This window comes from Nocardioides sp. Root240 (genome assembly GCF_001428825.1).
Classification (GTDB): Bacteria; Actinomycetota; Actinomycetes; order Propionibacteriales; family Nocardioidaceae; genus Nocardioides.
The window spans coordinates 327,669-383,487 of the sequence record NZ_LMIT01000002.1 but is presented as its reverse complement, the minus strand read 5'-3'; the positions used below and the strand labels follow the sequence as shown (position 1 = coordinate 383,487).

Genomic DNA, 55,819 nt, shown 5'->3' with positions numbered 1-55,819 from the left:
GCTTGGCCAGGTCGCTCGCCCCGTCCCCCGGGTCGCCGGCGTCACCCGCCGGACGGCCGTCGTCGCTCGGGCTCGCCGTGGTCTGGCTGGAGGCCGGTGGGCGCGGCGGTGCGCCGGCGTTCGGGTCCGACCCGCCGCACGCGGCCAGGGCAGGCAGCAGCGCCAGGAGTACGACGCCCGCTGCCCCCCTGCGCATCCGGATCAGACCTGCTCGCGGCTGGTCACCGCGGCGACCACACGCTCGATCGCCTCGGCGATCGGCACGCCGTTGTCCTGGCGCCCGTCGCGGTAGCGGAAGCTGACCGCGCCCTTCTCGACGTCCTCGCCCCCGGCGATGAGCATGAAGGGGATCTTCTGCAGCTGCGCGTTGCGGATCTTCTTCTGGAAGCGGTCGTCGGACTCGTCGACCTCGACCCGGATCCCGCGCGCCTTGAGCTGCCCGGTGACCTCGTAGAGGTAGTCGGTGAAGGCGTCGGCGACCGGGATCCCGACGACCTGCACCGGGGCGAGCCACGGGGGGAAGGCGCCGGCGTAGTGCTCGACGAGGACGCCGAGGAAGCGCTCGATCGAGCCGAACTTCGCGGAGTGGATCATCACCGGCTGCTGCTTGGAGCCGTCGGGCGAGGTGTACTCGAGGCCGAAGCGGGCGGGCTGGTTGAAGTCGTACTGGACCGTGCCCATCTGCCAGGTGCGGCCGATGGCGTCCTTGGCCTGCACCGAGATCTTCGGGCCGTAGAACGCGGCGCCGCCCGGGTCGGGGACCAGCTCGAGGCCGGTCTCGGCGGCGACGTCCTCGAGCACCTTGGTCGCGGTCGCCCAGTCCTCGTCGGAGCCGACGAACTTGTCGGGCTTCGCGTCGTCGCGGGTCGACAGCTCGAGGTAGAAGTCGTCGAGGCCGAAGTCCTTGAGCACGCCGAGCATGAAGCCCAGCAGGTGCTTGACCTCGGCCGGCGCCTGCTCGGGCGTGCAGTACGAGTGCGAGTCGTCCTGCGCGAAGCCGCGGACGCGGGTCAGGCCGTGGATGACGCCGGACTTCTCGTAGCGGTAGACGCTCCCGAACTCGAACAGGCGCAGCGGCAGCTCGCGGTACGAGCGCCCCCGGCTGCTGAAGATCAGGTTGTGCATCGGGCAGTTCATCGCCTTCAGCTGGTAGTTCGCGCCCTCGAACTCCATCGGCGGGAACATCGTGTCGGCGTAGTACGGCAGGTGGCCCGAGGTGTGGAACAGGCCGTCCTTGCTGATGTGCGGGGTGCCGACGTAGGAGAAGCCCTCCTCGATGTGCCGGCGGCGGACGTAGTCCTCCATCTCCCGCTTGACCACGCCACCCTTGGGGTGGAACACCGGCAGGCCGGAGCCGATCTCGTCGGGGAACGAGAACAGGTCGAGCTCGCGCCCGAGCTTACGGTGGTCGCGGCGCTCGGCCTCCTCGAGCCGGTGGAGGTGCTCCTCGAGCTCCTCCTTGCTCGGCCACGCGGTGCCGTAGATGCGCTGGAGCTGCTTGTTCTTCTCGTCACCGCGCCAGTACGCCGCCGCACTGCGCATCAGCTTGAAGGCCGGGATCCGCTTGGTGGTCGGCAGGTGCGGCCCACGGCAGAGGTCCTTCCACGCCACCTCGCCGTTGCGGTTGAGGTTGTCGTAGATGGTCAGCTCGCCGGCTCCGACCTCGGCGGACGCCCCCTCGGCGGCGTCCGCAGCCGAGCCCTTCAGGCCGATCAGCTCGACCTTGTAGGGCTCGTCGGCCAGCTCGACGAGCGCGTCCTCGTCGGTGGTGACCCGGCGGTCGAAGCGCTGGTTCTCCTTGATGATCTTGCGCATCGCGGTCTCGAGCTTGACGAGGTCCTCGGGCACGAACGGCACCGGGACGTCGAAGTCGTAGTAGAAGCCGTTGTCGATCGGCGGCCCGATGCCGAGCTTGGCCTCCGGGAACAGCTGCTGCACCGCCTGCGCCAGCACGTGAGCGGTCGAGTGCCGCAGGATGTCGAGCCCGTCGGGGCTCCCGATCAGCACGCCCTCGACCTCGTCGCCGTCGGCCAAGGGATACGACAGGTCCTTGAGCTGGTCGCCCACGCGCGCCGCGATCACGTCGGCGTCGTCGCGGAACAGCTCCCAGGCCTTCGTGCCCTCCGTGACCGTCGACTCCTTGCGCCCATCGGGGGTGAGTACGACGACCTTGATGTCGGACACGGAGGTGCTCCTTCGGCTGTGCCAATCGGCAGGGCGGGACGCCCGGTCGGGCGCCCCCTTGATCGTATCGGCCGGGGTCGGGCGACACGCAGTCGATTCCCCAGCCGGGTCAGGACGCGGCCGGCCCGGTGCCGCTGCGGGCCGATCGAGCAGCCCGGCCCGCTCGTGCGCAGGCGCGCAGCCGGCGTCGTACCTCGGGCAGACCGCGGGCACCGCGGCGGAGCAACACGTCGTAGGCGTGGTGCGAGCAGGTCGGCGCGAGGTGGCAGACGGCGGGCCGGTGGGCCGAGACGTTGGCCTGGTAGGAGCGGATCAGCCGCAGCAGCGGGCGCGCCGCCGCGCTGCCCTCGGAGACGCGGGGCGTGCCCGGGTACCCGGCGACGGATGCCAGCACCACGTTGGCCACGAGCGCGTTGCAGGCGAAGCACTCCGCGGCGGTGCACCCGACGTCGACGCAGTCGCCGGCACGCCGCTGGCGGCTGCCACCGGCCTTCGGCTTCCGGCGCAACAGACCCATGTGCTCCCCGCATCGATCGAAATGACAAAGGCTCCGGTCCGCGTTGTGCGGGCCGGAGCCTCAGTGTCTGCTGGTGGGCGATACTGGGTTTGAACCAGTGACCTCTTCCGTGTCAAGGAAGCGCGCTACCGCTGCGCCAATCGCCCGTGTGGAGTTGTTGTGGAGGTGGGTACGGGATTTGAACCCGTGTACACGGATTTGCAGTCCGTTGCCTCGCCTCTCGGCCAACCCACCGCAGGTGGCCGGAACACACTGGCCTGGTCAGGCAGTGGGTCTGACCACTCCGAGCGGACAACGAGACTCGAACTCGCGACCTCAACCTTGGCAAGGTTGCGCTCTACCAACTGAGCTATGTCCGCATCGCAACGTTTCGCCGGCCTTTCGGCCCGCTCTGCGCTGCGGTTGAGAACATTAGCCGATCCGGTGAACGGCGCCAAAACGGGGGTCCACCTACGGCATGTCGCCCCTCTCCCCACACGTCCCACCGGCCCCAGAAAGGGCGCTGCCGCGGGCCTCCTAGGCTGGCCTCATGCGTGCGTGGATCAACGGTGAGCTGCTGTCCGACCCGAAGGCGCCGGCGGTGCCGGTGACCGACCACGGGCTCACCGTGGGCGACGCGGTGTTCGAGGCCGTGAAGGTCGTCGACGGCCAGCCGTTCGCGTTCCAGCGCCACCTCGACCGGCTGGTCAGCTCGGCCGAGGGGCTGGGCCTGGTCGGCCTCGACCCCGAAGCGGTACGACGAGGCGTGGCCGCCGTCCTCGAGGGAGACCCGCTCCCCCTCGGACGCCTGCGGATCACCGTCACGGGCGGCAACGCGCCGCTGGGCAGCGGGCGAGGCACCGACCCACTGACCGTGATCGTCGTGGCGAGCCCGATGGAGCCGGCGGCGGAGACGACCGCCGCGATCACCGTGCCATGGCCGCGCAACGAGCGGGGCGCGCTCGCGGGGCTGAAGACCACGTCGTACGGCGAGAACGTGGTCGCCCTCGCCCGCGCGCAGCAGCAGGGCGCGAGCGAGGCGGTGTTCGCCAACCTCGCCGGGAATCTCTGCGAGGGCACCGGCACGAACGTGTTCTACGTCGTCGACGGCGAGCTGCGCACGCCGACCCTGGCGAGCGGCTGCCTGGCCGGCGTGACCCGGGCCCTGGTCATCGAGTGGTTCGGCGCACGTGAGGTCGACGAGCCGATCGAGGTGGCGGCGAACGCCGAGGAGATCTTCCTCGTGTCGACCACGCGCGACGTGCAGGGCGTGCACCGGTGGGACGACCGCGAGCTGCCGGCACCCGGCCCGGTCACGAAGGAGGCAGCCGCGGCCTGGCGGGCGAACGAGGCGTCCCTGCTGGGGTTCGACCGCTGACCGACCCCCCTGGTCAGTCGACGATCGTGAGCTCGACGCCCTCGCCGAGCCGGTAGGGGTTCGTCGCCAGCAGCGCGCCGAGCGCGCGCCGCATCCGGGAGATCTCGGCGCGGACGGTGACCTGGTGCTCACCGTCGCCGTACAGCCGGTGGCTCAGCACCCCGGCGGTCAGCCCGCCCCGCCCCGCGGCACCGAGGAGAGCCAGCACGTCGGCGTGCCGGGGCGAGAGCGCGACGCGCCACGGCGCCTCCACGCCACGGACCTCCAGCATCGCGGGCGTCGTCGAACGGTCGAGGGTCGCGCGCAGGACCGTCTCCCCCGTCGACGGCCGGATCAGCCAGCCGCCGCGGAGGCGTTCGGGGACACACAGCCCCAGCCCCGGTACGGCGACCGCACGGTCCGCCCGCGGTGCCTCGACCCGGTCGCGGACGGACACGCCCTGGTGGGCCGCCACCCAGCCGTGGTCGTCGACGACGAGCAACGGACCGTTGGCCCCGGACAGCAGCGGCTCGGCGGTACGGCGCAGCTGCTCGAGGCGCTCCTCGTGGTGGCGCCACAGCCGTGCCTCGGCGAGGCGCACGGACGCGGTGACCAGCGCCTCGATCGCCGGGTGCAGCGTGAGAGCAGGCCCGCTGACATCGACGATGCCGAGCAGCGAGCCGTCGATCGGGTCGTGGATCGGCGAGGCGGTGCAGTACCAGGGCACCTGCGCGTTCTCGAAGTGCTCCGCGGAGAACAGCTGGACCGGCGTGCCCTCCTCGAGCGCGGTGCCGATGGCATTCGTGCCGACCGCCCGCTCGGTCCAGAGCGCACCCTCCGCGAACCCGAGCCCGTCGGCCTGCCGCTTCACGCGCGGCGAGCCGCTGCGCCACAGCACGATGCCGTCGGCGTCGGTGACCACGACCAGGTAGTTCGACGCGTCGGCAGCGCTCAGCAGCAGCTCACGGATCTCGTCGATGACCAGCGCCAGGCGCGACGTACGACGCCGCGCGTCGACGTCCGCCGGCGACAGCGGGTCGCGGCCGTTGCGGCCGTCGGGGTCGACGCCGAGGCCGAGCACCCGCGACCAGGAGCGCGCCACCACGGCCCGCGGCCGCTCGGGCGGCGCGGATCCGGAGAGCACCGCGTCGTGGATCCGGACCAGGTCGCGGGCCCGCATCGCGAGGTCGTGCGTGGCCATGGCTCCACGATAGGCGCGCCGGTGTGACCGGGACCACATGCAACAACGTGCAACGGTTCCGGCGGCGTACCGCCCGGGAGTCGACTTCTCGGCATGACCCAGCTCGACGAACGGCCCCTCACGGCCGACACCACCGACCCCGCCACCGCCTGGTTCGCCGCCTTCGAGGACGCCCTGGCGGCCCGCGACGTCGACCGGGCGGCCGGCCTGTTCGCCGCCACCAGCTTCTGGCGCGACCTGATCGCCTTCTCCTGGAACCTCACCACCGTCGAGAACCCCGACGGCGTCGCCGACCTCCTCCACGCCACCCTCGACCGCGTCGACCCCTCCTGCTTCCGGCTCACCGAGCCGGCCGCCACCGCGGACGGCGTGACCACCGCGTGGTTCGAGTTCGAGACCGCGGTGGGTCGCGGCCGCGGGCTGGTCCGGATCGTCGACGAGGACGGCCCGAAGGCGTGGACCTTCCTGACCACGCTCTACGAGCTCAAGGACCACGAGGAGCCCAAGGGCGTACGACGCCCGATGGGCGCCGAGCACGGCGCGACCCGCGAGCGGGTGACCTGGCTCGAGAAGCGCCAGGCCGAGGACGCCGCGCTCGGTGTCGACACCCAGCCGTACGTCCTCGTGGTCGGCGGCGGCCAGGGTGGCATCGCCCTCGGCGCCCGGCTGCGCCAGCTCGGCGTACCCGCGCTCGTGATCGACAAGCACCCGCGCCCGGGCGACCAGTGGCGCAACCGCTACAAGTCGCTGTGCCTGCACGACCCGGTCTGGTACGACCACCTGCCGTACCTCAAGTTCCCCGAGAACTGGCCGGTCTTCGCGCCGAAGGACAAGGTCGGCGACTGGCTGGAGTTCTACACGCGGGTGATGGAGGTGCCGTACTGGTCGAACACGATCGCCACCTCGGCTGCCTACGACGAGGAGGCCGGCGAGTGGACCGTCCACCTCGAGCGTGAGGGCAAGCCGCTCGTCCTCAAGCCCAGCCACCTCGTGATGGCGACGGGCATGTCGGGCAAGCCGAACGTGCCGTCGTACCCGGGCTCCGACATCTTCCAGGGCGAGCAGCACCACTCCTCGCAGCACCCCGGACCCGACGCGTACGCCGGCAAGAAGGTCGTCGTGATCGGCAGCAACAACTCGGCCTTCGACATCTGCGGAGCACTCTGGGAGACCGGCGCCGACGTCACGATGGTGCAGCGCTCGTCGACGCACATCGTCAAGAGCGACACCCTGATGGACATCGGCCTCGGCGACCTCTACTCCGAGCGGGCGCTCGAGGCCGGCATGACCACCGAGAAGGCCGACCTGGTCTTCGCGTCGCTGCCGTACAAGATCATGCACGAGTTCCAGATCCCGCTGTACGACCAGATGCGGGAGCGGGACAAGGACTTCTACGACCGGATGACCGCCGCCGGCTTCGACCTCGACTGGGGCGACGACGGGTCCGGCCTGTTCATGAAGTACCTGCGCCGCGGCTCCGGCTACTACATCGACGTCGGCGCCGCCGAGCTCGTCGCCGACGGTGAGGTGAAGCTGGCGCACGGCCAGGTGTCGCGGCTCACCGAAACGGCCGTCGTACTGGAGGACGGGACCGAGCTCCCCGCCGACCTCGTCGTCTACGCCACCGGCTACGGATCCATGAACGGCTGGGCCGCCGACCTGATCAGCCAGGAGGTCGCCGACCGCGTGGGCAAGGTCTGGGGCCTCGGCTCCGACACCACCAAGGACCCCGGCCCGTGGGAGGGCGAGCAGCGCAACATGTGGAAGCCGACCCAGCAGGAGAACCTCTGGTTCCACGGCGGCAACCTCCACCAGTCGCGCCACTACTCCCTCTACCTGGCCCTCCAGCTCAAGGCCCGGCACGCCGGCATCGACACCCCCGTCCACCGGCTCCAGCAGGTGCACCACCTGGGCTGATCCGGTACCGATGTGAACCGCGGTCGCGAGATGCGTTAGAGTCTCCGACCGCGGTTCCTTCGGGTCCGCGTCCGGGCGATTGGCGCAGTGGTAGCGCGCTTCGTTCACACCGAAGAGGTCACTGGTTCGAACCCAGTATCGCCCACAGAGAACAGCCCCCGCCCTGCACGAGCAGGCGGGGGCTGTGTCGTTCCCGGGGCGTTCCGATCAGCAGGGCGCGTCGTCGCGGAGCAGCGGGACGCCGTCCTCGATGCCGATGACGTACACGAGCGTGCTCACGTCCGCGAGGAAGTCGCCCTCGAGTGCGGCCAGGTCGGCCGGATAGGCGCCATTGCTCGCGAAGTAAGCCTCGGCGGCCGTCTCCACGGTCGTCCTCTCGGCCTCGCAGCCGGACGCGTCGGCATGCTCGACCATGCGCCCCGGGAGGCTCGAGGCCGACGTACGGGCGTCGGTCGGGGCGGCGTCACCGGACGGCTCGTCGGAGCCGCAGGCGGCCAGCGCGAGGGCCAGCGGCACGACGGTCGCGAGGGTCAGGGAGCGCATGTTCGATGGTGGCACGTCCGTCGCCGGTTGTGTCGGGCCATGGGCGTTCACTGTCGTCTCACGCCGACGACGAGGAGACCGACATGATGCGACGCCTGATCCAGCACCGATCCGTCCAGTCGTCAGCGTGCACGGCCGTCATCCTTGGCGCCTCGTCGACGATCGGCATGCCCTGGGCCCTGTGGGTGATCTGGGCCGCCCTCGCCAGCATCGCGGTCATCCAGGCGCTGCGTGGCGACGTGAACGAGGGAGCCGAGCCTTCCGACAAGTGAGCCGGCCGGCTCAGCGCTCGCAGGCGGTCCCGTCCTTGTCCCGGTCGAGGCGCTTGTAGTTGGCCCAGTAGACCTTCTTCGCGCGTGCCGTCGTGGCGGGGCGGCCGTTGCCCAGGCGGACCTGCTTGGCGGCGGCCGTGGCGCTCTTCGCGACGCCGTGGCGGAACTCGCGGGTGAGCTTGGCGCAGCTGGAGTAGTAGGTGCCGGCGGCGTCGGCCTCGGTGGAGGTGAGGGCGACGACGGGCAGGGCGAGGGCGACCGCGGTGGCCGCGGTGGCGATTCGGCGAGTGATCATGGCGGGACCGTACGGCGGCCGGGTGGGCTTCGTACGCATTTTGGTGAACCTTCGTCCGATCGGTTCGTCCGCCTGGTCCGTCCGGAACCCGCGACCCCGTCCATTGGGCACGAACCGCAGCTCCCGAGCCGGTTTTTCTGCGGTTTGGGACCAAACCGCAACAGTTGCGGGAGAGCGCGCGCACCCCGCGGAACGCGTCATCCGGGGCAGAAAAGCGGAACGCCCCGTCCTGTGGACAACAGGACGGGGCGCCCTCGGGTCCGGCGGATGTGGGGTACGCCGGACCCCTGTGGTTGGGGAACCGAGGGAGACGCTAGTGGGTCAGCACGCCACCGCGTGCGGGAATCGGGACTTCCTCATCAAACACATAGCAATCCGATAGTCCCGCCCCGGTCACCGAGCCGTCAGCCGTAGGCCGAGCCGGTGTTCGGGGAGGTCTTGATCGGGCGCAGGTTGGATGCCGGGAGCCACTCGGTGACGATCCGGCCCTCGCGATCGGCGTACGACACGAGGCCCTCCCAGCCCTTCTCCCCCGACCTCCAGTCCAGCACCAGGCCGGGCAGCTCGGACGGCACGAACGCCGGCCGCACCCACACGTGTCGCACCCCCGCCATGCGTCCAGAATAGAACACATGTTCGAACGACGGAACGGGGCCGGCGAGGTCGTGCGGGTCAGCCGGGCAGCCCGCCGCCCTCGGGCACGGACGCGGTGGTCGATCCGGTGGGCGATCCATTGGGCGATCCATTGGGCGATCCATTGGTCGATCCACTGGTCGGTCCGGTGGTCCGGGTCGGGACCGGCTCCGGGGCGGGGTACGGCGACGGCGTCGCCGCCCGCGAGCGTGCTGCCGCGACGGCACCAGCGGCCACGGCGGCCAGGGCGCCGATCAGCAGCAGCTTGCGGCCTCGATGGCTCTTCTGCGTCGGGAGCCGGTCGGCGACGCGGTCCGGGAGCCGGTCGACGACCGACGCGGGCACGCGGTCGGCGGCGGACTGCATCGCGGTGGAGAGGTCGGGCACCCGTTCGGCGGCGGCGTGCACCGCCGAGCCGACGCGGGGAACGACGACGGTCTCGACGATGCCCTTGAGGTCGTCGGCGACGTCGCGCAGGTCGTGGGCGAGATCGTGCGTGGCGTTCTTGGTCATGGTCAGCCTCCTGCGTGGGTTCAGGGTCTCCCTCGCAGTACCCGAACCCGGGAGGTCAACCCGCCACGGCGTCAGGAGCCTCAGCTGGCGACGCTGCTGACCTCACCCGAGCACTCGTTGCAGCGGATGCGCCGCTCGTCGCTGGCCGGCGGCTGGCCGAGCAGCCGGCGGTACCAGCTGGTCTGCTCGGTGCGGCGATAGCAACGAGGGCACCAGTCGTGCTTGACCCACGGTCCGTAGTCCTTGCCCATGCCGCCCAGCATGGCGGGTGCGGACCCCCGGTGTCGCGGACCACGGTCCACATCGACCGCGTGGCGGGCAAGGTCTGCACGATCGTCGCCGTAGCCCCTAGTCCTGGTGAACCATGGATCCTGACCGAGGTCCCGCTCAGGTCCCGACAGGTCCCGGCAGGTCAGTCCTCGTCGGCCGCGAACGCCTCGTTGTGCGTGCCGGGGCGCGGCGCCCAGGGCAGCTCCTTGGCCGGTCGTACGACGACCAGCCGGTCGCCGCGCGCGAGCAGGGTCACGACCGGGTCGAAGTAGCGGTAGACCTTCTCGTCGCGGACCACGGCGATCACCTGGTCGGGCAGCGACTGCGGCGGCATGCCGACCTCGTTGACCAGCAGCTCGCGCTCGGCGACCTCGAGGCCCTCGCCGTAGGTGAGCAGGTCCTCCATCACGGTCCCGAGGGTCGGCGACAGGGTGGAGAGGCCGAGCAGGCGGCCGACGGCGTCGGAGGAGGTGATGACCGAGTCGGCGCCGGACTGGCGCATCAGCGGGGCGTTCTCCTGCTCGCTGACCGCGGCCACGATCCAGGCGTCGGGGTTGAGCTGGCGCACGGTGAGGGCGGCCAGCACGTTGGAGTCGTCGCGGCCGGTCGTGATGATCACCTGGTCGGCGTCCGCGACGCCGGCGCGCTGGAGCACGCCACGACGGGTGGCGTCGCCGGTGATCACGGCCAGCTGGTCGGCGTGCGCGTCGGCGAGCGCGACCGGGCTGGGGTCGACGACGACCACGTGCTCGCGGTCGAGTCCGTTGTTGACCAGGGTCTCGACGGCGCTGCGGCCCTTGGTGCCGTAGCCGATCACCACCACGTGGTGTCCCATCTGCTTCCTCCAGCGTGCGATACGGAAAAGTTCACGGCCACGCTGCGCCAGCACCTCGAGCGTCGTACCGATCAAGAGGACGAGGAAGGCGATGCGGAGCGGGGTGATGATGAAGGCGTTGACCAGGCGGGCCGGGTCGCTCACCGGCGAGATGTCGCCGTAGCCGGTCGTGCTGAGCGTGACGGTCGTGTAGTAGATCGCGTCGACCAGGGAGATCACGCCGTAGGGGTTGTCAGCGGTGGCGTCACCGGAGTCGCGGTAGCCCTCGCGGTCGAAGTAGACCAGCATGACGGTGCCGACGAGGATCGCCAGCGCGGCCAGCAGCCGTCGGCCCAGCTCCCACCACGGCGAGCGGATCCGCTCGGGCAGCGCGACCACGCCCACCGAGGGGCTCTTGGCCGGTCCTCCAGGTACGTCGCCCACGGCCCGGAACCTACTCCACCGGGTCCGGAGCACGCCGCAGCAGGCGTGCCATCAGCTCCCGGCGCGCCCGTTGCGTCGCCTCCTGCGGGAACACCTCGTCGAACGCAGCGTTGACGCCGGCGCCGATCAGCACGGCGAGCGCGACGATGTAGAGCCAGATCAGGATCGCGATCGGGGCCGCGAGCGGACCGTAGATCGAGTGGGAGTCCTGCGCGGTCACGGTGAGCACCCAGCGCAGCAGGTAGGAGCCCGCGATCCAGCTGACCAGCGAGAAGGTCGCGCCCGGGAGGTTGAAGCTCCAGCGGGTCCGGACCGGCACCGACACGTGGTAGAGCGTCGCGAGGAAGCAGATGCAGATGACCACGACGAGCGGCCAGTAGAACTGCATGAGGAACTCCGCGCGGTTCGGCAGCCAGGACCGCACCAGCCTCGGTCCGGCGACGACGAGCGGGAGCGTGATCGCGCCGGTGATCACGGCGAGGATGTAGAGCACGAACGACAGCGCCCGCGTCTTGACGATCCCGCGGTGCCCGCCGAGCCCGTGCATGATCGTGATGGTGTCGACGAAGACGTTGAGCGCCCGCGAGCCCGACCACAGCGCGAGCACGAAGCCGAGCGAGATCACGTCGAAGCGGCCGCCCTCGAGGACGTCGTTCATCGTCGGGACGATCACCCGGTTGACGGCGGTGTCGGTCAGGAACGCCGAGAACAGGTCGACGACCGCTCGTCGCACCTCCTCGACCTGGGCGGCCGTGAAGTGCTCGGTGACGTAGCCGACCCCGCCCGCCAGGGCGAAGATCAGCGGCGGCACCGACAGCACCGCGAAGAAGGCTCCCTCGGCCGCGAGGCCGGTGACGCGGTAGCGCAGGCAGGAACCGACGGTGGTCACGACCAGCCGCCAGACGAGGTCCCGCAACCGTCGTGCCACGAAGTCACGCTATCCGTCCCGAGGCCCTGACCTCGGCATCCCGAGGGCCCTAGCCTTGGGTGATCTGCATCGCTCGGGACCGATCGATTCCACGGAGGACGCCGTGCACGACCGCTCCGCCCTCGGCCCCGCCGACGTCGACGACGCCACGCTCGCCGCCATGCTCGCCACCCTGTACGACGCCGGTGACGCCGCTGTCGCGGTGGTCGCCTCCCACGCCGAGCCGGTCGACTACGACCTGCCCGCGATCACCACCGGTGGCCGCTGGTGGGTGCGCGGCGTGGCCGCGGTCGACGGCCACGAGCGCGACTTCACGCTGTTCGTGAAGCACGTCCACGAGTGGTCGCGCTCGCCGTTCTTCGCCGACCTGCCCCCCGAGGTCCGCCCGTGGGCCGCGAAGCAGGTGCCGTGGCGCACCGAGGGTGCGGTCTACCGGTCCGACCTCGGCAGCCGCCTGCCCGACGGCCTCTCGATGCCCCGCGCCCTCGGCGTGCACCCCATCGACGACCTTGCCTACGCCGTCTGGCTCGAGGTGGTGCCGTCCGTCGAGGTCGCCTGGGACCGGGACCGGTACGAGCGCGCCGCTCGCCTGCTCGGCCGGCTGGCCGGCAGCGCGGAGGTCCGCGCCGTGGCCGGGATCGGTGGGCACGAGTGGGACATCACCCGGTACGTCGAGGGCCGGCTCCGCTTCCAGGTGCTGCCCGCCCTCGCCGACGACGGCCTGTGGCAGCACCCGCTCGTCGGGCCGGCCTTCGGCGACCTGCGGCCGCGGCTGGAAGAAGCGGCGGCCAGGGTGGACGCGATCGCCGCCGAGCTGATGGCGATGCCGGTCCTGGCCGGCCACGGCGACGCGTGCCCGAACAACCTGCTGGTGCGGCCCGACCGCGACGGCTTCACGCTCATCGACTTCGGTTTCTTCACCGCGCTGCCCCTGGGCTTCGACCTCGGCCAGCTGCTCGTCGGCGAGGTGCAGCTGGGCCGCGGGGACGTGAGCGAGCTCGGTGCGCGCGGGGAGGCCTGCCTGGCGTCGTACCGGGCCGGGCTGGCGGAGGAGGGCGTCGCCGTCGACCTCGCCACGCTGCGCCGCGCGCACGCCCTGCAGCTGCTGCTGTTCACCGGGCTGTCCTCGATCCCGTTCGAGCTGCTGGGCGAGGAGCCCACGGACGCGCTCCGGGCGATGGCCGCCACGAGAGCAGCCATCGCCCGGCACAGCCTGGACCTCGTCGATCAGACCAGCTGAGGCTCCTTGCCCGCGGCCGGGATCGCCGGCGCGGAGCCGTGGTCGTCGACCATCGTGGTCTCGTCGAACGGGTCGTCACCGGCGAGGACCCGGTCCAGCTGGGCCCGGTCGATGCTCCCGGTCCAGTGGCCGACGAGGACGGTGCCGACCGCGTTGCCGGCGAAGTTCGTCAGGGCGCGGGCCTCCGACATGAACCGGTCGATGCCCACGATCAGGCCGACGCCGTCGACGAGCTCGGGACGGTGCGACTGCAGGCCGCCGGCGAGGACCGCCATGCCGGAGCCGGTGACGCCGGCGGCGCCCTTCGCGGCGATCATCATGAACAGCAGGAGCGAGATCTGCTCACCGATGGCGAGCGGGCTGCCGATGGCCTCGGCGATGAAGATCGACGCCATGGTCAGGTAGATCGCGGTGCCGTCGAGGTTGAACGAGTAGCCCGTCGGGACGACCACACCGACCGTCGTACGGTCGACGCCCGCGTGCTCCAGCTTGGCGATCGCCCTCGGCAGCGCGGACTCCGAGGACGAGGTCGCGAGGATCAGCAGGAACTCGCGGCCCAGGTAGCGCAGCAGCGCGAAGATGTTGATGCCGGTCGTGACCTTCAGCAGCAGGCCGAGGACGACGAACACGAACAGCAGGCACGTGATGTAGAAGCCGACCATCAGCACGGCGAGGCTCTTCAGCGCGTCCGCACCGCCCGTGCCGACCACGGCGGCCATCGCACCGAAGGCGCCGACCGGGGCGGCCCACATGATCATGCCGAGCAGGCGGAAGACCAGGCGCTGGACGTGGCCGACGACCGTCAGGATCGGCGCACCGCTCTCGCCCATCCGCTGCAGGGCGAAGCCGACCAGGAGCGCGACGAGGAGGGTCTGCAGCACGCTGCCGCTGGTGAGGGAGCTGAACAGCGAGGCGGGGATGATCCCGAGCAGGAAGGCCGTGGTGTCGGCGTGCCCCTCGGCGGCCTTCTCCTGCGCGATCGCGGCGCCGTCGGCCGTGATGTGGAGGCCGTCGCCGGGGTGCAGCAGGTTGCCGACGACCATCCCGATCGTCAGGGCGACCGTCGACATGGCGAGGAAGTAGACGAGCGCGAGCCCACCGACCTTGCCGACCTTCGCGGCGCTGGCCACCGAGCCGACGCCGAGCACGATCGTGCAGAAGATGATCGGCTGGATCATCATCTTGATCAGGTTCACGAAGCCCTCGCCGAGCGGCTTGAGCTCGACCGCGAAGTCCGGGAAGAGCAGGCCGGTGGCGATGCCGAGGAGGACCGCCCCGATCACCGCGAGGTACAGGTAGTGGGTGGCGCGCGAGCCGTGCTTCGGCTGCGTCGCGCTGGTCGTGGTGCTCATCGTTCCTCCTGGCCGACGGGGTGGTCCGGTGCCCCGGTGGGGCGTCCTCGCCCACTCTCCGGCCGGAGGTGACGACCGTCACCGTTGTGTTCGTTGTGTTCGTGGCGCACGTCACAACCGGCAGCCCGCAGTGGGCCAGAATGACGAGGTGACCCGACGCCGCCCGCTCCGCGACCGCCCCGTGGCGCGGCAGGTGCTGCTGCTCCAGGTCGCGACGGTGCTGCTGCTCGTGGTGACCGGCATCCTGATGGCGTCGTACGACGCCCGCCGGGACTCGCGCAGCCGGGCCACCCAGCGCGCCGTGGCCGTGGCGCAGACCGTCGCCGACTCCCCCACCGTCCGCGCCGCGCTGCGCACCGACGACCCGACGGCCGGGCTGCAGCCGTGGGCGGAGGAGGTCCGGCGCGACACGGACACCGACTTCGTCGTCGTGATGGGCCTGGACCGGACGCGCTACACCCACCCCGACCCGAGCCTGATCGGGGGGAAGTTCGCCGGCGACCTCGGTGGGGCGCCCGGGGGCGCGGTCTTCACCCAGCAGTACAAGGGCTCTCTCGGACCGTCGGTCCGCTCCGTCGTACCGGTCGAGGACGGCGGGAAGGTCGTCGCCCTCGTCTCGGTCGGCATCACCGTCAGCGACATCAACCGCGGCCTGCGCCGCGACATCACGATCGTCGTGCTCTGTGGCGGGCTGATCCTGGCGCTCGGGATGGCCGGCGCGTGGCTGCTCGGCCGGAGGCTGCACCGGGTCACCCACGGGATGGGCGAGCAGGAGCTGGCCCGGATGTACGAGTACTACTCCGCCGTCCTGCACTCGGTCCGCGAGGGCCTCCTGCTGCTCGACGGCGACGGCCGTGTCCAGCTGGTCAACGACGAGGCGCGCCGGTTGCTCGCGCTGCCGGACGACGTGGTCGGCACCCGGATCGAGGACCTCGGCCTCGCGCCCGGCCTGGTCGCCGCTGCCCGCGGCCGGACCGCCGAGTCCGACGACCTCTACCTCGCCGGCGAGCGGATCCTGCTCGTCTCCTCCGCCCCCGCCCGTTGGGACGGTCGCGACGTCGGCTCGGTCGTGACCCTGCGCGACCACACCGAGCTGCGGTCGGTGACCGGCGAGCTCGAGGTGGTACGACGCCTGACCGAGTCGCTGCGCTCGCAGAACCACGAGTCCGCCAACCGCCTGCACACGGTCGTGTCACTCATCGAGATGGGCCGCCCCGACGACGCGGTCACCTTCGCCACCGAGGAGCTGCAGGTCGCGCAGCTGCTTGCCGACCGGGTGGTGGGCGCCGTCGACGACCCCGTCGTCGCCGCCCTCCTGCTCGGCAAGTCCGCCGAGGCGGCCGAGCGCGGGATCGACCTGCGCATCGCCGGGACCCTCCCCACGGACAGCGGCATCCCGGGCCGCGACCTGGTGACCGTCCTCGGCAACCTCGTCGACAACGCCTTCGACGCCGTCGCCGACGCGGGGACCCGCCAGGTCGAGGTGCACCTGTCCGGCGCGGGCGCGCGGCTCGAGGTGCGGGTCGACGACAGCGGTCCGGGTCTCGACGAGGCCGCGGCGGCGCGGGTCCTCGACCGGGGATGGACGACCAAGGCGGAGCCCGGCACCGGCCGCGGGCTCGGTCTCGCGCTGGTGGTGCAGGTCGCCCGGCGCCACGGCGGCGACGTCACCGTCGGCCGCTCCGGGCTCGGGGGCGCACGCTTCACCGTGACGACGACGGGAGCCGGCTCGTGACCGTGCGGGTCCTCGTGGTCGAGGACGAGGCACTCGCGGCGGAGGCCCACGCGTCGTACGTCGAGCGGGTGCCGGGCTTCGTCCTCGCCGGCGTCGCCCGCTCCGCACGCGAGGCGGTCCGCGCCCTCGAGGCGGCACAGCAGGCCGGCGCGCCGGTCGACCTGGTCCTGCTCGACATGAACCTGCCCGACGGGCACGGCCTCGGACTGCTCAGCGGGCTGCGCGCGGCCGGCCACCTGTGCGACGTCATCGCGGTGACCGCCGCCCGCGACACCAAGGTCGTGCGCCAGGCCGTCGTCCAGGGCGTCGTGCTCTACCTGCTCAAGCCGTTCACCTTCGCGACCTTCCGGGCCAAGCTCGAGCAGTACGCCGAGTACCGCGCCCGCCTCGATGCGGCACCGGACGAGGTGGTGCAGGACGAGGTCGACCAGCTGCTCGGGTCGCTCCGGCCGACCGGCAGCGCGCCGCTGCCCAAGGGCATGAGCCCGGAGACCCTGCGCGTCGTCACGACGGCGTTGCGCGACGCCGCCGGCGACCTGTCCGCGAGCGAGGTCGCCGCACTCGTCGGCGCGTCGCGCGTGACGGCACGGCGCTACCTCGAGCACCTCGCCGACCAGGGCCTGGCCGCGCGCGGGGTCCGGTACGGCCCCAGCGGCGGACGGCCGGAGGTCAGCTACTCCTGGCGCTGAGCCGCTGGACCGGTCGGGCGGCGGGCCGCCACGGCCCCGGCAGCGTGAAGACGAGCGCCAGCGCCACCAGCTCCCCCGCGACGCAGACCCACCACCAGCGCTGCCACTCGCCAGCGCTGTCCTTCGCCGACTCAGCCACGTCGGGGCCGTGCGCCTGCAGGTAGGCGAGGTCGGCGGCCGGGACGTCCCCCGTTGCGGCGAGGGCCGCTGCCGCCTCGGGGACCGGGACGCCGGTCGCCTTCACGATGTCGCCGACGGCGGCTCGCTGGGCCGCGGGGTCACCAGTTGTGGCGGTCAGGGCGGCCCGGTGCTCGGGCGTGATCGTCCGGAGGGTCGCCAGCTCGGCCGCGTACGTCGTGGAGATCCGCGAGACCTCGGGGCCGTGGTCGACCAGCACACCGGCGGCCGGCACCAGCAGGGTGATCGCGAAGGCGGCCGACGCACCGACCACGCGCAGGATCCAGCCCCACACGGCCATGCCCGTCGCCACCAGGTCGGGACGGTGGTTCTCGACGGCCTCGGTGAAGGCTGCCTGCCAGTTGGCGGTCGCCGCGCTGCCGCCGAGGGCGGCGACCGAGAGGATCACCGCCCAGGTGGCGTAGCTGGTCCCGGGGCGGGTCGCCAGCACCGCCCAGCAGGACACGGCTGCGACGCCGACGACCAGGCCCGCGACGATCAGGGGCTTGCGGGCGCCGATCCGGTCCCCCACGAACCCCCACAGCACCAGCCCGATGCCGGTGAACGTCCAGGACCAGTTCTCCAACGCGTTCGCCCGGGCCGCGGTGTAGCCGAAGGTGGTGGCGAAGTAGATCACGAAGAAGCCGAGCCGGGTGACGTAGAAGAGCAGGAAGAGAGCGAAGCCCAGTGCGGGCAGCACGATGCGCGGGGTCAGCATGACCCGGAAGCCCTCGAGCGTGCCGACCCGCGTGGTCGGCGCCGTCGCGCCCACGGGCTGCGCCCGCGCGTCGTGCACCACCTGGTTGCGGACAGCCGGCGCGAGCTCGCGCAGGGTGAGCGCCACGACCACGGTCGCGACGGCGCCGACCACACCGCAGACCCGGAACTGGAAGGCCCAGTCCGGGTGCGCGTCGAGGGTGCGGGACGCGACCTGCGTCGCGAGCAGGTTCCCGAGCACCGGGCCGAGCGCCCAGATCCCGATCGCCGTGCCCCGGGAGAGCTGCGGCGAGAAGTCGCGCACCAGCGTCGGGGTCAGCACCAGCACGAAGCCCTCGACCATCGCCGACAGGACCGACCAGGTGAGGTACTCACCCCGGGTGTCGGCGGCCGGGATCACGAGTCCCGTGAGAAGGGCGACCGCTGCCATGCCCACCACGACGACGTCGACCCGGCCGAACCGGTCGGTGACACCGGTCGCCAGCGAGGCGAACGCACCGAGGAGGTTGCCGAGGATCGAGACCGTGACGTAGAAGCCGAGCGACATGTCGAAGCGGTCGATGATGAGCGTCGACACCGCACCGTGCACGTTGACGGCGTAGTAGGTCGTCACCGTGACGAGGATGACGACGGCGAGCTGCCCGGCCCGGGTGGTGGCCGACGGGTAGTGCTGAAGGGGAGCCCTCACGAATGGTGAGGGTTCCACACCAGCTGGGCGCGATCGGGCCGCGGACGCCGTACGAGACGCCCGCGGCTCGACGCGCGGTCAGCCTGGTCAGCTCAGGTCGAGGCCGGGGTACAGCGGGTGCTTGTCGAGCAGCTCGGCCGAGGCGCCACGGACCTTGTCGGCCACGCCCTCGCCGAGGACGTAGGACGCCTTCGAGGGCGCGCCGGCCGACGTCGTACCGGCCTCGGTGTTCTGGAGGACGTGGACGATCAGGTCGGCGACCTGGTCGAACTCGTCGGCGCCGAAGCCGCGGCTGGTGAGCGCCGGGGTGCCGATCCGGATGCCCGAGGTGTACCAGGCGCCGTTCGGGTCGGAGGGGACCGAGTTGCGGTTGGTGACCACGCCGGCGTCGAGCAGGGCCGACTCGGCCTGGCGGCCGGTGAGGCCGAACGACGACACGTCGAGCAGCACGATGTGGTTGTCGGTGCCGTCGGTGACCAGCTTGGTGCCGCGCTTCATCAGGCCCTCGGCGAGCGCCTTGGCGTTGTCGGCGACGGTCTGGGCGTAGGTGCGGAACTCCGGCGTGCGCGCCTCGGCGAAGGCGACGGCCTTGGCGGCCATGACGTGCGAGAGCGGGCCGCCGAGGACCATCGGGCAGCCGCGGTCGACGCTCGGGGCGTACTCCTCCGTGGCGAGGATGAAGCCGCCGCGCGGGCCGCGGAGCGACTTGTGCGAGGTGCTGGTGACGACGTGGGCGTGCGGGATCGGGTCCTCGTCGCCGGTGAACACCTTGCCCGCGACCAGACCGGCGAAGTGCGCCATGTCGACCATCAGGGTGGCGCCCACCTCGTCGGCGATCTCGCGCATCTTGGCGAAGTTCACTCGGCGCGGGTACGCCGAGTAGCCGGCGACCAGGATGAGCGGCTTGAACTCCTTGGCCTTGGCGCGCAGGGCGTCGTAGTCGATCAGGCCGGTCTCGGGGTCGGTGCCGTACTGCTGCTGGTGGAACATCTTGCCGCTGATGTTCGGGCGGAAGCCGTGGGTGAGGTGGCCGCCGGTGTCGAGGCTCATGCCGAGCAGACGCTGGTTGCCGAGCTCGTGGCGCAGCTTCTCCCAGTCGGCGTCCGACAGGTCGTTCATGTTCTTCACGCCGGCGTCCTGGAGCCACGGGCCCTCGACGCGGTGCGCGAGGATCGCCCAGTAGGCGGTCAGGTTGGCGTCGATGCCGGAGTGCGGCTGGACGTAGGCGTACTCGGCACCGAACAGCTCACGGGCATGCTCGGCCGCGAGGGACTCGACCGTGTCGACGTTCTGGCAGCCGGCGTAGAAGCGGTGGCCGACGGTGCCCTCGGCGTACTTGTCGCTGAACCAGGTGCCCATCGTGAGCAGCACGGCCGGCGAGGCGTAGTTCTCGCTCGCGATCAGCTTGAGCGACGCCCGCTGGTCGGCGAGCTCCTGGCGGGTGGCGTCCGCGATGCGCGGCTCGACGGAGGAGATGACCTCGAGCGCCTGGCGGTAGGCACTGCTGACGAGTTCGCCGTTGAGGGAGTTGTCGCTCATGGGCCCCAGCGTAGTGGTGCCCGCGGACACCTTTCGCGTGGCCGGTCCGACACCCGGTGTGCACCGGATGCTGGCGACGTGACAGGCGTGGCCTCGTGTGACCTGCGTCGCAGGGACGGCGCAACCACGGGGCGGAGCGGAATCGGCGTATCGAATCATGAGACGAGCGTCCACATCATGAGATTCAGATTTGGTGGAGTGCCGTCCGAAGGATGAGACTCATTGACATGGTCTCTGCTGCTACTCACGCGCACCTCGTGGTACGTCGCCACGTGGACTTCGGGCGCACGCGCAGCATGATGTGTTGGCCCCGCTGATCACGCCGACCGCCATCCCCGAGCCGCGCGCCTGAACTCCCTCGGTGCGCCCATCAGCGAAGGACCTTCTCTCCGCATGCCTGACCTGCGCTTCAAGCCCGAGCGAGCAAAGTTCACCGAGATCCCGCGCCCCAAGCGCGCGGAGGGCCAGTGGGCCCTCGGCTACACCGAGCCGCTCAACAAGAACGAGCAGTCGAAGAAGGACGACGACCCGCTGAACGTGCGGGACCGGATCCTCTACATCTACTCCAAGCGCGGCTTCGACTCGATCGACCCCGCCGACCTGCGCGGCCGCTTCCGCTGGATGGGTCTCTACACCCAGCGCCGGCCCGGCATCCTCGGCAACGAGACCGCGGCCCTCGAGGAAGAGGACCTGGACGACCGCTACTTCATGCTGCGGGTCCGCTCCGACGGCAAGCTGCTCTCGCCGGCGGCCGTCCGCGCCCTGGGCTCCATCGGCGTCGACTTCGCCCGCGACACCGCGGACGTCACCGACCGCGAGAACATCCAGTACCACTGGATCGAGATCGAGAACGTGCCGGCGATCTGGGAGCGGCTGGAGGCCGTCGGCCTGCACTCGCTCGAGGCCTGCGGCGACTCGCCGCGCCCCTTCCTCGGCTCGCCCGTCGCCGGCGTGGCCAAGGACGAGATCATCGACGGCACGCCGGCGCTGCTCGAGATCGAGCGTCGCTTCATCGGCAACAAGGACTTCTCGAACTTCCCGCGGAAGTTCAAGACCGCCGTCACCGGCCACCCGAGCATGGACGTCTCCCCCGAGACCAACGACGTGTCCTTCGTCGGTTCCGTGCACCCCGAGCTCGGCCCCGGCTTCGACGTCTGGGTCGGCGGCGGCCTGTCCACCAACCCGATGCTCGCGCAGAAGCTCGGCGTGTGGATCCCGCTCGACGAGGTCCCCGACGTGTGGGCCGGTGTCGCCGGCATCTTCCGTGACTACGGCTACCGCCGCCTGCGCTCGCGCGCCCGGCTGAAGTTCCTGGTCGCCGACTGGGGCGTCGAGAAGTTCCGCGAGGTCCTCGAGAACGAGTACCTCGGCAAGAAGCTCGAGACCCTCGACTCCCCCGAGACGCCCGTCGGCCACCGCGACCACATCGGCGTCCACGAGCAGAAGGACGGCCGCTTCTACGTCGGCCTGGCTCCCTCCGCGGGACGGATCTCCGGCACCGCCCTGGTCCAGCTCGCCGACCTGATGGAGGAGTTCGGCGTCGAGGGCGCCCGTCTGACGGCGTACCAGAAGATCGTGCTGATCGGCGTCGACGGCGACAGGACCGAGGCCCTCCTGGACCGCCTCGACGCCATCGGCCTGACGGCCCGCCCGTCGAACTGGCGCCGCAACACGATGGCCTGCACCGGCATCGAGTTCTGCAAGCTCGCCCTCGTCGACACCAAGGAGCGGGCCCGGCTGCTCACCGTGGAGCTCGAGAAGCGCTTCCCGGACCTCGACACCCCGATCACGATCAACGTGAACGGCTGCCCGAACGCCTGCGCCCGCACGCAGATCGCCGACATCGGCCTCAAGGGCCAGATGGTGCTGTCCGACGGCGAGCAGGTCGAGGGCTTCCAGGTGCACCTCGGTGGTGCGACCGGCCTGCGCGCCAACTTCGGCCGCAAGCTGCGTGCCCACAAGGTCACCAGTGCCGGCCTCGACGACTACGTCACCACGATCGTCACCAACTACCTCGCCGACCGCAACGACGGCGAGGCGTTCGACGAGTGGGTCCACCGCGCGGACGAGGACCTGCTGCGCGGCGAGAAGACCCTGGAATCTGTCTGATGGCACACGGGTCGGTCGAGCCGGGCAGCGGTCGGAGCGCGCGCGCCGCGTCGCCGTTCCACTGCCCGTACTGCGGCGACACCGACCTGTGGCCCCGGGAAGCAGGCGGCTGGGAATGCCGCAGCTGCCTCCGGGCCTTCAGTCTCCAGTTCCTGGGGCCCGCCGCCCCGTCCGCCCGCACCCCTGAAGGAGGTGCTTCATGACCGCCGCCACCACCCGGGCCGCCCGCGCGTTCCGCGGAGCCCACACCGAGGGCCGCTCCCCCGAGGAGCTGCGTGAGCTGGTGTCCCACTGGGGCGCCGAGCTCGAGCTGGCTCCCGCCGAGGTCATCATCGAGTGGGCCGCCGCCACGTTCGGCGACCGCTTCTGCATCACCTCGTCGATGGGCGACGCCGTCCTCGCGCACCTCGCGCAGAAGGTCGTCCCCGGCGTCGACGTCGTCTTCCTCGACACCGGCTACCACTTCGTCGAGACCATCGGCACGCGCGACGCCGTCGCCGCGACGATGAACGTCAACCTGATCTCGATCACGCCCGTGCAGTCGGTGGCCGAGCAGGACGCCGAGTACGGCCCCGAGCTCTACAAGCGCGACCCCGACCTGTGCTGCGCCCTGCGCAAGGTCAAGCCGCTGGCCGACTCCCTCGCCGGGTACGACGCCTGGGCCACCGGGCTGCGCCGTGCGGAGACGCACAACCGCGTGATCGCGCCGGTGATCGGTTGGGACGCCAAGAAGCAGAAGGTCAAGGTCTCCCCCATCGCCCGCTGGAGCGACGAGCAGGTCGAGCGCTACATCGCCGAGAACGGCGTGCTCGTCAACCCGCTCGTCTACGACGGCTACCCGTCCATCGGCTGCGCGCCGTGCACCCGCCGGGTCGCCCCCGGCGAGGACCCGCGCAGCGGCCGCTGGGCCGGCACGAACAAGACCGAATGCGGAATCCACTCATGACAAGGACGTCATCGGACCGCAACAGGACTGGAAGGGGTGACTCCTGATGGCTGCTCCCGCACTCATCGCCCTGGCCCACGGCAGCCGGGACCCACGCTCGGCCGCCACCATCACGGCACTGGTCGACGCCACGAAGGCGCTGCGCCCGGACCTGCGCATCGAGCGGGCCTTCCTCGACCTCTCCAAGCCGGGCTTCCACACCGTGGTCGACCGGCTGGTGAAGGCCGGGTTCGACGAGATCGTCGTCGTACCCCTGCTGCTGGTCGAGGCCTTCCACGCGAAGGTCGACGTCCCGGAGATGATCGCCGAGGCGACCACGCGCCACCCCGGACTGCAGATCCGTGCGACCGAGGTGCTCGGCCTCGAGGCCCGCTTCCTCGAGGTGCTCGACGAGCGGCTCCGCGAGGCGCTCAGCGCCGCCCGGGTCCGTGAGCTCGACGCGCTCGTCCTCGCCGCCGCTGGTACGACGGACCCGCTGGCCAACCAGGCCGTGGCCCGTCTCGCCCGGCTCTGGGGCGCCCACCACCGCCTGCCGGTGACCGCGGCCTACGCCACCAGCGCTCCCCCGGCCACCGGCGAGGCCGTGCGCGCGTTCCGCGCCGAGGGCCGCCGGCACATCGCCGTCGCGTCCCTCTTCCTCGCACCCGGCAGCCTGGTCGACCGGGCCGCCGAGCTCGCCGTCGAGGCCGGCGCCGTGGCCGTGTCCGAGCCGCTGGGTGCGCACCCGGAGATCGCGCGGACGATCCTGGCCCGCTACGCCGTGGGTGCGGTCGAGCTGGTTCCCGTCTGACGGGAGTTTCACCGGCCGGCCGGCCGGTGAAACTCCCGTGCCTGGACGACGAAACTCACGCTGGGACGACGAAGCTTCGTCGTCCCAGCGTGAGTTTTCTCGTCCAGGGTCAGCGGACGAGGGTGGCGAGCAGGTGCTCGAGGGTGGCCTGGGGATCCGCGGTGACGCCACCGTGGACCGGGCCGGGCTGGAGCACCGTGCTGCGCGGCGCCTTCAGGAACCCGAACCGGGTGCTCGCGTCGTCGCGTGCGGCCCGGGACCCGTAGGCGGTCGCCCGCACGCCGACCCCGAAGTCGCTGTGCGCCTCGCCGCGGCACACCTTCTCGATCGCGGCCAGCGCCGCGGTCACGGATGCGATGTCGACCTCGGCGTCGAGGGCGCGGACCCGGTCCTCGTCGACGGCGGACAGCACGCCGAGGAAGTCGGCGTCGGGACAGTGGAGGACCACGCCGACGTTGACGAACTCCTCGCGCTCGACGCGCGGGACGCAGCGCAGCGTGACGTACTGGTACGGCCGGTAGCCGCCGCTCTCCGTCACGCGCCCGCCTCCGCGAGCACCTCGGGCAGCCAGGGGCGGCCGCCGTCGCGGCGCGCGGCCAGGAAGGCGACGTACCGCTCCCGGAGGGCGTCGGGCGTCTCCGCGCCCGGCACCGGCTCCAGCCAGTCGTCGTCCACGGCGTCGAGGACCGCGGTCAGGGCGGCGTCGTCGACCCGCGCAGCGAGGGCCGCGTCCTGCGCGCGGGCCTGCCCGGCGTACGCCCGGAGGATGTGCTCGCTCGTGTCGTAGGGCTGGCGCGCGAACCGCTCCGGGTCACCCGGGCCGCCGGACCACGAGTGGTGGAAGTACAGCGACGCACCGTGGTCGATCGCCTGCAGGGTGCCGCGCCAGACCAGCAGGTTGGGGTTGCGCCAGCTGCGGTCGACGTTCGCCGTGAACGCGTCGAGCCAGAGCACGCGACCCGCAAGCTCCGGGTCCGGCTCGGTGGTCGGGTCGTAGCCGAAGGAGCCCGGCAGGAAGTCGATGCCGAGGTTGAGGCCGGCGCTGGCGTTGATGAGGTCCTGGACCTCCTCGTCGGCCTCGAAGCGCGCGATGTCGGGGTCGAGGTCGAGCACGACCTGGTCCGGCGTGGGGACGTCGAGCAGCCGGGCCAGCCCCGCCACGATCACCTCGGCGACCAGCACCCGCGGCCCCTGGCCGGCGCCACGGAACTTGCAGACGTAGGTGCCGAGGTCGTCGGCCTCGACGATCCCCGGCAGGCTGCCGCCCTCGCGAAGCGGCGTGACGTACCGGGTGACCCGGACCCGCTCCAGGGCGGTCGTCGGCGCGGTCACAGGGGCAGCTCGTCGACGAGCCGCTGCTTCTCGTGCTCGATGTCGAAGTCGGCGGCCGGCCAGGACAGGTCGAACGAGCGCAGCGCGTCGAGCAGCAGGCTGCCGATGGCCAGGTTGCGGTACCACTTCTTGTCCGCGGGGATCACGTGCCAGGGCGCGCCGTCGGTGTTCGTGCGCTCGATCGCGATCTCGTAGGCCTCCTGGTAGGCCGGCCACAGCTCGCGCTCGTCGACGTCCCCCGGGTTGTACTTCCAGTACTTGGTCGGGTCGTCCAGGCGCGCCAGCAGGCGCTTCTTCTGCTCCGCGGCGGAGATGTGCAGCATGCACTTGATCACGGTCGTGCCCTGCTCGGCGAGGTCCGCCTCCCAGTCGTTGATCGCGCCGTACCGCCGCCGGATCTCGTCGGGCGAGGCCAGCTCGCGCACCCGTGCGATCAGCACGTCCTCGTAGTGCGACCGGTCGAACACGCCGACCAGGCCGACGGGCGGCAGCGCCTTGGTGATCCGCCACAGGAAGTCGTGCTTGCGCTCGTCCTCGGTCGGCGCCTTGAAGGAGGTGATCCGCACGCCCTGTGGGTCCATCAGGCCGACCGTCGAGCGCAGCGTGCCCCCCTTGCCGGAGGTGTCCATGCCCTGCAGGACCAACAGGATCGAGCGACGCCCGCCCGACTTGCCGTCGGCGAACAGCCGTTCCTGCAGCTCCTCCAGCTCCGGGGCGAGCGCGGCGAGCGCTTCCTCGCCCTCCGACTTGCCGCCGTCGAAGCCCGGTGCTGCATCGGTCTCGATCGCGGCGAGGTCGACCGGGCCGGGGGCGATCCGGAGGTGCGAGGTCAGGTCCGAGACAGGGAACGCGCTCATGCGGGAACCCTAGTGGGCGCCCCCGCCACGGCGGTCCACCAGCGGCGGCGTCGAGGACCACGGGAAGTCGATCCATGCCTCGGTACGACGCCAGACGTACTCCGGCCGGATCACCGTCCACGGCTTCTCGTAGATCACCGCGGTCCGCGCCTCTGCGACGTGGTCGACGAAGAAGTCACGGACCACCTCGAGGGTCTTGCCGGTGTCGGCCACGTCGTCGGCGATCAGCACCCTCATGCCGGTCAGGTCGATCGCGGCCGGCGTCGGCGGCAGCATCATCGGCACGTCGAGGCGCTCGTTGACGCCGGTGTAGAACTCGACGTTGACCGCGGACAGGTTCTTCACGTCCAGCGCGTAGCCCAGGCCCATGGCGAGGCCGAGGCCGCCACGGGCGATCGCCAGGACGATGTCGGGCTCGAAGCCGTCGTCGACGACCTGCTGCGCCAGGTCGCGGACGGCGCTGCCGAACAGCTCGTAGGTGAGGACTTCGCGTTCGGGGGCAGCGGGCGCGTCGGAGGTCACGGCGCCATTGTGCGGCACGGGCCGCCCGGCGTCACGACGCGTCGGCGTCGTCCTGCAGGGCGAGCTCCTGGCGGACCACGGCGTAGGCCAGGCCCGCGGAGTACCCCTTGCGCGCCAGCATCCCCACCAGGCGCCGGGCCGCGACCTGCTCGTCGAGGCCACGCATGCTGCGCAGCTTCTTGCGGACGAGCTGGCGCGCCGCGGCCTCCTCGTCGTCGGGGTCGACCTCGGCGAGGACCGCCTTCGCGGTCTCGTCGGCGATGCCCTTGCGGCGCAACTCGACCGCGATCGCGGTGCGGGCCAGGCCGCGGGAACGCTGACGACCCTCGACCCAGGCGCGGGCGAAGGCCTCATCGTCGACCAGGCCGACCTCCTCGAAGCGGTCGAGGAGGCGCTCGGCGATCTCGTCGGGGACGAGCTTCTTGGCGAGGCGTTCCTCCAGCTCGTGGCGCGAGCGGGCCTTGATGCTGAGCTGGTCGAGGAGGATCTTGCGGGCGACGGACTCGGGATCGGCGTCGTCGCCCTTGGCCGTGGGAGGTGGCTCCTCGTTGCGCATGTGCACCTCTCTCCTCGGAATCGTGCCGGTCTCAGTCGGTGGTGGGGCGTTCGTCCGGTCTCCTCCGGCGCCCAGCCGGACCTCCGGCTCCTCCCGGATGGCCCTCGCCGGCGCAGAGCGGGGACCCCGCCGTCGGCGCTCGTCTGCCGCGCGGTCGTCAGGTGCTACGCACGCCGACGGCACCCCGATGCGCCGTCGAGGGCCATCCGTACGGCGCCTCCGGCGCGTCCGGCCACCTGCGGCGACCGGACGAACGCCGGTGGGGTGCGGGATCCGCCCCGCCCTTCAGTGTCGGCTTGCCGCCGTGCCAACCCGCTTCCTACGCAACGCGACCGCGGGCCGGCAGCGTGGCGCGAGGAACGAGCGACACGCTCGGCCCCTTCAACTCAGAAGGAGTCGACGCCGATCGGGTCGTCGGAGAGGTCGTTGAAGTCGCCGTCGACGGTGGGGGTGACGCCGAGCTTCTCGAGGATCTTCTTCTCCAGCTCGTTGGCCAGGTCGGGGTTGTCCTTGAGGAAGGTGCGGGCGTTCTCCTTGCCCTGGCCGAGCTGGTCGCCCTCGTAGGTGTACCAAGCGCCGGCCTTGCGGACCAGGCCGGCCTCGACGCCCACGTCGATCAGGCCGCCCTCGCGGGAGATGCCCTTGCCGTACATGATGTCGAACTCGGCCTGCTTGAACGGCGGGGCGACCTTGTTCTTCACGACCTTGACCCGGGTGCGGTTGCCGACCATGTCGGTGCCGTCCTTGAGGGTCTCGATGCGGCGCACGTCGAGACGCACGGAGGAGTAGAACTTCAGCGCGCGACCACCGGTGGTGGTCTCGGGCGAGCCGAACATGACGCCGATCTTCTCGCGGAGCTGGTTGATGAAGATCGCGGTCGTCTTGGACTGGTTGAGGGCACCGGTCATCTTGCGGAGGGCCTGCGACATGAGGCGGGCCTGGAGGCCGACGTGGCTGTCGCCCATCTCGCCCTCGATCTCGGCACGGGGCACGAGCGCGGCGACGGAGTCGATGACGATCAGGTCGAGCGCGCCGGAGCGGATCAGCATGTCGGCGATCTCGAGGGCCTGCTCACCGGAGTCGGGCTGGGAGACCAGGAGGGCGTCGGTGTCGACGCCGAGGGCCTTGGCGTAGTCGGGGTCGAGCGCGTGCTCGGCGTCGATGAAGGCCACGATGCCGCCGGCGGCCTGGGCGCTGGCCACCGCGTGCAGGGCGACCGTGGTCTTACCACTCGACTCGGGACCGTAGATCTCCACGACCCGGCCGCGCGGGAGGCCGCCGATGCCGAGGGCCACGTCGAGAGCGATGGCTCCGGTGGGGATCACGTCGAGCGGGGCGCGCGAGTCGTCGCCGAGTCGCATCACCGAGCCCTTGCCGTACTGCTTCTCGATGTTGAGCAGCGCCGTCTCGAGCGCCTTGTTGCGGTCATCTCCAGCCATGTGCCTACCGTCCTTCGTCTCGTGTGGGCCAGGTACGTCGGCGACGCTAGGGCGGCCTCCCGACACAACCTGGTCAGTCGTGTCGGCGTTGTGGACGAGTCGTCCCGGCGTCGTACCTGTGGACGGGGGCGGGATGGTCCCGGCCGTCGTGGGACAGACGTTAGCCGAACACGTGTTCGAAGTGGGTCAGGCGGTGGCCCGGCGTGTCGCCGCGGTTGCTGCGGCCGCGCGCGCCGCCGCTCCCAGCACCCCCACGACGAGGAGCAGGCTGGCGAGGGCCAGGGCCGGGTAGTCGGCGATGCCGACGATCACCCCGGCGAGCGCGCCGGCAGCCGCGGCGGTCAGGCCCATCACCAGGTCGGACGCGCCCTGGACGTCGGTCCGGGCCTCGAGCGGGGCGTGCTCGGCCACCATCGTCGAGGCCGACACCATCGCCAGCGACCAGCCGAGACCGAGCAGGAACAGCCCGGCGGTCACCTGCCACGACATCCCGGTGGGTGCGGACGCGCAGAGCAGGAGCGCGACCAGCAGGGTCGCTCCCCCGGCCCCCAGCACCGGTGGTCGGCCGAAGCGGTCGGCGAGCAGGCCGACGACCGGGGAAAAGGCGAACATGCCGAGCACGTGGACGCTGATCACGATGCCGATGACCTCGAGGCCGGAGCCACCGTGCTCCATGTGCAGCGGCGTCATCACCATCACCCCGACCATCGTCGCGTGGGTCAGCGCCAGACCTCCGATGGCGTACCCGAGGACCGGTCGCTCCCTGATCGCGGCCACCGCGCGGGCCCAGGACGAGCCGCCCCGCACCACCGCAGGAGGCCGCAGGCCGGCCTCCTCGTCGGCCGCGGCGAGGGACTGCGCCAGCAGCAGCGGGTCCGGGCGGAGCAGCAGCGCCACCACCAGTGCGGCGGCGAGCATGCCGATCGCGCCGAGCGCGAACGGGCCGGTCAGCTCGGGGATGTCGACGGCGTCGGCGAAGGAGCCGGCCGGGCCGGTGAGGTTCGGGCCGGCGACCGCGCCGATCGTGGTGGCCCACACGACGAGCGACAGCGAGCGCGCGCGGGTCTCGTCGGTGGCGAGGTCGGTGGCGGCGTACCGGGCGGCGCTGTTGGCCGCCGTACCGGCGCCGAGCATCACGGCGCCGACGAGGAGCAACGGCATCGAGCCGACGACACCGGCGAGGACGGCGGTCAGCCCACCGCCCGCGCCGACGAGGTAGCCCGTCATCAGGCCGGCCCGCCGGCCACGCCGTGCCATCAACGGCGCCAGCAGGAACGAGATCACCGCCGCGCCCAGCACCTGCGCGGTCTGCGCGAGGCCGGACAACGTCTCCGAGCCCGACAGGTCGCGCGCCAGCAGGGATGCGGTCGCGATGCCGATGGTGATGCCGACGGCACCGACCGCCTGGGTCAGGACGAGGACGCGGACGGTACGACGCTGGGCGTTCACCGCTCGCTCGCCGGGAGATCCAGCGCCGCCCACACCGCGCGCCAGACCTCCTTGGGGGCGAACCCCGCGTCGAGTGCCTCCTGCGTGGTGCGGCCCCCGAGCTCGCCCATGACGTACTGCGTGGCCCACACCCGCGCGTAGCCGGACCCCAGGTGGTGGTCCATCCGCGCCCAGAGCTCCGTGTGCCTCACTCCCCCATGATCCAACGCACGTCCCAGCGGTGGTGCACCAGGTCGTGCAGGTGGTAGCGCCCGAGGGTCTCGACCGTGAAGACGCTGCCGTTGCTGCGTCGACCCGGCCGCGACCACTGGTCGTCGGCGACGCCGTCGTACCAGCCCGCGGCGACCTCGGCCGCCGCCACCAGGTCCGGTACGACGCCCGCCGCCTCCTGCAGGTCGTAGCGCTGCGTCGCGGCGGTCTCGTCCTGGTCCCAGTTCGCGAAGAGCGGGTCGTCGTCGGTGAGCATCTGCTCGACCCGGCCGGCGAAGACGCGGTGCACGTCGCGCACGTGGCAGCCGTACTCGGTCGGCGACCACACCGCCGGCTCCGGCCGCGTGCCGGCGCGCGGGTCACCGAGGGCGCGCGCCCAGAAGGCGGCGTTGTCGCGGATCGCACCGGCGATCGAGGAGCGGCCGACGGTCGCGGCGTCGAACCCGCACTCGGCGCAGGTCTCGTCGAGCACCCAGGTCCAGTCCTTGGTGTCGGGCTCGATCGGGGACGCGTGCTCGGTGCTCATGGGTCCATCCTCGTGGCCAGAACCCCCGTCGGACGAGGGATTTACGGCCACCGCCCGTCGAAGCACTGCCAGATCGGATGAGGGGTCAGGAGGGTTCGGCGAGCAGCTCCGCCCGGCGCTCCGTCGCCGGCCCGGTCAGCGCGAGCAGGTTGAACTGCGCGAGCCCCGACATCACGGTGACCTCGTCGACGTCGAGCAGCCGGGACACCGCGACGACCGCCTCGTCGACGGTACGCGCGCGGGTGATCAACGCGATCACCTGGGTGGCGTTCTCCGCGACGGCCTGCACGAAGCGCAGCCGGTCGAGCTGCGCGCGGTGGTCCTCGTCCTGCTCCATGCCCGAACCGTAGTCACTCCGCACCGGGTTGGCGGCGCAGGCGGGCGACCAGCCGGGCCCGGCGCGCCGACGCGCGGCTCCACACGGCCTGCTGGAAGGCCAGCGTCAGCCAGCCCGCAGCCGCCATGCCGGCGACGTTCAGGAGGAGCTGCAGGGCGCTCCCACGCACCTCGTCCGGTACGCCGAACGCGAGGCCCAGCGCGACATTGCCCGCCGCCGGGATCGTGGTCACCGAGATGAAGACACCGGACAGGCCGCCCACCTTGCCCGAGGTCAACGACAGCGCGCCGGCAGCCGCCGCGATCACCGCCACGATGAAGGACCACTTGTCGGGGCTGTAGATGAACGCCGTCGCCGGCCGCGGCGCGGTCACCTGGTCGACGGTGACCCAGCCCAGCCCGCGCGCGGCCAGGGCGGCGAGGGTCGCGGTCGCGATCGCGACCGCGAACCCGACCACCAGCGCGCGGCCGGCGTGGCGCAGCAGCGCGGGTCGGCGTCGTACGAGGGCGAGGCCGAGGGCCGCGACGGGGACGAACTCCGGCCCCAGGACCATCGCCCCGATCACCAGCACCTGCGAGTCGAGGACGATCGCGATGCTCGCGATCAGGGTCGCCAGCGTCATGAAGGTCAGGTAGGTCCAGTTCAGCTCGGACTCGTCGAAAGCGCGCTGGGTCACCTCCGCCCAGACCACGGCGTCGGTCGACGACCCGGGCGTCTGCTTCTCCGCCTCGTGGGCGGGCCGCGACACCCAGGTCGCCACCGGTACGACGTGGAGCGCGCCCTCGTGCTGGACGCCGATCGCGCGCAGCGCGTCCACCACTTCGTTGACCGCCTCGCGCGGCAGGTCCGCCTCGACCAGGTCGCCCTCGGGGACGAGCGCGGCACCCGGCACGCACGTCAGCGCGGTGACCGCGGGATCCTGGCGCAGCAGGTCGACGACGGCCGGGGTGAGGTCACGGGGCGAGGTGATCCGCAGGTGCTGCACGGCGACAGTCTCCCCCAGGCGTGTCGGACCTCAGCCGATTGCGGCCGTCCCGAACGCGACGTTGAACCGGTCGCACCAGATCACGACCGACCTCATCGGCCGCAGGTCCGCCCGGCCGGGAATCTCGTACGACTGGCTCCCCCGGTTTCCCTTGAGCGGGCCGAGGCGGACGTACCGGCCGTCGTCGTAGCTGCCCCAGGAGCCGCCGCTCGGCTGGTCCGTGAGCCAGACGTGGAGGTCCGGCCCGTTCGAGGTGTCGAGGTCGTCGAGCCGCAGGAACCGGCTGCCGTCGCTGCGCCGGTAGACCGTCGCGCGCCCGGTCGTGCCGTGCTCGGCGTCGACGAAAGCGGCGGACGCCAGCGCCACGCGCGTGCGGGCGGTGCCGGACGCCGACGGGACGGCGGTGTCGGAGAGCCCGGCACTCGCCGTACCGACGACCCGGCTGGGGTCGTCGCTCTCGTGGACCTCGTCGTCGACCAACAGCAGCCATGGCTGGAAGACCGGCAGCGCGGCGACCAGCAGCACGACGAGGAGCCCGCCGAGCGACAGGCCGATCGTGCGCTTGCGGCTCATGCCTCGAGTCTAGGAGACGCCGGCCCTCCAGGTCCGGGCGATGATCGGGACGCCGGGCCGGTAGGCCAGGTGCAGGTGCGACGGCGCGTCGAGCAGGACCAGGTCGGCCCGCTTGCCCGGTGCGAGCACGCCGACGTCGGTGCGCCCCAGCGCCTGCGCGCCACCCGCGGTGGCGGCCCACACGGCCTCGGCCGGCGTCATGCCCATCTCTCGCACCGCCAGGGCGATGCAGAAGGGCAGCGAGCTGGTGTAGCAGGAGCCGGGGTTGCAGTCGCTCGCGAGCGCCACCGTCACGCCGGCGTCGATCAGCCGGCGGCCCGAAGGGTACGGCTGGCGGGTGCTGAACTCCACGCCGGGCAGCAGGGTGGCGACGGTGCCCGCCTCACGGAGGGCGTGCACGTCGGCGTCGGAGAGGTAGGTGCAGTGGTCGACGGCGGTCAGGCCGAGCTCGGCGGCCAGCTGGACGCCGGGCCCCTCCCCCAGCTGGTTGGCGTGCAGCCGCCCCCGCAGGCCGGCGGCCGCCCCTGCCGCGAGGATGGTGCGGGCCTGGTCGGCGTCGAACGCGCCGTCCTCGCAGAACACGTCGATCCATCGGGCGTACGGCGCCGCGGCGGCCAGCATCGGACCGGTCACCAGGTCGACGTAGCCGGCCGGGTCGTCGGCGTACTCCGGCGGGACCACGTGCGCGCCGAGGAAGGTGGTCTCGTCGGTGAACCCGCGGGCGATCCGCAGCGAGCGGGACTCGTCGTCGACGGAGAGCCCGTAGCCGGACTTGATCTCGACGGTCGTCGTACCCTGCCGGCGCATCTCGTCGACGTGCCGCGCGACGCCCGCGGCGAGCTCCTCGTCGGAGGCCGCACGGGTGGCGGCGACGGTGGTGCGGATGCCGCCGGCGGCGTACGACTCCCCGGCCATGCGGGCGCGGAACTCCTGGGCACGGTCGCCCGCGAACACCAGGTGGCTGTGGCTGTCGACGAAGCCGGGGATCACCGCCCGGCCCGCGGCGTCGACGACCTCGTCGGCGGCCGGTGCGTCGGCCGCCGAGCCGACCCACGCCACGACGCCGTCCTCGAGGAGGAGGGCGGCGTCGGCGCGCAGGCCGAGCTCGGGGTCGTTGGTGACGAGCTCACCGATGTTGGTCAGCAGGGTCGTCGGGCTCGTCATGTGGTCTCTCTCAGAGGAAGTCGGCAGGAACGAACATGTGGGAGCCGCCGTCGAACGCCCCCAGGTCGTGGTCGTCGGTGGTGACGACGACGAAGGACGTGCCCATCCCGCTGCTGACGAAGCCGGTGACGAGGTCGATCGCGTCCTCGTCGGCGAAGTCCGCCAGGGTGTGGATGCCGAAGTCGCCACCGTCACCAGCGACGATCAGGTCGGCACCGGCACCACCGGTGAGCAGGGCTTTGCCCTCACCGCCGTTGAGCTCGTTGGCCAGGGCGTTGCCCGTGAGCGTGTCGTCGCCCCAGCCGCCGTGCAGGTTCTCGAACGCCCCACCCGACGACAGACGGACCGACAGTGCCGCGCTCGCCTGCTGGTAGGTCGTCGCGGACAGGTCGAGGGTGATCCCGGTCGGGCCGAAGAAGCGGACCTCGTCGGTGCCCTCGCCAGCCTGCTCGACGAGGAGGTGTCGGCCGGCCAGGGCGCCGTCGAAGTGGTAGGCGTCGTCGCCGGTGCCACCCCGCAGGATGTCCCGCCCGGCGTGCGCGGCCAGGACGTCGTCGCCGCCGTCGCCGAGGACGCGGTCATGGCCTCCCTGCCCCTCGAGGCGGTCGTTCCCCGTCGCCCCGAGGAGGGTGTCGTTGCCGCCACCGCCGAAGAGGGCATCGTTGCCGGTGCCACCGCGCAGCTCGTCGGCACCGCTGCCGCCGACCACCCGGTCGGCGCCGTTGCCGGCGGAGACCGTGACCCCGCGAAGCCCGGGCCGGATCCGCACCACGTCGTTGCCGCCGTAGGTCGAGACCCGGATGACCTCGACGTTGCGCACCGTCGGCACGCCGCCGCGGTGCACGATCCGGGAGTCGGCCCTCACGACGATCCGGCCGCTGGCCCTGCGCACCAGCTCGATGCGGTTGGCGCTGTCGTTGCCCGCCACGGTCAGCGCGCCGTGGCGGAAGGTGACGGTGATCGTCCCTGCAGCCTGCGCGGGCGGGGCGGCGACGAGGGCGGTGCCCGTGACGGCGGCGGCGAGGCCGAGCGCCGCGAGGGTACGTCGAGTGGTCCTGCTGGTCATGGTGGTGTCCCTTCCGAGCGAGAGGTCACCAAGAACATAACCCGGGATCATCGCCAGACACCGTCGATCGCGGCCCCGAGATCGCGACCGATCCGCGCGTGGTCGCCGTCGAAGACCGGGCGTCCGCCCGCGACGACATGGGTCACGTCGGCCGAGGTCGCGGCGAACACCGCGGTGTGCTCGTCGGCGCCGGTGCCGGCGGTCCGCGGACTCGCGAGGTCGATCGTGACCAGGTCGCCGGGCTCGCCGACGGCGATCCGGCCGGTGGTCCGCGCCAGCAGGTCCGAAGCGGAGAAGCGACCGCGCGAGATCGAGCCGAGCCGCTCGTCCATCTCCCAGGCGCGCACCTCCTCGAAGGGGTCCACCACCGCTTGGCTGTCGCTGCCGATGGTGATCCGCACGCCCGCGTCGGCGAGCTGGCGGGCCGGCCCGATGCCGTCGCCGAGGTCGCGCTCGGTGGTCGGGCAGAGGCTGACCTCGGTGTCGGTGGCGGCGAGCAGTGCGATGTCGGCGTCGGTCAGGTGGGTCGCGTGCACGGCGGTGGCGTCGGGGCCGAGCGCGCCGGCCTCGGCGAGGACGCCGGTCGGCGTCAGGCCGTACGCCGCCAGGCAGGCCTCGTTCTCGGCGGGCTGCTCGGACACGTGGGCGTGCAGGGGGCGTCCCCGCAGCGCCGCGACGACGGTCGGCATCTGCTCGCGCGGGACCGCTCGCACCGAGTGGATCGCGCCGCCGACCCGGTCGTGCCGGATCGCCGCCACCCGCTCGGCCCATCGGTCGGCGTCGCCGTCGGTGAAGCGCACCTGGCTGCCGGCGACCGGCTGGCCGATCCCCCCGGCGAGGTAGCAGGTGTCGAGCAGCGTGAGCCGGATGCCGGTGGCCTCGGCAGCGGCGACGAGGGCATGGCCCAGCGCGTTCGGGTCGTCGTACGGCGTGCCGTCGGGCTGGTGGTGGACGTAGTGGAACTCGCTCACCGAGGTGTACCCCGCCGCGAGCATCTCTGCGTAGGTGGCCCGCGCGAGGGCGAAGTAGTTGTCGGGGTCGAGCCGCGCGGCGGCGTCGTACATCTGCTCGCGCCAGGTCCAGAACGTGCCGCTCCCCCGCTGGGTGCGGCCACGGAGGGCGCGGTGGAAGGCGTGGCTGTGGGTGTTCGCGAAGCCGGGCAGGGTCAGGCCGCGCAGCGGGGTGGCAGTGCGCCTCGCGTCGGGCTCGACACTGGTGAACACGCCGTCCTCGATCTCGACCCGGACCGCCTCGCGGACAGCGCCGTCGACCCACGCCTTCTCGAGCAGGTACGCCGTCATGACACCAGTCCGGTGAGCGCGGTGGCCAGTGCCTCCACGCCGGCGAGGCAGTCGGCCATCTCCGCGGTCTCGTACGGCGAGTGCGAGACCCCCGACGGATTGCGGACGAAGAGCATCGCGGTCGCGATGCCGGCGTCCTGCAGGATGCCGGCGTCGTGCCCGGCCTGCGTCGGCAGCACGGGGACGCCGCCGAGGCGGGCCGCGAGCTCGTCGCGGAGCGCGACATCGAAGGCGACCTCGCCGCTGACGGACTCGGCGGTCACGGTCACGGTGGTGCCGTCGCGTCCCGCGCGCTCGGTGGCCTGGCGCTCGATCTCCGCCACCAGGGCGGAGAGCGCGGCGTCGGACTCGGCACGGGCATCGAGCCAGCCGGTGACGTGGGAGGGCACCGCGTTCGTGCCGTTGGGCCGGACGTCGATCCGGCCGAACGTCGCGCGCTGCCCCGAGAGCCGGGCCTGCTTGTTGGCCGCGAGCGCGGTCATCGCGTAGGTGAGCATCGGGTCGGCGCGGTCCTCCATGCGGGTGGTGCCCGCATGGTCGGCGCGACCGGCGATGTCGTACCGGTACCGGCCGTGCGGCCAGATCGCGTCGTGGACGCCGACGGGGGCGTCGCGCTCGATCAGGCCGCGGCCCTGCTCGACGTGGAGCTCGACGTACGTCGCGACGCCCTCGAGCAGCCGGGACTCGCCGCCCTCGATCACGTCGCCCAGGCGCACGCCGTCGCGGTCGGTGAGCTCGCGGGCGCCGTCCCAGGTCGTCGTACCGGTGGCGAGCCGCGAGCCGAGGCAGGCCCGGCCGAAGCGCGAGCCCTCCTCCTCGACGAAGGCGGCGACGCCGAGCCGCCGGTTCGGCTCCACGCCGCGCTCGCGCATCAGGTCGAGCGCGGCGAAGGAGGAGACGACGCCGAGCGGGCCGTCGTAGGCACCCCCGTCGAGGACGGAGTCGAGGTGGGAGCCGGTCAGCACCTTGCCGGAGTCGCCGGCGGGTCCCCACCACGCGACCAGGTTGCCGAACGGGTCCTCCTCGAGCTCCAGCCCGCGGGCGGTGGCCGCCTCGCGGAACCACGCACGGAGCTCGAGCTCGGCCGCGTGCCACGGCTGGCGGAAGTAGCCTCCGCTGGACGCCGAGCGGCCGATGGGCACGAGGTCGCGCCACATCTGCTCGAAGTCGGGAACATCCGTCACGTCAGCGACTCCTCCGTGTCTCGAGACGCGTCGCTCGTCCCTCGCAGGCTCGGCCCGAGCCGACGCTCCTCAACCTCCTCGGCTCTCACTCGTCCCTCGCAGGCTCGGTCCGAGTGGCCTCGGACATGGGAATCCGGACGCCGCGCTCGGCGGCGACCTCGGCGGCGCGGTCGTAGCCCGCGTCGACGTGGCGGATGACGCCCATGCCCGGGTCGTTGGTCAGCACGGCCTCGATCTTGGCAGCCGCGAGCTCGGTGCCGTCGGCGACACAGACCTGGCCGGAGTGGATCGAGCGGCCCATGCCGACGCCGCCGCCGTGGTGCAGGGACACCCAGGTGGCGCCCGAGGCGACCGCGGTCATGGCGTTGAGCAGCGGCCAGTCGGCGATCGCGTCGGAGCCGTCGAGCATCGCCTCGGTCTCGCGGTACGGCGAGGCGACCGAGCCGCAGTCGAGGTGGTCGCGGCCGATGACGATCGGCGCCTTGAGCTCACCGCTCCTGACCATCTCGTTGAACTTCAGGCCCGCCAGGTGGCGCTCCTTGTAGCCCAGCCAGCAGATCCGCGCCGGCAGGCCCTGGTAGTGGACCCGCTCCTGGGCCATGCCGATCCACTTGTGCAGCCGCTCGTTGTCGGGGAACAGCTCGAGGATCGCCTTGTCGGTGGCGGCGATGTCGGCCGGGTCGCCGGACAGCGCCGCCCAGCGGAAGGGGCCCTTGCCCTCGCAGAACAGCGGCCGGATGTACGCCGGCACGAAGCCCGGGAACTCGAAGGCCCGGTCGTAGCCGCCCTTGCGCGCCTCGTCCCGGATGGAGTTGCCGTAGTCGAAGACCTCGGCGCCCGCGTCCTGGAACTCGACCATCGCCCGCACGTGGGTGGCCATCGAGGCCTGCGCCTCCTTCGTGAAGCCGGCCGGGTCGGCCTCGGCACGCTGGTGCCACTCCTCGAACGGGACGCCGACCGGCAGGTACGACAGCGGGTCGTGCGCCGAGGTCTGGTCGGTCACGATGTCGATCGGGGCCTTCATCTCCAACAGCTGCGGGAAGACCTCGGCGGCGTTGCCGAGCAGGCCGATGGACAGGCCGCGTCGCTCGTCGCGGGCGGCGACGGCCAGCTCGAGGGCGTGCTCCAGCGAGTCCGCCTGGACGTCGAGGTAGCGGTGCTCGATGCGGCGGGTGATCCGGCTCTGGTCGACGTCGACACAGATCGCGACGCCGTCGTTCATCGTGACGGCGAGCGGCTGGGCGCCGCCCATGCCGCCGAGGCCGGCGGTGAGCGTGATCGTGCCGGCGAGGGTGCCACCGAAGCGCTTGTCGGCGACCGCGGCGAAGGTCTCGAAGGTGCCCTGGAGGATGCCCTGGGTGCCGATGTAGATCCACGAACCGGCCGTCATCTGGCCGTACATCGTCAGGCCCATCTCCTCGAGGCGGCGGAACTCCTCCCAGTTGGCCCAGTCGCCGACGAGGTTGGAGTTGGCGATGAGCACGCGCGGGGCCCACTTGTTGGTCTTCCAGACGCCGACGGGCTTGCCGCTCTGGACGAGCATGGTCTCGTCGTCCTCGAGGTCGCGCAGGGTGCGGACGAGGGCGTCGTAGGCCTCCCAGCTGCGCGCAGCCTTGCCGGTGCCGCCGTAGACGACGAGGTCCTCGGGGCGCTCGGCGTTCTCGGGGTCGAGGTTGTTCATCAGCATGCGCAGCGGGGCCTCGGTCTGCCATGACTTCGCGGTCAGCTCGGTGCCGGTGGCGGCGTGGATGGGCAGGCGGGGGTTCTGCTCGGTCATGAGAGTTCTCCGATCACGTTCGCGACGGCCGCGGTGACGGACCGGTCGGCGACGAGCTGGTAGGCGGTTTCGATCTCGGGGGCCAGGAAGCGGTCGATGCCGGGGCCGCCGACACCGGCGTCGCGGAGCAGCTCCACGACGGCGCCGGTGGCCGGGCTCGGCTCGAGGGGGGCCCGCAGGTTGAGCGCGCGGGCGGCAGTCATCAGCTCGATGGCGAGCACCCGGGTGAGTCCGTCGACGGACCTGCGCAGCTTGCGCGCCGACGACCAGCCCATCGAGACGTGGTCCTCCTGCATGGCGCTGCTCGGGATCGAGTCGACGCTGGCCGGGTTGGCGAGGCGCTTGAGCTCGGAGACGATCGCGGCCTGGGTGTACTGCGCGATCATCAGGCCGGAGTCCACGCCCGGGTCGTCGGCCAGGAACGGCGGCAGGCCGTGGTTGCGGGCCTTGTCCAGGAAGCGGTCGGTACGCCGCTCCGCGATCGACGCCAGGTCGGCGGTGACGATCGCGAGGAAGTCGAGGACGTAGGCGATGGGGGCGCCGTGGAAGTTGCCGTTGGACTCGACGCGACCCTGGTCGGCGAGGACGACCGGGTTGTCGACGGCGGAGGCGAGCTCGCGCGCGGCGACCGAGCTGGCATGGGCGACAGTGTCGCGGACGCCGCCGTGCACCTGCGGCGAGCAGCGCAACGAGTAGGCGTCCTGGACGCGGTTGCAGTCGGGGCCGCGGTGGGAGGCGACGACGCCCGAGTCCTTGAGGAGCGCGGTCAGGTTGGCCGCGGAGGCCGCCTGGCCGGGGTGCGGGCGGATGGCCTGCAGCTCGGGGGCGAAGACCCGGTCGGTGCCGAGCTGGCCCTCGACCGACATGGCCGCCGAGATGTCGGCGACCTTGAGCAGGTCGGTCAGGTCGTGGATCGCGAGCACCAGCATGCCGAGCATGCCGTCGGTGCCGTTGATGAGGGCCAGGCCCTCCTTCTCCTGCAGCTCGACCGGCACCAGGCCGGCGGCGGCGAGCGCGGTCGCCGCGTCGGTGAGCTCACCGGAGGCGTCGCGGACCGGGCCCTCACCCATCAGGGCGAGCGCGCAGTGCGCGAGCGGGGCGAGGTCGCCGGAGCAGCCGAGCGAGCCGTACTCGTGGACGACCGGCGTGATGCCGTGCGTGAGGAGCCCGGCGAGCAGCTCGGCGGTCTCGCGTCGTACGCCGGTGCGGCCGGTGGCCAACGTCGAGAGCCGGAGCAGCATCAGGCCGCGCACGACCTCGCGCTCGACCTCGGGGCCGCTGCCCGCGGCGTGCGAGCGCACCAGCGAGCGCTGCAGCTGGGCCCGCAGCTCGGGCGCGATGTGCCGCGTGGCGAGGGCGCCGAACCCGGTCGAGACGCCGTAGTGCGGCGTCGGCGAGGCCGCGAGGTCCTCGATGACCGCACGGGCCTTGTCGATCGCGGCCAGGGCCTCGCCGCTGAGCTCCACGCCCGCGCCGTGCCGGGCCACTGCCACCACGTCCTCGAACGAGACAGCGCCCGTTCCGATCGTCACCTTCTCCATGGCTCGATTTCATCGTCCGGGGGTGGCGCGCGCCAGTGCCCGGGTCCATGATGGGTCTCGTATCCGAGACATGCCGTCCGGGTCCGAACCTTCGAGCAGAGGAGCCGTGATGGCCCAGGTCCCGGCTGCGACGCGCGCACTCCGGGTGCTGCGCTACCTCGCGGCGCAGCCGGAGCCGGTCGCGGTGGAGCGGATCGCCCGCGACCTCGACATCCCACGCTCCACGGCGTACCACCTGCTGCAGGCGATGGTCGAGGAGGGCTTCGTCGTCCACCTCGCCGATGACCGGCGGTTCGGGCTCGGCGTCGCGGCCTTCGAGGTGGGCAGCGGGTACGCCCGCCAGGCCCCGCTGCAGCGCATCGCGCGCCGGCCGCTCGCGCTGCTGGTGGATCGCATCGGGCAGAGCGCGCACCTGGCCGTGCCGCACGGCCGTGACGTCCTGTACGTCGTCGAGGAGCGCGCTCCCGGACGCCCCTCGCTGGTGACCGACGTCGGCGTCCGGCTGCCCTCGCACCTCACCGCGAGCGGCCGCGCGATCCTGGCCCACCTGCCGCCCAACCAGGTCCGGGCGCTGTACCCCGACCGGGCGGCCTTCGTCGACCGCACCGGGGTCGGCCCCGGCTCCCCCACCGCGCTGCGGGCGGTGCTCGCCGAGACCCGGCGCCGCGGGTACGCCGTCGAGGACGGCGAGGTCACCCCCGGGATGTCCAGCGTGGCCGCCGCCGTGCTGGACCACAACGGCCTACCGGTCGCGGGCGTCGCGGTGACCTACCCGGCCGACGGCCGCCAGCCGGTCGACGCCGACCGGATCGCCGAGGCCGTGACCTCCACCGCGGGTGCGCTCAGCAGGCGCCTGCACGGGCGGTGAGCTCGTCGCCGCACCTGACAACCTGGACGGGGACACCGGAGTTGGGGCAGGTGTGACGAGACGGAGAAGCCAGTGATCGCGCGGGGCTACCAACGCGAGTTCGAGGAGTTCGTGCGACGGGCGTCGGACCGGCTGGTGCGCACGGCGTACCTGCTGAGCGGCGACCGCGGCCACGCCGAGGACATCGCGCAGACCGCGCTGCTGCGCACGGCCCGCCGTTGGCGGGCCGCGCGGCGCGACCCGGACGCCTACGCCCGACGGGTGGTGGTCAACCTGACCAAGGACCGGTGGCGCGGGCTCTCGCGGCAGCCGGCCGAGGCCGTGCTCGACGTGGACGTCGCCGTGCCGGTGCACGACGGGTTGGCCGAGCGCGACGAGCTGCTCCGCGCGGTCCGCCTGCTGCCCGCGGGGCAGCAGGCCGTGCTGGTGCTGCGGTACTTCGACGATCTCTCGGTCGCCGACACCGCCGCGGCGCTCGGCTGCTCGGCCGGCACCGTCAAGTCACAGACCGCCCGCGCGCTGGACCGCCTGCGGTCCGCGCTCATCGAGAAGGAGAACGCCGATGTTGACCGATGACGATCTGACCCGCCAGCTCGAGGCAGCCTTCCGGGAGGCGTCCGCCGACCTGCGGTACGACCGACGGGTGCCGACCGCACGGCGCACTCCGTCCACCGGCTGGCTCGCCGTCCCGGCCGTCGCCACCGTCGCCGCGCTCGCGGTGGCGGGCGGCGCCGACGAGAGCCCCGCCCCGGCACCGGAGGCGGGCCACGGCCCGACCGCGACGCCCGGTCCGCGATGGACGACGGACACCGTCACGGTCGCGGGCTACACCTTCACCTACCGCCACGCTCCGGGCGAGCGGCTGGTCGACGACCTCCACGCCGACCTCAGCCCCGCACGGCCACCGGACGACGCGACCGCGATCGCCGGCGCCCCCGCGGAGGTCGACGCGTGGGTCGGCACCGACCCCGACTCCGGCCAGCACGCCCTGTGGGTGGAGGCCCCGACCCGCAACGGGGGACGCCTCTTCGCCCTGCTGTCGCCCAGCTGGACCGAGGACCAGCTGAAGGACCTCTTCCTCAACGGCGAGCCGCGGACCGTGCCGGCGACCGGCTGACCCGCTCGACCCACCAGTCGAGCACCTCCGCCGGTCCGCGGTAGGCCGCCGACATGGCGCGCGCGGTCGCGACCAGCAGGTCGGCGCGCTCGCCGTCGCCGGCGGCCTGCTGCGCCTCCCGAGCCAGGTCGGCTCCCTCGGCCCAGGCGGTGGCGTCCTCCGGCAGCGGCAGCGCCGCCAGCTGGCGCGCACTGACCTTGACCGAGCCCGGGGTGAGGCCGGTCCCGAGGTAGCGAGCCGCGGCGTGAGCCGCCACCGGCGGGGCCAGGGTGAGCGCGAGCAGCCGCCACAGGTCGGCCGGGTCGTCGGGCACCACGCTGAGCACCGGGACCGAGGGCAGCCAGGCGCCCTGCTCGTCGACGACCGCCTCGATCACGCGGCCCTGGGCAGCGACCAGCAGCTTGGGCACCAGGCGCGCATCGGCCCACCCGGAAAGTCCTCCGTCGGAACGCAGCGCGGCGAGGTCGACCGACGGGACGTCGTACTGCTGGCGGGCGAAGCGGGTCGCGGCGATTCCCCAGCGGAGCTCCGCGGGGTCGATCAGCCCGCTGGTCACCAGCGGCGTGCCGGACGGGTCGTCGCGGACGAAGGGCACGAGGCCGTAGTACTGGTCACGGAAGTCGGCGGTGCAGGTGGCGAGGTCGCCGACGGTGCCGGTGCCCGATGGCAGGCGCGCATCGGGGATGCCGAACGACGGCGCCGCCAGCGTGCCCCAGCCGTCGGGGTCCGTGGCCGGGCCGGCGCCGATCCGGACGACCGGGACGCAGGTGAGGACCGGCGTACCGTCGAAGACGGGGCGGGGCGAGCACCAGAGGTCGGTGACCGCGCCGCGGCGCGCGACCTCCGCGCGGACCGGTCCGGCGTCGCGGGCGGCGAGGACGGAGAGCGGCTGGACGAGGGCCACGACGCCGCCGTCGACCACGAGGTCGAGGGCGCGGTGCAGGAAGACGGCGCTGGTGTCGGTGTAGGCGCCGAGGCCCCGCCGCGAGCCCTCGGACTGCCCGGAGGTGCGCCGGCGGAGCTGGCCGAGGAAGGGCGGGTTGCCGACCACGGCAATGAACCGGCGGCCCTCCCAGGCGGTGAGACCGTCGGCGACGACGACGCGCTCGGCGATCTCGTCGGCGGGGACCGACGGGTCCTCGGCGGCCAGGCGCTCGCGCGCGATCCGCACGGCGTCGGGGTCGAGGTCGCTGCCGTGGACCGCACGGACGCCGACCCGGCGCGCGGCGGCGACGAGGAAGTGGCCCGCCCCGCAGGCGGGGTCGAGGACCGTCGCCCCCGGGGACAGGTCGGCGAGAGCACGGTCGAGCACCCACGCGACGAGGTCGGGCGGGGTGTAGAAGGCGCCGCGGCGGCGACGCTCGTCGCGCTGGCCGGCGAGGGCCTGCTCGTGGGCGTCCGCGGCGGCGGCCGTGCGCTGGCGCTCGTCGTGTTCGTCACGCCCCAGCATGATGGGCAGCGTAGGCCAGAGGTGTTATAGTCATATTGACTACAACTTGGAGGAGTCGAGATGGACCGCACCGGACTGCTGACCGACCGCTACGAGCTGACCATGCTCGACTCCTTCGTCCGCGACGGGAGCGCCGGCCGGCCGGCCGTGTTCGAGGCCTTCGCCCGTCGGCTCCCGGACGGTCGGCGCTACGGCATGCTCGGCGGGCTCGGCCGCCTGCTGGCCGCGATCGAGGCGTTCACGTTCGACGCCGACGAGGTGCGATGGCTGCAGGAGCAGGGCGTCGTCGGCGCCGAGACCGCCGCGTGGCTGGCGGACTTCCGGTTCCGCGGCGACATCGACGGCTACCGCGAGGGCGAGCTCTACTTCCCCGGCAGCCCGGTGTTCACGGTCACCGGGACGCTCGGCGAGTGCCTGCTGCTCGAGACGATCGTGCTCAGCATCCTCAACCACGACACCGCGATCGCCAGCGCGGCCGCGCGGATGGTCGATGCCGCGCAAGGTCGGCCGATCATCGAGATGGGCGGGCGTCGTACCCACGAGGAGGCGGCCGTGGCCACCGCCCGGGCGGCCTACGTCGCGGGCTTCGCGACGACGAGCAACCTCGCGGCAGGCCGGCGCTTCGGCGTACCCACGGCGGGGACGGCGGCCCACGCCTTCACCCTCGCGCACGCCACCGAGGCCGACGCCTTCCGCAGCCAGGTCGAGGCGCTCGGGGTCGGCACCACCCTGCTCGTCGACACCTACGACATCGCGCAGGGCATCCGGACCGCGGTCGAGGTGGCAGGCAGCGGGCTCGGCGCGGTGCGGATCGACTCCGGCGACCTGGCCGAGGAGTCACACAAGGCGCGCGTCCTGCTCGACTCGCTCGGCGCCACCTCGACCCGGATCGTCGTCACCAGCGACCTCGACGAGTTCGTCATCACCGCGCTCACCGACGCCCCCATCGACGGGTACGGCGTCGGCACCCGCGTCGCCACCGGCTCGGGCCACCCCACGGCGAGCATGGTCTACAAGCTGGTCGCGATCGCCGACGGGCCCGGCGAGGCGCTGCGACCGGTGGCCAAGAAGTCGAAGGACAAGGTGTCCGTGGGCGGGCGCAAGACGCCCTACCGGGCGTACTCGCCCGAGGGACAGGTCGTCGCCGAGTACTTCACGACCACCGGCCCTCCCGGCGCGGACGACCGTGCGGTCCAGGTGCCCCTCGTCCGCGGCGGCGAGGTCGTCCACCGGCCGACGCTCGACGAGGTCCGTACCTTCGCCGCCACCGCTCTCGCCACCCTCCCGGCCGACGCCCGCAGCGTCGCCGCCGGGCCGCCGTACCTGACCACCGCACCACGAGAGGAACCCGCCATGGACACCACCGGGAAGCGCGCCCTGATCGTCGTCGACGTGCAGAACGACTTCGTCGAGGGCGGTTCGCTCGGCGTCACCGGGGGCCGCGAGGTCGCCGGCCGGATCAGCAAGCACCTCGCCGAGCACGCCGGGGAGTACGCCGTCGTCGCGGCCTCGCGCGACTGGCACCACGGCGACGACAGCAACGGCGGGCACTTCCACGAGCCCGGCGAGGAACCGAACTACACGACCACCTGGCCGGTGCACTGCGTGCAGGACGAGACCGGCTCGGAGTACGCGCCCGAGCTGGACACCTCCGCCGTGACCCACCACGTGACGAAGGGCATGGGGGTGCCGGCGTACTCGGCCTTCGAGGGGATCGGCGACGGTGGCGAACGGCTGCTCGACGTGCTCCGGTCGGCCGGGGTGACCGCGGTCGACGTCACCGGCATCGCCACCGACTACTGCGTCCGCGCCACCGCGCTCGATGCCCGCGAGGCCGGTTTCGACGTACGCCTGCTGCGCGACCTGCACGCGGGCGTCGCGCCGGAGAGCTCGGCGGCAGCGCTCACCGAGCTCGAGGCCGCCGGCGTCGAGGTGCAGCGATGAACCACCCCACTCGACTCCCGCTTCCCCCGCTGCGCTCCTCCGCGACGATCGATCGGGGACCCCGATGAGCACCCACCCGCCGTTCGCCGTCGCCGTCGACCTCGCGATCTTCACCATCCGCGACGGCTCACTGGCCGTGCTGCTCGTCGAGCGCGGCGAGGACCCCTTCGCCGGATCGTGGGCCCTGCCCGGCGGCTTCGTCGAGCCCGACGAGGACGCCGAGCAGGCGGCCTGGCGCGAGCTGCGTGAGGAGACAGGCGTGGACCGCTTCCCCGGGCACCTCGAACAGCTGCGCACCTACTCCGCCCCTGACCGCGACCCGCGCATGCGGGTGGTGTCCGTCGCCCACGTCGCGCTCGCCCCCGACCTGCCCGAGCCGCAGGCCGGCACCGATGCGGCCGACGCCCGCTGGTGGGTCGTCGACGACCTCCTCGAGGGCGACGACGGCCCGACCCTCGCCTTCGACCACCACCAGATCCTCGTCGACGCCCGCGAACGTGTCCGCGCCAAGCTGGAGTACACGACCCTCGCCACCGAGTTCGTCGCCGAGCCGTTCACGCTCCCCGAGCTGCGCCGGGTGTACGCCGCCGTCTGGGGAACTCCCCCGGACCTCGGCAACTTCCGGCGCAAGGTGCTGGGCACCGAGGGCTTCGTCGTGCCGACCGATGCCCGCGAGGGTGGCTCCGAGGGCGGGCGGCCGGCGTTGCTGTACCGGCGGGGGTCGGCGACCGTCGTCCAGCCCCCGATGGCACGGGGCTGAGGCCCGCGGTCGTAGGTGTTGCGGTTTGGTCCCAAACCGCAACGACACGCCGACGAGCACTGCGGTTTGGGACCAAACCGCAGTCCTTGCTCCACTCCTCGTCCTCAACCTAAAGGTTGACAAGCGCTCCGCGGTCAGCGTTTACTCAACCACATGGTTGACAACGACGACCGTCTCTCCCGGGTCTTCGGCGCGCTCGCCGATCCCACCCGGCGCGACATGGTGGCCCGCCTGGCGACGGGCGACGCGACCGTGGGCGAGCTCGCGGCGCCGTACGACGTGTCGCTCCAGGCGGTCTCCAAGCACCTGAAGGTGCTCGAGGAGGCCGGCCTGGTGCGACGCAGCCGCGATGCCCAGCGACGGCCCGTCCACCTGGACGCGGAGGTGTTCGACCTCATGACGAAGTGGATCGAGAAGTACCGCCAGCGGGCCGAGGAGCGCTACCAGCGCCTCGACCAGGTCCTGGCCCGGATGCAGGGCAAGGACCTCGCCACAGCGAACGACGACGACCAGCAGCGAGGAGCAGCAGGATGAGCACCGTGACCAGCACCCCCGGCACCACCATCGAGGCCGACCCCGACGTCCCCACCGTCCGGATCGTGCGGGAGTTCGACGCCCCGCGCGAGCTCGTCTACCGCGCGCACGTCGAGCCGGAGCTCGTGAAGCAGTGGCTCGGGCCGCACTCGATCGGCATGGACATCGAGGTGTGGGACATGCGCACGGGCGGCGAGTACCGCTACACCGCGACCCGCGGCGGCGAGGAGGTCGCGCACTTCTACGGCTCGGTCCACCGGGTCACCGAGAACGAGAAGATCGTGCAGACCTTCGGCTTCGAGGAGATGCCCGACGCCGTCAGCCTGGACACGCTGGTCTTCCACGAGCTGCCCGACGGCCGCACGCGGCTCGAGGCGCTGTCGGTGGTCTACGACTTCGAGTCGCGCGCCGGCATGCTGGCGAGCGGGATGGAGGTCGGCGTCAACGAGGGGTACGACGCCCTCGACGCCCTGCTCGTGCGCCTGGCCGGAGCAGCCGAGTGATCCCCGACGGCCCGGCCGAGGAGCACCGCAGCGTCGCGAGCACCTTCGGCGAGAAGGTCCGCGGCGTCACCGACTGGGACTCCCCCACCCCGGTCGCCGACTGGCAGGCGCGCGACGTCGTGCGCCACCTCGTGGAGTGGTTCCCGTCCTTCCTTGCCGACGGCACGGACATCCGGCTCGCCCCGGGGCCCGACGTCGACACCGACCCGGTCGCAGCGTGGGAGCACCATGCCGCCGCGGTGCAGGCGGTGCTCGACGACCCGGCGAACGCCGGGGTGACCTTCGCCCACCCGCGACTCCCCCGGATGCCGCTCCCCCAGGCCGTCTCGCAGTTCTACTCGAGCGACGTCTTCATGCACACCTGGGACCTCGCGCGCGCGAGCGGCCAGGACGACCGGCTCGACGAGGACCGCTGCCGGACGATGGTCGAGGGCATGGCACCGATGGACGAGATGCTGCGCCAGAGCGGGCAGTACGGCGCCCGGGTGCCCGTCGCGGACGACGCTCCCTGGCAAGACCAGCTGGTCGGATTCATCGGCCGCGACCCGCGCTGGACGCCGTAGCGGAAAGGGGGGCGAGGGTTGTCGGTGGCGCGGCCTAGCCTCCTGTCATGGCCTACGACGAAGCGCTGGCACAGCGGATCCGCGACCTCCTGCACGACGAGCCGGCGGTCGACGGCCACGAGCTCGCCGAGAAGAGGATGTTCGGCGGCCTGGCCTTCCTGGTCGGCGGCAACATGGCGGTCGCTGCCAGCGGCCAGGGCGGGCTGATGGTGCGGGTCGACCCGGCGGAGGGGGACGCGCTCGTGGCGTCCACGCCGGCGTACCCGATGGAGATGCGGGGCCGCTCGATGACCGGCTGGCTCCGCGTCGACCTCGGCGACGTCGCCAGCGACGACGCGCTGGCCGCGTGGGTCCGGCGCGGGTCGTCGTACGCCGCGACCCTGCCCGCCAAGTGAGGGCGTTCTGGGCGGCCCTGCCCACCGAGGGCCGGTGGCTGCTGTCCACCGTCGCCGTCCAGACGCTCGGGCGCGGCCTCACCCTGCCGTTCACGCTGATCTACCTGCACGAGGTCCGCGGGTTCGACCTCGGCCTCTCCGGCACCCTGATGGCGCTGATCGCGATCGTCGGCTTCCTCGTCACCGGGCCGGGCGGCGCGCTCACCGATCGCTACGGCGCCCGCGCAGTCCTGCTCTTCGGCATCACCATGATGGTGTCCGGCAACCTCCTGCTCGCCTTCGCCACCACGCCGTGGGTCGCCGCGGTGGCCCTGGTGCTGGTCGGCATCAACTTCGGGATCTCGTTCCCGGCCTTCAACGCGCTGATCGCGGCCGTGGTCACCGGCGAGCTGCGCCAGCAGTACTTCGGCATCAACTTCGCCCTCGTCAACCTGGGCATCGGCGTCGGCGGCATCATCGGCGGCCTCTTCGCCAACGTGGACGAGCCGAGCACCTTCACCGCGATCTTCGTCGGCGACGCGGTCACCGGGTTGATCCCGATGGCGCTGCTGCTCGGGCCACTGCGCCACGTGCACGGCCGTGCCGTCGCACCCGACGACGGCTCCGTGCCGCCGACGGTCGGCTACCTCGCCATCCTCAGGGAGCCGGCCGTGCGCTGGCTGGCCGCGCTGACCTTCGTCGGCAGCTTCATCGGCTACGGGCAGCACGAGGCGGGCGTGCCGGGCTACGCGCGGGTGGCCGCGGAGGTGTCGACGCGGACCGTCGGCCTGGCGTTCGCGGTCAACACCGCGGTGATCGTGCTGCTGCAGTTCGCGGTGCTCAAGCGGATCTCGGGGCGGCGTCGTACCCGCCTGCTGATCGTGATGGCGGCGATCTGGGGCACCTCGTGGCTGGTGCTCGGGATCGCCGGCGCCTTCCCCGGCGGCACGGTCGCGATCGCCGGCGTGCTCGCGTTCATGGGGGTGTTCGCGCTCGGGGAGACGCTGCTGCAGCCGACCGTTCCGGCGATGAACAACGACCTCGCCGCCGACCACACCCGCGGCCGCTACAACGCGATCAGCGCCGCCGCCTTCCAGGGCGGCGCCGTCGCGGGTCCGGTCGCGGCGGGCTTCCTGCTCGACCACGACCTCGGGCCGGCGTACATCGGGCTGATGGTGCTGGGGTGCCTGGCCATCGCCGGCATGGCGCTGGTCCTCGAGCGGCACGTGCCCGAGCACGCGAACGGCCGGGGTCACCTGACCCCGGCCGCGTCACTCCCCTGAGGGTCAGGGGCACCTGGGCAGCGAGTTGAGCAGCTCGGTGTTGAAACGTCCTTCGGTGCCGTTGATCCGGCCCTTGTTGCGGATGGAGACCACTCCCCGGTGCCGCGCCGCGACGTAGGTGGTGAAGCGCTTCATCGGCAGGCCCCGCTCGACCGAGCCCGGCGCGATGCCCTGGATGAACTGGGCTGGTCCGGAACCGTCCCGCTCCCGCAGGACGGCGATGTAGACGTCGGCGAGGCGCACGCTGCGCCGGTTGACGACCCGCGGCGTGAACGTGGTGGCGTTGCCGCAGGCCTGGATGACGACCTTGCCGTCCGCCGACCGGTAGATCGACTTCCAACCGGTGGCGGCGCTCGCCGGGGAGACGACACCGAGCGCGGCGACGAGTGCCACCAGCAGTGCCGCGCAGACCGGCGCGACACTGCGGGTGATGACGGTGCGGGCTCCCGAGCCCGAGAGGATCCTGTTCATGCGGTCGTTGTCCCCGCCCGGGCCCGGAGCCAAACGGCCGGGGTCAGCAGACCCCGGCCGCAGCGCGCGCCCAGCTCCGGCTCAGAGCGCGCCGGTCCCATCCAGGGACGCGAACGGGAACGGCTGGTCGAGGCCGAACTCGAACACCGTCCTCTGCTCCCGGGTCTCCGGGTCGTAGGCCACCACCCGGCTGCCCCTGGGCACCTGCTGGACGACGACGAGCTCGTCGCCGCTCCATCCCGCGACCATGAGGGCCCCGTCGCCGACGTCGACCGGCTGCTGCTCGCCGGTGGCGACGTCGTAGATGTTGACCAGTCCCGATGCCACGGCCTCGTAGGCCATGGTGTCGTGGTCACGCCAGGCGGCCGCGGTGCTCACCGGCACCTCGGACGTGTCCCGGACCGTGCCGTCGTCGGCCACCTCGGCCAGCTGGGCCGTCCGGGAGCTCTGCCCTTGGAGCAGCACGACCGCGCCGGGGGTGATGCCCCCGAAGTGCAGGTCGCCCGTCTCCAGCTCCACCACCTCTCCCGCGGCCGTCCGCATCCGTTGGGTCGTGCCGTCCTGCCAGAACAGCCGGCCCCGGTCGTCGAAGCCCCACAGCCACGGCTCCTCGGGCGAGGGCGCCTGGGCGAGCGCGACGGTGTCGACGACGGCGCCGGTGGTGGTGTCCCAGACCCGCACCGAGGTGGTCGTGCCGGTGACGACGGGAGCGGCGACCACCGATCCGTCGTAGGCGGTCGTCACGTTGTACGCCCCGTCCAGGTAGGGCATCGGCTCGAGCGCGTCGCCGGCCAACCGCGACCACGTCGGCCGGCCTCCCGCCTGGTTGCCCGTGGACAGGAGCACCTGGGTGCCCGTGACGACCAGGGAGTCCGCGGTCGTGGGCAGCACGAGCTCGCCCACGTGCAGCCGGCCGTCGATCAGGTACGGCAGCTCCAGCCCCCGCGAGACGCCGGGATCCGTGGGTGCCGGCGCCGGTGCGGGCTGGACGTCGTCACCGTTGCGGAACGACAGGCCCACGGGGATCGCGACCGCTGCGGCAGCAGCAGCGGCGACCAGGGCGATCGCGACCCGGCGGCCGGGACGGCGGTCCTCGCGGGCGAAGAGCTCCGGCGGCATCGGCGGCACCTCGGCCTCGGCGGCTCGCTGGGCGAAGAGCGCGGTCAGGTCCTGCTCGAGCTGGTCGGTCATCACGACACCTCCTCGGTGCGGTTCTGGGCTGTGGCGGCGCGCAGCGCCCGCAACGCATGGGACGCCTGCGACTTCACGGTGCCGGCGGAGACGCCCAGCACCTCGGCGATCTCCGCCTCGGAGAGGTCCTCGTAGTAGCGCAGGACCAGCACCGCGCGCTGACGCGGCGGCAGCAGCTGCACCCGGTCCCACAGGTCGAGCCGCTCCGGCGAGGTGGCCGCGGGATCGGTGACCGGGTCGGGCACCGGCACCAGGTGCGCCTTCTGCGCACGGCGACCGGCCTTGCGGCGCTCGCCGAGCAGCTCGTTCAGCAGCATCTTGCGCACGTAGGCGTCGGGAGCGTCAGCCCGTCGTACCTTCGTCCACTGGGCCATCACCTTGACCAAGGTGGACTGCAGCAGGTCCTCGGCGGCGGCCGGGTCGCCGGTCAGCAGGTGGGCGGTGCGGTAGAGCGCAGCCCACCGGGCGGTGGCGTAGTCCTCGAAGGAGCGCCAGTGCGGGTCCGAAGTCGTCATCGTCCCCTCCTTTCACCCCTCCTGATGTCACAGAGGGGGTGTCGGGTTGCCCGATTCGACGATCTTCCCGTCCGGCCCCACCGGATCCGCGAACCACAGCGTCCGGTGGGTCCACTCGCCCGGTCCCAGCCGCTGGCCCGAGCAGACCACGATCACCATCTGCGGCGGCCCGTCCGTCGCGGCCCAGCCCGGGTAGCCGTCCTTCGCGGGCACCTCGTCGCGCTTGGTGACCCGGTAGCAGGCGACGTCGGCGCCGTCCCCGAGCCGGATGGTCGCACCGACCTGGAGCTTGTCGAGGAGACGGTTGCCCATCGCGCTGCCGTCGGGCCAGGTGTGGGTGTTGATCAGCACGTGGCCCTCGTGCGAGCCGGGCTCGACGCCGCCGAGGTCCCAGGCGAAGTTCTGGTTGTCGGTGTGCGGCAGGACGCCGACCACGCCGGCGGGGGTCCGCGGGACGCCGTAGACCTGCGCCCGTCGTACGACGCCGGGGATCGCGATCCGTGTCGGCTCGAAGCCCGTCGTGGCCTGCACGGCGCACGGGCCGGTCGGCGGTGCGACGGTCGGGGTGGGCGTCGGCGTCGTCGGCACCGGGTCGGGCGCGACGGCCGGCACCGGCTCGTCGTCGCGCAGCAGCCACCACGCGAGCAGCGCGACGAGCAGCACGACCGCGGCCGTGGCCGCGACGGCGGCCTTCCCCCTCTTTCCCACCCGACCATTGTGCCGCAGAGGGCGCCCGCTGTCGGTGGCGTGCGCGAGGATGGCCGATGTGACGACGACCGATCCGCTGGCTGCGTTCAGCGAGCCGACCCGGACCTGGTTCCGGGCCGCGTTCGCCGAGCCGACCGCTGCCCAGGCCGGTGCCTGGGACGCGATCGGGCGCGGCCGCAACACCCTCGTCGTCGCACCCACCGGCTCCGGCAAGACGCTGAGCGCATTCCTCGCGGGCATCGACCGGCTGCTGACCACGCCGGCACCCGACGACAGGCTCCACCGCACGCGGGTCCTCTACGTCTCGCCGCTGAAGGCGCTCGCGGTCGACGTCGAGCGCAACCTGCGCGCGCCGCTCACCGGCATCCGCCAGACCGCGGAGCGCCTCGGCGGCGCGCCGCTGCCCGAGGTCACCGTCGGCATCCGGTCCGGTGACACCGCGGCCAACGACCGCCGCAGGCTGGCGACACGGCCGCCCGACGTCCTCATCACCACGCCCGAGTCGCTCTTCCTGATCCTGACCAGCCAGGCGCGGGAGACGCTGCGGGGCATCGAGACGGTCATCGTCGACGAGGTGCACGCGGTCGCCGGCACGAAGCGCGGGGCACACCTCGCGGTCAGCCTCGAGCGCCTCGACGCGCTGCTCGCGAAGCCGGCCCAGCGGATCGGGCTGTCGGCGACCGTGCGGCCGACCGAGGAGGTCGCGCGCTTCCTCGGCGGCTCGGCGCCCGTCGAGATCGTCGCGCCGCCGGCCCACAAGGAGTGGGACCTGCGGGTCGAGGTGCCCGTCGAGGACATGACCGAGCTCGGGCAGGTCGTCGACGACGACCCGACCGCTCCCCCGGCCCGGGCCAGCATCTGGCCCCACGTCGAGCAGCGCGTGGCCGAGCTGATCGGCGAGCACCGGTCGACCATCGTGTTCACCAACGGCCGCCGTACGGCCGAACGGCTCACCGCGCGGCTCAACGAGATCTCCGCCGAGGTCACCACCGAGGGCATCACCCCGCCTGCCCAGCTCATGGCCCAGTCCGGTGCGGCGGCGGGTGCGCCACCGGTGCTCGCGCGCACCCACCACGGCTCGGTCTCCAAGGAGCAGCGCGCGATCGTCGAGGACGACCTCAAGGCGGGCCGGCTGCCGGCGGTGGTCGCGACGAGCAGCCTCGAGCTCGGCATCGACATGGGTGCCGTCGACCTCGTCCTCCAGATCGCCTCGCCGCCGAGCGTCGCCAGCGCGCTCCAGCGGGTCGGCCGCGCCGGTCACCAGGTCGGCGAGACCTCGCGCGGGGTCTTCTTCCCCCAGCACCGCGGCGACCTCGCGCCCGCTGCGGTCGCCGTCGCCCGGATGCGCAGCGGCGGCATCGAGGCGCTCCGCGTCCCGGCCAACCCGCTCGACGTGCTCGCCCAGCAGGTCGTCGCGGCGACAGCGGTCGAGGAGTGGGACGTCGACGAGCTGTTCGAGCTCCTCCGCAGGGCCGCCCCCTACGCCCAGCTCCCCCGGTCGGCCTACGACGCCGTGCTCGACCTGCTCGCCGGCCGCTACCCGAGCGACGAGTTCGCCGAGCTGCGCCCCCGCATCACGTGGGACCGCGTCACCGGCCGGCTGTCCGGCCGCCCGGGTGCCCAACGGCTGGCCGTGACCAGCGGCGGCACCATCCCCGACCGCGGGCTCTACGGCGTCTTCCTCGTCGGCGAGGGTGCCAACCGCCGCGTCGGCGAGCTCGACGAGGAGATGGTCTACGAGTCGCGGGTCGGCGACGTGTTCGCCCTCGGTGCCACCAGCTGGCGGATCGAGGACATCACCCGCGACCAGGTCATCGTGACGCCGGCTCCCGGCGTCCCGGGCCGCCTGCCGTTCTGGAAGGGCGACACCGCGGGCCGGCCCACCGAGCTCGGCGAGGCCATCGGCGCCTTCACCCGCGAGCTCGCCGCGCTGCCCGACGCGAAGGCCGAGGAGCGGGCACGGGAGATCGGGCTCGACGCCAACGCCGCGAGCAACCTGGTGACCTACCTGCGCGAGCAGGTGGAGTCGACCCGGGTGCTGCCGAGTGACGCGACGGTGCTGGTCGAGCGCTTCCGCGACGAGCTCGGCGACTGGCGCCTGGCCGTGCACTCGCCGTACGGCACCGCGGTGCACGCCCCCTGGGCGCTGGCGATCAACGCCCGGCTGCGCGAGCGCTTCGGCATCGACGGCCAGGCGATGGCGTCCGACGACGGCATCGTGATCCGCATCCCCGACACCGACGCGGAGCCGCCCGGTGCCGAGCTGATCGCGTTCGAGGCCGACGAGATCGAGGAGATCGTCACCCGCGAGGTCGGCGGCTCGGCGCTCTTCGCGGCCCGCTTCCGCGAGTGCGCGGCACGCGCGCTGCTGCTCCCCCGCCGCGACCCCGGCCGCCGCTCGCCGCTGTGGCAGCAGCGCCAGCGCGCCGCGGCCCTGCTCGAGGTCGCGAGCCGCTACCCGTCCTTCCCGATCGTGCTCGAGACGGTCCGCGAGGTGCTCAACGACGTCTACGACCTGCCGGGCCTGACCACCCTGCTGCGCCGCGTCGACCAGCGCGAGGTCACGGTCACCGAGGTCGAGACGACCCAGCCGTCGCCGTACGCCCGGACGCTGATGTTCGGGTACGTCGCCCAGTTCGTCTACGAGGGCGACTCCCCCCTCGCCGAGCGCCGGGCCGCGGCCCTCACGCTCGACCAGGGGCTGCTCGCCGAGCTGCTCGGACGGGCCGAGCTGCGCGAGCTGCTCGACCCCGACGTGCTCGCAGAGGTCGAGGCCGAGCTGCAGCGCACCATCCCCGAGCGGCAGGCCCGCGACGCCGAGGGCGTGGCCGACCTGCTCCGCCTGCTCGGCCCGCTGTCCCTCGCCGAGG

Annotated in this window: 56 protein-coding genes, 4 tRNA genes and 2 pseudogenes (1 of these 62 running past the window's edge); 22 read left to right on the top strand and 40 right to left on the bottom strand. The window is 72.4% G+C overall.

All coding sequences use genetic code 11. The annotated features are described in order from the left end of the window. The 6 genes from ASE20_RS04825 to ASE20_RS04800 form a co-directional block, all read right to left on the bottom strand. Positions 1-196, bottom strand: the 5' portion of a protein-coding gene (locus ASE20_RS04825) for a hypothetical protein (RefSeq protein WP_056893387.1). 791 nt of this gene lie to the left of the window's left edge; only the first 196 of its 987 coding nucleotides appear in the window; its start codon is at positions 194-196; its stop codon lies beyond the left edge, outside the window. Positions 197-201: 5 nt separating this feature from the next. Then, the gene (gene thrS / locus ASE20_RS04820) at positions 202-2,184 is read right to left on the bottom strand and encodes a threonine--tRNA ligase (RefSeq protein WP_056893386.1); all 1,983 of its coding nucleotides are present in this window, start codon (positions 2,182-2,184) and stop codon (positions 202-204) included. Between the two features lie 109 nt (positions 2,185-2,293). Next, a complete protein-coding gene (gene yidD, locus ASE20_RS04815) occupies positions 2,294-2,701 on the bottom strand; it encodes a membrane protein insertion efficiency factor YidD (protein ID WP_056893385.1) in 408 nt (135 codons plus the stop codon). Positions 2,702-2,772: 71 nt separating this feature from the next. Continuing rightward, positions 2,773-2,847, bottom strand: a tRNA-Val gene (locus tag ASE20_RS04810). A 14-nt stretch (positions 2,848-2,861) separates the two neighbouring features. Then, a tRNA-Cys gene (locus tag ASE20_RS04805) sits at positions 2,862-2,935 on the bottom strand. Positions 2,936-2,987: 52 nt separating this feature from the next. Beyond that, positions 2,988-3,060, bottom strand: a tRNA-Gly gene (locus tag ASE20_RS04800). 170 nt (positions 3,061-3,230) lie between these two features. On the opposite strand from ASE20_RS04800, the gene ASE20_RS04795 reads away from it, so the two are divergent. Next, complete coding sequence (locus ASE20_RS04795; RefSeq protein ID WP_056893384.1) at positions 3,231-4,058, top strand: aminotransferase class IV; 828 nt, start codon at positions 3,231-3,233, stop codon at positions 4,056-4,058. 13 nt (positions 4,059-4,071) lie between these two features. Here the strand turns inward: ASE20_RS04795 and ASE20_RS04790 are convergent, their stop codons facing one another. Further along, positions 4,072-5,238 (bottom strand): GAF domain-containing protein, encoded by a 1,167-nt coding sequence (locus ASE20_RS04790; RefSeq protein ID WP_056893383.1) that lies wholly within the window; start codon positions 5,236-5,238, stop codon positions 4,072-4,074. Between the two features lie 93 nt (positions 5,239-5,331). Here ASE20_RS04790 and ASE20_RS04785 point away from each other — a divergent pair, with 93 nt between their 5' ends. Further along, positions 5,332-7,155 (top strand): flavin-containing monooxygenase, encoded by a 1,824-nt coding sequence (locus tag ASE20_RS04785; protein ID WP_056893382.1) that lies wholly within the window; start codon positions 5,332-5,334, stop codon positions 7,153-7,155. 73 nt (positions 7,156-7,228) lie between these two features. After that, positions 7,229-7,300 (top strand) — tRNA-Val (locus tag ASE20_RS04780). Between the two features lie 62 nt (positions 7,301-7,362). On the opposite strand, the gene ASE20_RS04775 is transcribed toward ASE20_RS04780, so the two are convergent. After that, entirely contained in the window at positions 7,363-7,698 is a 336-nt protein-coding gene (locus ASE20_RS04775; RefSeq protein WP_056893381.1) for a hypothetical protein, read from the bottom strand. 83 nt (positions 7,699-7,781) lie between these two features. Between ASE20_RS04775 and ASE20_RS04770 the strand changes: the two genes are divergently transcribed. Continuing rightward, on the top strand, positions 7,782-7,970 hold the full coding sequence (locus tag ASE20_RS04770) for a hypothetical protein (RefSeq protein WP_056893380.1): 189 nt from the start codon (positions 7,782-7,784) through the stop codon (positions 7,968-7,970). A gap of 10 nt (positions 7,971-7,980) precedes the next feature. Here ASE20_RS04770 and ASE20_RS24970 read toward each other — a convergent pair whose 3' ends face one another. From ASE20_RS24970 to ASE20_RS04740, 6 genes are all read right to left on the bottom strand, one after another. Then, positions 7,981-8,265 carry an excalibur calcium-binding domain-containing protein gene (locus ASE20_RS24970; RefSeq protein WP_162261043.1) on the bottom strand — a complete coding sequence of 95 codons (285 nt, stop codon included), beginning with the start codon at positions 8,263-8,265 and terminating at the stop codon, positions 7,981-7,983. Between the two features lie 404 nt (positions 8,266-8,669). Then, positions 8,670-8,879, bottom strand: coding sequence for a hypothetical protein (locus tag ASE20_RS04760; protein WP_157538658.1), 210 nt, complete (start codon positions 8,877-8,879; stop codon positions 8,670-8,672). Between the two features lie 58 nt (positions 8,880-8,937). Beyond that, positions 8,938-9,411, bottom strand: a complete 474-nt coding sequence (locus ASE20_RS04755; protein ID WP_056893377.1) for a hypothetical protein — start codon at positions 9,409-9,411, stop codon at positions 8,938-8,940. An 80-nt stretch (positions 9,412-9,491) separates the two neighbouring features. After that, positions 9,492-9,662 carry a hypothetical protein gene (locus tag ASE20_RS04750; protein WP_157538657.1) on the bottom strand — a complete coding sequence of 57 codons (171 nt, stop codon included), beginning with the start codon at positions 9,660-9,662 and terminating at the stop codon, positions 9,492-9,494. Between the two features lie 161 nt (positions 9,663-9,823). Then, a complete protein-coding gene (locus ASE20_RS04745) occupies positions 9,824-10,939 on the bottom strand; it encodes a potassium channel family protein (RefSeq protein WP_056893375.1) in 1,116 nt (371 codons plus the stop codon). Between the two features lie 10 nt (positions 10,940-10,949). Then, positions 10,950-11,867 (bottom strand): YihY/virulence factor BrkB family protein, encoded by a 918-nt coding sequence (locus ASE20_RS04740; RefSeq protein ID WP_157538656.1) that lies wholly within the window; start codon positions 11,865-11,867, stop codon positions 10,950-10,952. A gap of 103 nt (positions 11,868-11,970) precedes the next feature. Between ASE20_RS04740 and ASE20_RS04735 the strand changes: the two genes are divergently transcribed. Continuing rightward, complete coding sequence (locus ASE20_RS04735) at positions 11,971-13,107, top strand: phosphotransferase (protein ID WP_056893374.1); 1,137 nt, start codon at positions 11,971-11,973, stop codon at positions 13,105-13,107. On the opposite strand, the gene ASE20_RS04730 is transcribed toward ASE20_RS04735, so the two are convergent. Further along, on the bottom strand, positions 13,095-14,459 hold the full coding sequence (locus tag ASE20_RS04730) for a cation:dicarboxylate symporter family transporter (RefSeq protein WP_056893373.1): 1,365 nt from the start codon (positions 14,457-14,459) through the stop codon (positions 13,095-13,097). The genes ASE20_RS04735 and ASE20_RS04730 overlap by 13 nt on opposite strands. Before the next feature lie 148 nt (positions 14,460-14,607). Between ASE20_RS04730 and ASE20_RS04725 the strand changes: the two genes are divergently transcribed. Both ASE20_RS04725 and ASE20_RS04720 read left to right on the top strand, forming a co-directional pair. Then, positions 14,608-16,194 carry a sensor histidine kinase gene (locus tag ASE20_RS04725; RefSeq protein WP_225869213.1) on the top strand — a complete coding sequence of 529 codons (1,587 nt, stop codon included), beginning with the start codon at positions 14,608-14,610 and terminating at the stop codon, positions 16,192-16,194. Next, positions 16,191-16,883, top strand: a complete 693-nt coding sequence (locus ASE20_RS04720; RefSeq protein ID WP_056893371.1) for a response regulator — start codon at positions 16,191-16,193, stop codon at positions 16,881-16,883. The genes ASE20_RS04725 and ASE20_RS04720 overlap by 4 nt, the downstream gene beginning before the upstream one ends. On the opposite strand, the gene ASE20_RS04715 is transcribed toward ASE20_RS04720, so the two are convergent. Together ASE20_RS04715 and ASE20_RS04710 are read right to left on the bottom strand one after the other, a co-directional pair. Continuing rightward, entirely contained in the window at positions 16,864-18,465 is a 1,602-nt protein-coding gene (locus tag ASE20_RS04715; RefSeq protein WP_056893370.1) for an MFS transporter, read from the bottom strand. The genes ASE20_RS04720 and ASE20_RS04715 overlap by 20 nt on opposite strands. Before the next feature lie 87 nt (positions 18,466-18,552). Then, positions 18,553-20,004 carry a glycine hydroxymethyltransferase gene (locus ASE20_RS04710; RefSeq protein WP_056893369.1) on the bottom strand — a complete coding sequence of 484 codons (1,452 nt, stop codon included), beginning with the start codon at positions 20,002-20,004 and terminating at the stop codon, positions 18,553-18,555. A 393-nt stretch (positions 20,005-20,397) separates the two neighbouring features. On the opposite strand from ASE20_RS04710, the gene ASE20_RS04705 reads away from it, so the two are divergent. The 3 genes from ASE20_RS04705 (at position 20,398) to ASE20_RS04695 (ending at position 23,849) form a co-directional block, all read left to right on the top strand. Continuing rightward, positions 20,398-22,113: a nitrite/sulfite reductase gene (locus ASE20_RS04705; RefSeq protein WP_056893368.1), complete on the top strand. Its 1,716-nt coding sequence runs from the start codon at positions 20,398-20,400 to the stop codon at positions 22,111-22,113. A 199-nt stretch (positions 22,114-22,312) separates the two neighbouring features. Continuing rightward, entirely contained in the window at positions 22,313-23,059 is a 747-nt protein-coding gene (locus ASE20_RS04700) for a phosphoadenylyl-sulfate reductase (protein ID WP_082612157.1), read from the top strand. A gap of 46 nt (positions 23,060-23,105) precedes the next feature. Next, positions 23,106-23,849 carry a sirohydrochlorin chelatase gene (locus ASE20_RS04695; RefSeq protein WP_056893367.1) on the top strand — a complete coding sequence of 248 codons (744 nt, stop codon included), beginning with the start codon at positions 23,106-23,108 and terminating at the stop codon, positions 23,847-23,849. 109 nt (positions 23,850-23,958) lie between these two features. Here ASE20_RS04695 and ASE20_RS04690 read toward each other — a convergent pair whose 3' ends face one another. From ASE20_RS04690 to hutH, 18 genes are all read right to left on the bottom strand, one after another. Beyond that, the gene (locus ASE20_RS04690) at positions 23,959-24,387 is read right to left on the bottom strand and encodes a DUF3037 domain-containing protein (protein WP_082612156.1); all 429 of its coding nucleotides are present in this window, start codon (positions 24,385-24,387) and stop codon (positions 23,959-23,961) included. Beyond that, positions 24,384-25,181: a HipA family kinase gene (locus ASE20_RS04685; RefSeq protein WP_200952717.1), complete on the bottom strand. Its 798-nt coding sequence runs from the start codon at positions 25,179-25,181 to the stop codon at positions 24,384-24,386. Before ASE20_RS04685 ends, ASE20_RS04690 begins: the two co-directional genes overlap by 4 nt. Then, positions 25,178-26,038 (bottom strand): PPK2 family polyphosphate kinase, encoded by an 861-nt coding sequence (locus ASE20_RS04680; protein ID WP_056893365.1) that lies wholly within the window; start codon positions 26,036-26,038, stop codon positions 25,178-25,180. Before ASE20_RS04680 ends, ASE20_RS04685 begins: the two co-directional genes overlap by 4 nt. A gap of 9 nt (positions 26,039-26,047) precedes the next feature. Further along, positions 26,048-26,560 (bottom strand): phosphoribosyltransferase, encoded by a 513-nt coding sequence (locus ASE20_RS04675; protein WP_056893852.1) that lies wholly within the window; start codon positions 26,558-26,560, stop codon positions 26,048-26,050. Positions 26,561-26,591: 31 nt separating this feature from the next. After that, complete coding sequence (locus ASE20_RS04670; RefSeq protein WP_056893364.1) at positions 26,592-27,116, bottom strand: regulatory protein RecX; 525 nt, start codon at positions 27,114-27,116, stop codon at positions 26,592-26,594. Positions 27,117-27,502: 386 nt separating this feature from the next. Next, complete coding sequence (gene recA / locus ASE20_RS04665) at positions 27,503-28,555, bottom strand: recombinase RecA (protein WP_056893363.1); 1,053 nt, start codon at positions 28,553-28,555, stop codon at positions 27,503-27,505. A gap of 186 nt (positions 28,556-28,741) precedes the next feature. Next, the gene (locus ASE20_RS04660; RefSeq protein ID WP_082612155.1) at positions 28,742-30,004 is read right to left on the bottom strand and encodes an MFS transporter; all 1,263 of its coding nucleotides are present in this window, start codon (positions 30,002-30,004) and stop codon (positions 28,742-28,744) included. Then, entirely contained in the window at positions 30,001-30,195 is a 195-nt protein-coding gene (locus ASE20_RS04655) for a DUF3046 domain-containing protein (RefSeq protein ID WP_056893361.1), read from the bottom strand. Before ASE20_RS04655 ends, ASE20_RS04660 begins: the two co-directional genes overlap by 4 nt. Further along, entirely contained in the window at positions 30,192-30,740 is a 549-nt protein-coding gene (locus ASE20_RS04650; protein ID WP_056893360.1) for a DinB family protein, read from the bottom strand. Before ASE20_RS04650 ends, ASE20_RS04655 begins: the two co-directional genes overlap by 4 nt. A gap of 85 nt (positions 30,741-30,825) precedes the next feature. Continuing rightward, positions 30,826-31,077, bottom strand: coding sequence for a hypothetical protein (locus ASE20_RS04645; RefSeq protein ID WP_056893359.1), 252 nt, complete (start codon positions 31,075-31,077; stop codon positions 30,826-30,828). A 13-nt stretch (positions 31,078-31,090) separates the two neighbouring features. Further along, positions 31,091-32,062 carry a DUF389 domain-containing protein gene (locus ASE20_RS04640; RefSeq protein WP_056893358.1) on the bottom strand — a complete coding sequence of 324 codons (972 nt, stop codon included), beginning with the start codon at positions 32,060-32,062 and terminating at the stop codon, positions 31,091-31,093. Positions 32,063-32,092: 30 nt separating this feature from the next. Further along, on the bottom strand, positions 32,093-32,635 hold the full coding sequence (locus ASE20_RS04635; protein ID WP_056893357.1) for a DM13 domain-containing protein: 543 nt from the start codon (positions 32,633-32,635) through the stop codon (positions 32,093-32,095). A 9-nt stretch (positions 32,636-32,644) separates the two neighbouring features. Next, the gene (hutI, locus tag ASE20_RS04630) at positions 32,645-33,799 is read right to left on the bottom strand and encodes an imidazolonepropionase (RefSeq protein ID WP_056893356.1); all 1,155 of its coding nucleotides are present in this window, start codon (positions 33,797-33,799) and stop codon (positions 32,645-32,647) included. A gap of 10 nt (positions 33,800-33,809) precedes the next feature. Beyond that, on the bottom strand, positions 33,810-34,865 hold the full coding sequence (locus ASE20_RS04625) for a calcium-binding protein (protein ID WP_056893355.1): 1,056 nt from the start codon (positions 34,863-34,865) through the stop codon (positions 33,810-33,812). A 47-nt stretch (positions 34,866-34,912) separates the two neighbouring features. Then, positions 34,913-36,166 (bottom strand): formimidoylglutamate deiminase, encoded by a 1,254-nt coding sequence (locus tag ASE20_RS04620; RefSeq protein ID WP_056893354.1) that lies wholly within the window; start codon positions 36,164-36,166, stop codon positions 34,913-34,915. Next, positions 36,163-37,350: an allantoate amidohydrolase gene (locus ASE20_RS04615; protein ID WP_318655580.1), complete on the bottom strand. Its 1,188-nt coding sequence runs from the start codon at positions 37,348-37,350 to the stop codon at positions 36,163-36,165. Before ASE20_RS04615 ends, ASE20_RS04620 begins: the two co-directional genes overlap by 4 nt. An 85-nt stretch (positions 37,351-37,435) precedes the next feature. Beyond that, positions 37,436-39,127 (bottom strand): urocanate hydratase, encoded by a 1,692-nt coding sequence (gene hutU / locus ASE20_RS04610; protein ID WP_056893353.1) that lies wholly within the window; start codon positions 39,125-39,127, stop codon positions 37,436-37,438. Beyond that, the gene (hutH, locus tag ASE20_RS04605) at positions 39,124-40,668 is read right to left on the bottom strand and encodes a histidine ammonia-lyase (protein ID WP_056893352.1); all 1,545 of its coding nucleotides are present in this window, start codon (positions 40,666-40,668) and stop codon (positions 39,124-39,126) included. The genes hutU and hutH overlap by 4 nt, the downstream gene beginning before the upstream one ends. Positions 40,669-40,777: 109 nt before the next feature. Here hutH and ASE20_RS04600 point away from each other — a divergent pair, with 109 nt between their 5' ends. The 3 genes from ASE20_RS04600 to ASE20_RS04590 all read left to right on the top strand — a co-directional run bounded on the left by ASE20_RS04600 (position 40,778) and on the right by ASE20_RS04590 (position 42,653). Then, a complete protein-coding gene (locus tag ASE20_RS04600) occupies positions 40,778-41,536 on the top strand; it encodes an IclR family transcriptional regulator (RefSeq protein ID WP_056893351.1) in 759 nt (252 codons plus the stop codon). Positions 41,537-41,608: 72 nt separating this feature from the next. Then, positions 41,609-42,112: a SigE family RNA polymerase sigma factor gene (locus ASE20_RS04595; protein ID WP_225869212.1), complete on the top strand. Its 504-nt coding sequence runs from the start codon at positions 41,609-41,611 to the stop codon at positions 42,110-42,112. Beyond that, complete coding sequence (locus ASE20_RS04590) at positions 42,099-42,653, top strand: hypothetical protein (protein WP_056893350.1); 555 nt, start codon at positions 42,099-42,101, stop codon at positions 42,651-42,653. The genes ASE20_RS04595 and ASE20_RS04590 overlap by 14 nt, the downstream gene beginning before the upstream one ends. Here the strand turns inward: ASE20_RS04590 and ASE20_RS04585 are convergent. Further along, entirely contained in the window at positions 42,616-44,103 is a 1,488-nt protein-coding gene (locus tag ASE20_RS04585; RefSeq protein WP_056893349.1) for a class I SAM-dependent DNA methyltransferase, read from the bottom strand. The genes ASE20_RS04590 and ASE20_RS04585 overlap by 38 nt on opposite strands. A 60-nt stretch (positions 44,104-44,163) precedes the next feature. Here ASE20_RS04585 and ASE20_RS24615 point away from each other — a divergent pair. The 8 genes and pseudogenes from ASE20_RS24615 to ASE20_RS04550 form a co-directional block, all read left to right on the top strand. Beyond that, positions 44,164-45,435, top strand: a pseudogene (locus tag ASE20_RS24615) (nicotinate phosphoribosyltransferase); the annotation flags it as partial. A gap of 21 nt (positions 45,436-45,456) precedes the next feature. After that, positions 45,457-46,047, top strand: coding sequence for an isochorismatase family protein (locus tag ASE20_RS25985; protein WP_157538673.1), 591 nt, complete (start codon positions 45,457-45,459; stop codon positions 46,045-46,047). Positions 46,048-46,111: 64 nt separating this feature from the next. After that, positions 46,112-46,807 (top strand): NUDIX hydrolase, encoded by a 696-nt coding sequence (locus ASE20_RS04575; RefSeq protein ID WP_056893348.1) that lies wholly within the window; start codon positions 46,112-46,114, stop codon positions 46,805-46,807. A 153-nt stretch (positions 46,808-46,960) separates the two neighbouring features. After that, the gene (locus tag ASE20_RS04570) at positions 46,961-47,341 is read left to right on the top strand and encodes an ArsR/SmtB family transcription factor (protein ID WP_056893347.1); all 381 of its coding nucleotides are present in this window, start codon (positions 46,961-46,963) and stop codon (positions 47,339-47,341) included. Beyond that, positions 47,338-47,844 carry an SRPBCC family protein gene (locus ASE20_RS04565; RefSeq protein ID WP_082612153.1) on the top strand — a complete coding sequence of 169 codons (507 nt, stop codon included), beginning with the start codon at positions 47,338-47,340 and terminating at the stop codon, positions 47,842-47,844. The genes ASE20_RS04570 and ASE20_RS04565 overlap by 4 nt, the downstream gene beginning before the upstream one ends. Further along, entirely contained in the window at positions 47,841-48,407 is a 567-nt protein-coding gene (locus ASE20_RS04560; protein ID WP_056893346.1) for a TIGR03086 family metal-binding protein, read from the top strand. Before ASE20_RS04565 ends, ASE20_RS04560 begins: the two co-directional genes overlap by 4 nt. 47 nt (positions 48,408-48,454) lie before the next feature. Beyond that, positions 48,455-48,802, top strand: a complete 348-nt coding sequence (locus ASE20_RS04555) for a TfoX/Sxy family protein (RefSeq protein ID WP_056893345.1) — start codon at positions 48,455-48,457, stop codon at positions 48,800-48,802. Beyond that, positions 48,799-50,064: an MFS transporter gene (locus tag ASE20_RS04550; RefSeq protein WP_225869211.1), complete on the top strand. Its 1,266-nt coding sequence runs from the start codon at positions 48,799-48,801 to the stop codon at positions 50,062-50,064. The genes ASE20_RS04555 and ASE20_RS04550 overlap by 4 nt, the downstream gene beginning before the upstream one ends. Positions 50,065-50,067: 3 nt before the next feature. Here the strand turns inward: ASE20_RS04550 and ASE20_RS04545 are convergent, their stop codons facing one another. The 4 genes from ASE20_RS04545 to ASE20_RS24605 form a co-directional block, all read right to left on the bottom strand. Next, positions 50,068-50,535 (bottom strand): hypothetical protein, encoded by a 468-nt coding sequence (locus tag ASE20_RS04545; RefSeq protein WP_056893343.1) that lies wholly within the window; start codon positions 50,533-50,535, stop codon positions 50,068-50,070. Between the two features lie 81 nt (positions 50,536-50,616). After that, positions 50,617-51,726: a hypothetical protein gene (locus ASE20_RS04540; protein WP_056893342.1), complete on the bottom strand. Its 1,110-nt coding sequence runs from the start codon at positions 51,724-51,726 to the stop codon at positions 50,617-50,619. Further along, positions 51,726-52,241, bottom strand: coding sequence for a SigE family RNA polymerase sigma factor (locus ASE20_RS04535; protein ID WP_056893341.1), 516 nt, complete (start codon positions 52,239-52,241; stop codon positions 51,726-51,728). Before ASE20_RS04535 ends, ASE20_RS04540 begins: the two co-directional genes overlap by 1 nt. Positions 52,242-52,268: 27 nt before the next feature. Beyond that, positions 52,269-52,949: a class F sortase gene (locus ASE20_RS24605; protein WP_157538654.1), complete on the bottom strand. Its 681-nt coding sequence runs from the start codon at positions 52,947-52,949 to the stop codon at positions 52,269-52,271. Between the two features lie 49 nt (positions 52,950-52,998). Here ASE20_RS24605 and ASE20_RS25440 point away from each other — a divergent pair. Beyond that, positions 52,999-55,819: pseudogene (locus tag ASE20_RS25440) on the top strand (DEAD/DEAH box helicase); the annotation flags it as partial.

Coding starts and splice junctions, on each gene's coding strand:
- yidD (WP_056893385.1), bottom strand. CDS start 2,701: ATGGGTCTGTTGCGCCGGAAGCCGAAGGCCGGTGGCAGCCGCCAGCGG.
- ASE20_RS04795 (WP_056893384.1), top strand. CDS start 3,231: ATGCGTGCGTGGATCAACGGTGAGCTGCTGTCCGACCCGAAGGCGCCG.
- ASE20_RS04790 (WP_056893383.1), bottom strand. CDS start 5,238: ATGGCCACGCACGACCTCGCGATGCGGGCCCGCGACCTGGTCCGGATC.
- ASE20_RS04785 (WP_056893382.1), top strand. CDS start 5,332: ATGACCCAGCTCGACGAACGGCCCCTCACGGCCGACACCACCGACCCC.
- ASE20_RS04775 (WP_056893381.1), bottom strand. CDS start 7,698: ATGCGCTCCCTGACCCTCGCGACCGTCGTGCCGCTGGCCCTCGCGCTG.
- ASE20_RS04770 (WP_056893380.1), top strand. CDS start 7,782: ATGATGCGACGCCTGATCCAGCACCGATCCGTCCAGTCGTCAGCGTGC.
- ASE20_RS24970 (WP_162261043.1), bottom strand. CDS start 8,265: ATGATCACTCGCCGAATCGCCACCGCGGCCACCGCGGTCGCCCTCGCC.
- ASE20_RS04760 (WP_157538658.1), bottom strand. CDS start 8,879: ATGGCGGGGGTGCGACACGTGTGGGTGCGGCCGGCGTTCGTGCCGTCC.
- ASE20_RS04755 (WP_056893377.1), bottom strand. CDS start 9,411: ATGACCAAGAACGCCACGCACGATCTCGCCCACGACCTGCGCGACGTC.
- ASE20_RS04750 (WP_157538657.1), bottom strand. CDS start 9,662: ATGGGCAAGGACTACGGACCGTGGGTCAAGCACGACTGGTGCCCTCGT.
- ASE20_RS04730 (WP_056893373.1), bottom strand. CDS start 14,459: ATGAGCACCACGACCAGCGCGACGCAGCCGAAGCACGGCTCGCGCGCC.
- ASE20_RS04710 (WP_056893369.1), bottom strand. CDS start 20,004: ATGAGCGACAACTCCCTCAACGGCGAACTCGTCAGCAGTGCCTACCGC.
- ASE20_RS04705 (WP_056893368.1), top strand. CDS start 20,398: ATGCCTGACCTGCGCTTCAAGCCCGAGCGAGCAAAGTTCACCGAGATC.
- ASE20_RS04700 (WP_082612157.1), top strand. CDS start 22,313: ATGACCGCCGCCACCACCCGGGCCGCCCGCGCGTTCCGCGGAGCCCAC.
- ASE20_RS04695 (WP_056893367.1), top strand. CDS start 23,106: ATGGCTGCTCCCGCACTCATCGCCCTGGCCCACGGCAGCCGGGACCCA.
- ASE20_RS04680 (WP_056893365.1), bottom strand. CDS start 26,038: ATGAGCGCGTTCCCTGTCTCGGACCTGACCTCGCACCTCCGGATCGCC.
- ASE20_RS04670 (WP_056893364.1), bottom strand. CDS start 27,116: ATGCGCAACGAGGAGCCACCTCCCACGGCCAAGGGCGACGACGCCGAT.
- recA (WP_056893363.1), bottom strand. CDS start 28,555: ATGGCTGGAGATGACCGCAACAAGGCGCTCGAGACGGCGCTGCTCAAC.
- ASE20_RS04650 (WP_056893360.1), bottom strand. CDS start 30,740: ATGAGCACCGAGCACGCGTCCCCGATCGAGCCCGACACCAAGGACTGG.
- ASE20_RS04645 (WP_056893359.1), bottom strand. CDS start 31,077: ATGGAGCAGGACGAGGACCACCGCGCGCAGCTCGACCGGCTGCGCTTC.
- ASE20_RS04635 (WP_056893357.1), bottom strand. CDS start 32,635: ATGAGCCGCAAGCGCACGATCGGCCTGTCGCTCGGCGGGCTCCTCGTC.
- hutI (WP_056893356.1), bottom strand. CDS start 33,799: ATGACGAGCCCGACGACCCTGCTGACCAACATCGGTGAGCTCGTCACC.
- ASE20_RS04625 (WP_056893355.1), bottom strand. CDS start 34,865: ATGACCAGCAGGACCACTCGACGTACCCTCGCGGCGCTCGGCCTCGCC.
- ASE20_RS04620 (WP_056893354.1), bottom strand. CDS start 36,166: ATGACGGCGTACCTGCTCGAGAAGGCGTGGGTCGACGGCGCTGTCCGC.
- hutU (WP_056893353.1), bottom strand. CDS start 39,127: ATGACCGAGCAGAACCCCCGCCTGCCCATCCACGCCGCCACCGGCACC.
- hutH (WP_056893352.1), bottom strand. CDS start 40,668: ATGGAGAAGGTGACGATCGGAACGGGCGCTGTCTCGTTCGAGGACGTG.
- ASE20_RS04600 (WP_056893351.1), top strand. CDS start 40,778: ATGGCCCAGGTCCCGGCTGCGACGCGCGCACTCCGGGTGCTGCGCTAC.
- ASE20_RS04590 (WP_056893350.1), top strand. CDS start 42,099: ATGTTGACCGATGACGATCTGACCCGCCAGCTCGAGGCAGCCTTCCGG.
- ASE20_RS04585 (WP_056893349.1), bottom strand. CDS start 44,103: ATGCTGGGGCGTGACGAACACGACGAGCGCCAGCGCACGGCCGCCGCC.
- ASE20_RS25985 (WP_157538673.1), top strand. CDS start 45,457: ATGGACACCACCGGGAAGCGCGCCCTGATCGTCGTCGACGTGCAGAAC.
- ASE20_RS04575 (WP_056893348.1), top strand. CDS start 46,112: ATGAGCACCCACCCGCCGTTCGCCGTCGCCGTCGACCTCGCGATCTTC.
- ASE20_RS04570 (WP_056893347.1), top strand. CDS start 46,961: ATGGTTGACAACGACGACCGTCTCTCCCGGGTCTTCGGCGCGCTCGCC.
- ASE20_RS04565 (WP_082612153.1), top strand. CDS start 47,338: ATGAGCACCGTGACCAGCACCCCCGGCACCACCATCGAGGCCGACCCC.
- ASE20_RS04555 (WP_056893345.1), top strand. CDS start 48,455: ATGGCCTACGACGAAGCGCTGGCACAGCGGATCCGCGACCTCCTGCAC.
- ASE20_RS04545 (WP_056893343.1), bottom strand. CDS start 50,535: ATGAACAGGATCCTCTCGGGCTCGGGAGCCCGCACCGTCATCACCCGC.
- ASE20_RS04540 (WP_056893342.1), bottom strand. CDS start 51,726: ATGACCGACCAGCTCGAGCAGGACCTGACCGCGCTCTTCGCCCAGCGA.
- ASE20_RS04535 (WP_056893341.1), bottom strand. CDS start 52,241: ATGACGACTTCGGACCCGCACTGGCGCTCCTTCGAGGACTACGCCACC.